The organism is Algoriphagus sp. (assembly GCF_039969895.1).
Taxonomy (GTDB): Bacteria; Bacteroidota; Bacteroidia; order Cytophagales; family Cyclobacteriaceae; genus Algoriphagus.
In genome coordinates, this window is record NZ_JBDVMZ010000006.1 from 173,015 (window position 1) to 230,685 (window position 57,671).

A 57,671-nucleotide genomic window follows, 5' to 3' on the forward strand; every position below is an offset into this window, starting at 1 on the left:
CGCAGCACATCTGGAGAGAATGGATTTTGAGAGACCGAATAACTCGTTTCATCTTCATTGATGATTCTTCCCATGACCGAACTGCCATCTTTGAGTTCGAGCACACTTGCTACATATTGCTCAGAGATTTCATCACTTGGATTGATCGTCGCCTGTAAGATATCTTTTGGTGAAAAACGCGTACCCAATTGAGTCAAATCCGGGCCAATAATTCCTCCTTGACCTCCCATGGTATGGCAAGAAAGACACTGAGAAGCAGCATACATTGCTTTACCATTTGCTAAGTCTCTACCACTCAAATCAGCCATCAAAGGTTCCGCTTCCTCCACAGTCCATCGTCGGCCAGGCCCAGTCGGCTGAATGTCAGCATTAACCAGGTCGTTTCCATTACCTGTAAGTAGGGCGGCTCCTGACAACTCGTTGTATCTATCGAAATCGCTCTTTGGAACATTTCCAAGAGCCATTTTCCTAGCTCTATCGATGAATCCTACATAGCTACGACCACCTTTGTACTTGAATGCATCCTGAATCCAAGTGAAATATTTCTCGTGAAGTTCAGGTGTCCAACCAGTAGTCGCCCCACCTAGAACAGTAGCCAAGTAGGTCTGCTGAGCCGGCGGTACATTTGCCAACATGTTTGCAATATCCAATCCATACTGTGGGTTTCTCATGATCAGATCCTGAGAAGAAGTGAAGGTCTTCTGATAGTCAGGATCATCCTTCGCGTTTTCAAGAAGTGCCAAAGTTTTTTCTACCACACCAGGCGCATCCAGGTAAACCAGAAGCACTGCTAAGGCACGATCCAGATTATTGTTATTTGCTGGGTAATTCCCATCCAAATAAGCAATTAGGTCAGCTTTTAAAGCTCCTGTTGGTTCTCCCTGTCTAGCTAGGATGAGCTCAAATGCTCTCAGCAAATCCTGCTTGCCTTTCTCATCCAAGCTGTTATAATCAATCCCCATCAAGGCTTGTAGCATCGGTGCGCCTGTGCCCTTTTCAGAATGTCTAGCTAACGCAATCATGGCTTGCGTGAGTACTACGGGGTCTTTTTCTGCGAGCGCTTTTGCTTTCCAGGAAGAAACTGGCTGATGCTCCACCGCGATACGAGCAGCATATTGTACGAAGCGATCTTCGCTGTTCAGGTGTGACCAAGCTAGATCAAGTCCTGAAGCTGGTGCATCGGAAACGTGCAATTTCTCAAGTTCACGACGGGTTTTCGCTTCAGCAGGAAGATCAGCCATCGTTATTGCGCCTTCATTCGCTTCATCACCTTCAATATCTCCTTCGTAATAAACTCTGTATAGATCGGACTCCAATCTTCTTCCGCCAGTCATAAAGTACATCGCCCCATCTGGACCGATAATTCCGTCTGTCAATGGAAGAGGAGAACCAGAAATAAATTCTTCAGCTTTTGCCTCGTAGCTACCGCCTTTGGGAGTCAAGGTCATGGAGTAAATCATCCCAAAACTCCAATCGAAGGCGAATAAAGAATTTCTGTATTTGGCTGGGAATTTAGCTCCTGTACCAAACATCACATTGGTAGGTGATCCCTGACCTATGTTTAGAACCGCCGGTAAATTGTCTGGATAATTCGGTGACCACTTTTGGTTACCAGTTCTCCAGCCATACTCACTTCCTGAGGTCACATGATTGATACGAGTAGGTCGATACCAAGGCATTCCAAAGTCCCATTCCATGTCAGAATCATAGGTAAACAGATCTCCCACCTCATTAAAAGCAATATCAAAAGGATTTCTATATCCAGCAGAGATTAATTCCCAGCGGGTACCTTCCGGATCTATTTTAGCAACCCATCCTCCAGGAGCCATTCTGCTATTGGCATGTCCTCTTGGATCTTTGATTTCTGGGAAAAGATTGTCTTCCTGCCAGACCTTTGGAAGTCTGTAGGCATCCATTTCTGGGACATCGGTATGATTTCCTGCTACGATGTATAGTGACTTGCCGTCTGGAGAAAGCTTGATACTGTGCGGTCCGTGCTCTCCCGGTTGGCCTGTGAATCCTTTGATTTTGGTGACCGATTCATACTGATCATCTCCATCCAAATCCTGAATTCTGTAGAGTCCAGTACTCTCTTCGAAGGTCTCATTCCCATTATGGTTTACCATCACATAGATGCTATTGAATGCGTAGAGCAATCCCTGTGCATAGCCCATCCCTACTTGAGGTTCTGCTACGTTTCCGATGATTAGTCGCTCGACTTGAGGGGTGAGTGTATCTGCACCTATCTCTGGGATGACCAATCTGTAGAGAAACCCATATTGATCCGCTGTGATCAGTCGATTTTTGTCATCAAAGGTCATGGCTACCCAAGACCCTTCGTCATTTTCTCCCGGGCTAAGGAGGTGCTCAGCCACAAACCCATCCGGCAGTTTGAGTTTGTCTAATTTGGGATTACCGGTGAGCTGTCTTTGTTTGGTTTCATTCTCTTTATCGGAAGTACAGGATATTGAGAAAATCACCAATGCTGACACAAGGAATAAATTCCTTATTGCATAGTTCAGTTGCATAGGTCTAATGTTAAGGGATATCAATAGTAAAGATTTTTAAGTTGGGGAATAATTTCTCAATTCAGAAACCACTCATGAAATAAAACTGGTATTTCTACCACAAATTATTGACAATTATAAACTAGTATGATTATCCGCAATAATGCCAGTCACCTTATATTCCTTGCTTATCTGGTTGGAAGACCGATGACCGAAGCGGCTTAATTCTTAAGTTTAACATTTGCTACATTGCTTATTCCACCTTACTGGTAGAAATGCGGATAATCATATAAACTAGTAAGAGAATTAAACAAACCCAACATCGTAGTATGTATTTACAACTAGATGTTGGGTTATAGATAATTCATCTTGGTTAGAAATAAGGACTCAAATCAGATTCTGCGGCAGGATAGGCATAGAACTTTTTGATATTGGTAAAGGCATTACTTCTTGGAACCGCACCTGCGATAGGTGGGTAGTAATAATCCAATGGATTTGCGATGATTCGCTGACCGTAAGGGACAATGATTTCCTCGATTCGGTCAGTTCGAACTATATCAAACCAACGCTTATTCTCGAAAGCTAGCTCAACTCTTCGCTCCTTGAAGATCGCTTCCCGAAGTTCAGATTGACCAGATGCAGTAGTATTGGCAAGCCCTGCACGATTCCTAACTTGATTAAGATAGGCAGCAGCCCCACTTTTTCCTTGCTCATTTAGTACTTCTGCCATGAACAGCAATACTTCCGCGTAGCGATAAATCACCCAGTTTGTCCCGTGATTGTTGTGCTGGGAATGCTGCTTCGCGTGCTTTTTCACGTAAGGATAGTTTTTGTCATCTCTGAAGCTACCTGCTAAAAACACATTCCCAATGGAAGCTTCTTTCCTAAGGTCTCCCGCCTCGTAAGCTGCAATAATATCTGGAGTCGGAATATTATTTCCTTCCCCATCGAGATTCTGAGGGTTGCTAGTCCCCATGATTGGTTTCAACTCCGCAGCACTAATAGGTCTTGGCATCATTTGATAGATAAAATTGCCCTGCAAACCAGCTGCACCTTCAATGAATTGAACCTCAAAAACAGACTCTGCATTATTTTTATTGGCTGTGTTTCCTGGGAAAGCCATTTCATAGCTGCCCATCAACTGATAGCCTTGTGACAATACAGGGGTTAAAATCTGCTCGGCTTCAGGCCATTTCTTTCGATGGATATATACATTTGCCAGAAGTGTACGAGCCGCACCTTCAGTTGCTCTGCCAAGTGTCTGATCAGCTTTCTTTGGTAACAGAGGAACAGCCGCAATTAAATCACTTTCTATCTGAGCATAAATTTCATCCTCAGTGGACAGTGGCAATGCAGCTTCCTCACGTGTAGCAACAGGAGTTAAATGAAGCGGCACAGAACCAAAATACCTCGCCAATTCGAAGTATGCATACGCACGTAAAAAGAGTGCCTGACCTTTCACATTGGCCTTAGCTGCAGCATCAAAATCAACATCATCAATCAAGGCTAGAATTTGATTTGTTCGGGAGATTATCAAGTAATCCTGTCTCCATTGTTGTAACACGTGGGTATTCGCAGTAGTCCCATTTGACTCAGGGACGGAGAAGTCTGCCAAATCCTCTTGATTATCAGTCGCCCCAAAAAGCACATTTCTAGCATAGTAGGTATTATCAGAGTGCATTTCAGCAAGAAGCCAAGATCGATCGTTGGTGATGGTTCTCAATGGAACATAAGCAGCGTTCACCGCTTGTTCGAAGTCAGTTTGATTTTTGAAAAAGGTAGCCGAGCTCAACTGAGTCTCCGGCACTACCGTTAGAAAGTCCTCACAGCCAGTTAGCGCAAGTGATGCTGCTAAGATGACTAAGATATATTTTTTCATTATTTTTTCTTTTTTAAGGTGAGTAAATGAGGTGAAATACGCTCGTTTAGAAAGTAACATTGACACCGAAAGTGATCGTGCGTGGTACTGGATATCCAGCCAAATCCACCCCTGGACTTAAGTTACCTCCATCTCCCTGACCGTTGTTTTGCATGCTGACCTCTGGATTAGATCCACCCCAATAGCTAGTGAGCACCCATACATTTTGAGCTGAACCATAAATTCTGGCAGATTTAAATGTTTTTGGCAAATTCTTGAAAGTATAGCCTAGTGTGATATTTCGAATGGTGAAATAAGAAGCATCATAAACGAAGTTACTGTTAGCCCAGTCTCGCTCTATACCTGTCACGTTGCCTCCACCTACTGTAGTACCAAAAATCCCTTCTCCCGGATCTTCAGGAGATCTAAAGCGATCTTTCACCTTGGCTACCATATTAAACACCCCATCAAGGTTTGCGGTAGAGAACAAGTGCCTCATGTACAACTGATTTCCATGAGAACCTGAAGCTGTGATGCTTGCATCCCAATTGTTCCAGTTGAAATTATTGATAATACCATAGGTAAAATCCGGAAATGGATTACCAATAATGGTACGGTCGTCATTGTCTCCGCCATTGGTGATTACTCCGTCACCATTGATATCCGCCAGCTTGATACTACCCACGGTAGATCTGCCCGGTACCTTAGGAGAATTGGCCAGATCTTCTGCATTAGCATAATTACCTAATTTTTGTAACCCGTAAAACTGCCCAAACGGCTCCCCAACCTTTGTAATGTGGTAATCTCCATATACTCTATCAATTCCATCTGCCAGTTCAAGTACTTCATTTCGGTTGAAGGAAATGTTTGCATTAGTAGTCCATTTAAAGGCACCCGTAGTATTTACAGAATTAAATGAAAACTCATGTCCCCAAAACTTAATCTCTCCAATGTTATCATTGAAATTGGTGAATCCTGATTCCTGGGGAACCTGCACGGCATATAATAAATTCGTGGTGTTTTTGGTGTAGTAATCATAGACAAACGTCAATCGATCTGCCCAGAGTCCAAAGTCCACTCCTATATCGAACTGAGAAGTAGTCTCCCATCCCAGATTCGAATTACTTAAAGATGTGACAGCTGCACCTGGAAAAACAGTATTTCCAAATGCTGCATTAATCGTATTGTTGACCAATGCATACTGCGTATAGTTACCAATATTGTTATTTCCCGTCACCCCGTAGCTAGCACGTAATTTAGTAAACGAGATGGTAGAATTGGTACTCAGGAATCCCTCGTCAGAAAGCACCCAGCCTAGAGAGGTAGAAGGGAATACACCCCAGCGGTTGTCTGCACCAAAACGAGACGAACCATCACCTCGCACAGAGGCTGTAAACAGGTACTTCCCTTTATAATTGTAGGTTAATCTAGAGAAAAGCGAAGTCAACGACCACTCTTCAACTCTTGAAAAAGTGCCACCACGGTTTATATTGATCGCGCCTTGTATAGTTGGGAGTCGGTCATCTGCATAGGTATCAGCTTGGATTCTGGTGCGATCCTGTCGGAATTTTTGGTTTGAAAACCCTAACAATACTTCAAAAGAATGATCACCAATACTTTTACCGTAGGTTGCAATATTTTCATTCAACCAAGAGAGACTCTGAAATTCGTCTCTAATAGACACTGCCACAGTGGGAAGAGCCACGTTGATAGAGTTGGTCGCTGTGGATGGATTGAAAAAGAAGAAGTTAGAGTTGTTCAGCTCAGCATTAAAAGTTGTCTTTAGAGAAAGACCTTCGATAGGCTTCCACTCCAGATACGTATTCGCCAAAACATTTATCTCTTTTGTCTCATTGGTAATTTCATCTGCTGATCTCAGCCAGTTTGGATAGGCGAAAATATTACCCGTATTAGAAGGGAATCTGTTGAAAGAAGTCAATGTGCCGTCCTCTTCATAAATCGGCATGACTGGCCAGGTGTGCAAGGCATTGAATAAAATCCCCGTTCCACGAGTTCCGTCAGTCTGAGGCGTATTATCATACACATAACTAGGAGCCACATTTACACCGACATTTACCTTATCTGATACCGCATAGTCTGTATTCAATCGCATAGAATATCTCTGATAGTCTGTATTTCTAACTACCCCTTTTTGATCAAATAAGCCTAAAATTACCGCTGTATTTACTTTCTCTTTGTTGGAAGTCACCGTCAGATTATAAGAGGTGATAGGCGCTGTTTCGAGCATTGCTCCATACCAATCATTATCCTGATCTCTGAAATCCGCTGGATTTTGAAAAATCTCTGGGACCGGCTGACCAGCATCTGTGTAATATTCCTTTTTGAATTGAGCAAATTCTTCGGCATTTAGCATTTCCAACCTGCCGTTTTCCGGCACGGTCTGCCAGCCAGTAAAAACATTAAGATTGACGTTGGTTTGTCCTACAGTGCCTTTTTTAGTAGTAATCAAAACCACACCGTTAGCCGCCCTCGAACCATACAGTGAGGTAGAAGCAGCATCCTTCAAGACGGTAATTTCCTGGATTTCATCCGGGTTCAACGCATTGATATCTCCAGTGATCGGAAATCCATCCACCACATACAAGGGAGAGCTACCACCAGTAACGGAGAGTTGACCTCTGATCCGCACATTCATCCCTTCTCCTGGCTTGCCTGTGGTCTGATTGATCTGCACTCCGGCTAATCGTCCTTGAAGTTTTTGAGCTACTGAGGATACAGGAAGATCTTTCAGCTCCTTTTCATTCACAGATTGGATAGCTCCAGTCACTTCTCTCTTTATCTGACTACCATATCCTACCACCACTACCTCGGACAAGTCTGAGGTAGAATAAGCCAGGGTCACTCGGATATCTAAACTGTTTGCCGTGAGGATCAATTCATTGGTAGTAAAACCTATAAAACTCACAACTAAGGTTTCCCCTACCGAGGCATCAATGCTAAATGTCCCGTCAATATCAGTGACAGTACCTCTCTGCGTACCTTTGACTGATACTAGAGCGCCGGGAACCGGCTGATTATCTCCTTCGGAGACGACTGTGCCTTTCACTGTAATCGACTGCGCATAGGATACAGACAGAGATACAATAAACAAGGCTAATAAAAACCCCACAAACCGAGTTTTTATTAATGATTGATAATAGTGTAGCATAAGATTGGGTTTAAATATTAATAATAAGCTCAGCTAATTAAGTACTCTCAAAACCCTTTCCTATCCTGCACCATCCTGAAAAACAAACTCTTAAATATAAATAATAAAACAGGATACCACAGGATAGATATAATAATTATATAAGCTAAAAGTATATAACTAGAGCTACCAAAAACCCCCTTACCGAAATCCCTATATATTTCTATTCCCTCAGTCACGGACCTGAAATAATAACGAATTGATATTCCCGCAGTTTATCCCTAATATTAAGCTGTCACTAGTTCAAACCAAGAAATGCTTAAAAAATCCCCCTTCCACCTTTTTGTCCTCTTCACTCTAGGACTTCTCACTTTTCAATGCACCCAGAAAGAAACCTTCGAATTACAACCAAACGCTAGAATTGCCATCATAGGAAATAACCTAGGCTCTAGAATGATGGATTACGGAAGTTTTGAGACGGAATTGCAACTCAGAAATCCTGACAAAAATCTTTTCATTAGAAACATGGCTGATCCTGGAGACACCCCAGGCTTCAGACCTAGATCATCTACCAACGACCCTTGGGCATTCCCGGGTGCAGCAGAATTCCAACAGGAATACGCTACTCCATCGGGCAGCATAGGTCATTTCGAAAAACCTGATGAATGGCTCACCCGATTAAAGACTGATTTTGTCATCGCTTTTTTTGGTTATAGTGAATCCTTCCAAGGGGAAGAGGGACTGGAAAATTACAAAGCAGAATTGGATGCCTTTATCAAGCATACCCTTCGTCAGCAATACCATGACACGCTCTCACCAAAATTGGCTATCGTCTCCCCTATCGCTTTTGAAGATTTGTCAGAAAAAATAGACGTGCCCAATGGCAAAGTGGAAAATGAAAACCTGAATCTCTACACGGAAGCTATGCGAGAAGTGGCAGAAAAAAACGAGGTGCTTTTCGTCGATGCATTTACCCCAAGCAAGAAATGGTACCTCGAGACGGAGGAGGATTTGACCATTGATGGTTCCCAACTAAACGAAGCTGGCTATCAAAAATTAGCCGTACTGTTGGCTGATGAGATTTTTGGTGATCAAAAAATCCCGAATGAGGCCAATCGAGAATTAGTCCATGAAGCAGTGCAGGAGAAAAACTGGTTTTGGAGAAATGACTATAAAATTCCAAACGGTGTTCACGTTTTCGGCAGAAGATACGATCCCTTCGGACCGGACAATTACCCATTCGAATTGGCTAAAATCCGCCAAATGACCGCGATCCGAGACACAGCTATCTGGATGGCAAATAAGGGTGAGAGAAAAGACCTCGCTGCTGCAGATGCTAAAACAGATAAGCTGCCAGAAGTAAAAACTAACTACAACCCTGAAAAAAACGGAGACCTGCAATACCTCTATGGTGAGGAAGCTCTTGCCAAACTAACCGTAGCCCCTGGCTACAAAATAGAACTTTTCGCCTCTGAAGCAGAATGGCCTAATCTTGCTAACCCGGTTCAGCTTTCCTTTGACAATAAAGGAAGACTTTGGGTGGCGACCATGCCGAGTTACCCGCATTACAAGCCAGGAGATTCCCGACCTGCAGATAAGTTGTTGATCTATGAGGACACAGATAACGACGGCAAAGCGGATAAGGAAACTGTTTTCGCGGACGACCTCCATATTCCGGTAGGATTCGAATTGGCGCCCGAGGGAGTCTATGTGTCTCAGGGAAATAATCTTGTCATCCTGATTGATGACAATAACGACGATAAAGCGGATCGTAAAGAAATTCTTTTGAGCGGCTTTGACGATCACGACACGCACCATGCCATCTCAGCTTTCACCACTGACGAGTCAGGAGCAATCTACATGGCAGAGGGCGTCTTCTTGCATTCAAATGTAGAAACGTCCTACGGAACAGTGCGAGCGACTAACGGAGGCTTCTACAGATATACACCAAGCCGACATAAGTTGGAGCGAGTAGCTCAGGTGAGCATCCCCAACCCTTGGGGAATTGCCTTTGACGAATGGGGACAAAACTTCTATGCCGAAACCTCTGGACCAAATGTCAACTATATGATGCCCGCTTCAGTATTGCCACGCTATGGAAACTCTACAAACAAAGGCGCCAACCTGATTCAACGGGATCAATTGGTAAGACCAACTTCTGGTTTGGAGTTTATTTCCAGCAGACACTTCCCGGATGAGGTGCAGGGTGATATGATCATCAATAACACCATTGGATTCCTCGGAACCAAGCAGCATCAGATGGTAGATGAAGAGATTGGCTTTTCCACCAAATTCCGTCAAGATCTGCTTTCATCCACCGACAGGAACTTCCGTCCCGTGGATATGGAGATTGCGCCTGATGGCTCCTTATATGTAGTCGATTGGCATAATATTCTGATCGGACACATGCAGCACAATGCCAGAGATCCACTCAGAGATCATCAGCATGGCAGAATCTACAGAATCACCTATCCTTCCAGACCACTGGTGACGCCAGCCAAAATCGATGGAGCAAGCATCCCGACACTTTTGGAAAACCTGAAACTTCCGGAATACCGATCTCGCTACAGAACCCGTCGGGAACTGAGAGGCAGGGACAAAGCTGAAGTAGCTGCCGCAGTAGCTGACTGGGCGAGCAAGCTTGATAAAACGGACCCTAGATATGAGCACCACCTACTCGAGGCACTTTGGGTAAGCTGGGGAATCAACCATGTCAATCAGGATATCCTTAAGCAACTGCTAAAAGCTGATGACTACCGAGCCAGAGCAGCGGCAGTGCGTGTGCTTCGCTATTCTGGACACCAGGTTTCCAATCAAAAAGAGCTGATGACTGCTGCCATCACGGATCCAAATGGTCGTGTTCGTCTAGAAGCGATCACGGCAGCATCCTGGATGCCACGCGAAGATGGCCTCGAAGTCCTCGCTGCTGCTGAAGGGACAGAAATGGACAAGTGGATCACCCCGGCCTATGAAACTGCCGTGGCTCATCTTTCTGGATTATCAGTAGAAGACAAAAAAGTAGAAGATATCAAATCCAGCCTGAAGGGTTCAGACCGGGAGCTTTTTGTGCTAGGAAAAGAGATCTATGCAAGAGAAGGATTTTGTAGCACCTGCCATCAGCATGACGGACAAGGGCTATCTGCTTCCCAATTCCCTCCTATCGCCGGTACACCTTGGGTGACAGGAAGTGAAGAGCGTCTAATCAAATTGGTATTGAAAGGACTTATGGGGCCAATTACTGTTTTGGAAAGAGATTATCCTGGACAAGTACCTATGACACCTTTCGAAGGGATGCTGGATGACACGGAAGTGGCGGCGGTGCTTACCTATGTGCGAAATTCCTTTGGCAATTCCGCTTCGCCGATTTCGCCTGATTTGGTGAAAAAAGTAAGAGAGGAAATCAAAGACATGAAAGGCTTTTACAATCCTGCTGATTTGCTGAAAGAGCATCCGATGGAGAAGTAGTTGTTGGTTGTTGGTTGTTGGTTGTTAGTTGTTGGTTGTTGGTTGTTGGTTGTTAGTTGTTGGTTGTTGGTTGTTAGTTGTTGGTTGTTAGTTGTTAGTTGTTGGTTGTTAGTTGTTGGTTAAAAAAAATTATGATTATCAGCATTTCTACCAGTAAGGTGGAATAAGCAATGTAGCAAATGTTAAACTTAAGAATTGAGGCCGCTTCGATCTTCCAACCAGCTAAGCAAGGAATATAAGGTGACTGGCATTATTGCGGATAATTATAAAAAATAAAGGTCATGGGAATTTAACCCTGTGACCATTTTTTTTATAAAACTTCCAGGAGTTTTGTGAATCACCTAGACAGATTGAAAGCCTGGTATTGATTGTCCATCAGACGGCAGGGTAGTTTCGATTTACTTATAGCAAAATATGGATTGTATTGCTTTCAATGTGTTGGGCTTATAGATACAAAGCAAGGAAAGAGGACTTCGCCAAAAACCAAGAAAGATTTTCTTAAACTACCTAGAACCCTGGCTAACCTAGCTTGACAGCACCAATTGATTAAACAGCATCAGAGGTACACTATTTTTGAAGCAACGGGTTTTAATCCGCGAATAAGAAGTGGGCAATGATTCTGGTGTTTTGGCCTAAAGAATGTCAATCAGGGAAAACGTTTCTCCAAAATGAATGGAAGTTGTTTTTAAAACAGATAGACTGGCTACCCCGACATTTCTATCTAATTGCCACACTTCTAAATAGCCTCCAACAAAAGCAGAAGGCGATGAAAGACTCGCGATCCGTGCTGGGCTTTAGCCCAATTCTTTTGCCTAAAGTCCTGGAGCTAAGGAAATCTGTAAGGATGAAGACCTCCACCCCATGCGAGGACAGATTTTGAGATGCGAGAAACTTAGGACAGAATCCTTTGCCGAACCTACCCAAAAAGTGGCCTTATTCTCTGTGATCAATCGAACAGAAGACTGAGTAATCGGAGGCACCGATTATTCAAATGATTGGAATGAAAATCCTAATCCACGCGATGCTGAAAAAATCCTTGACCTGCTAAAAAACAGCGGCATCCAAGAACAGCCAGAAGTCCTAGAAATCATCGTAGGTCTTCGCCCAGCTCGAAGCAGTGTCCGACTTGAGATTGATCCAGCTTATCCCAACATCTTCCATAAGTATGGACATGGTGGAGCAGGTTTAACGGTAGTTTAGGCTACGCAAAGGAGTTAGGTGAAATTTTACTCGCAAAAACTCGAATAGATAAACTGTGCCAGAAGAAAACACCAGGTGTAACATGATCAGTTTTTTGCCTATTCTACCCTGTCTTTCAAATATTCAACAATTTTCTTCTCCATCTTTTCTCTAAGTTTTTTGAGCGTAGCCTGATGTGCCGGATCCTTAGCTAGATTATTGGTCTCCAAAGGATCAGCTCGCAAATCGTACAATTCTTCATGACTGGGATCATTGATGTACCTGAAGTATTTCCATTGCTCAGTTCTAATCGCCTCACTAGGTGCTATAATATCCACTTGCCACAGGTGCTCAGTCAGGAAGTCTTTCCGCTTGGCCAACTGCCTGGATCGTAGGCTCGTTCCCTGCCATGTCTTCGGCGGAGTAACCCCGGCATAGTCCATAATGGTAGCTGGCACATCGATATTCAACGCAAAAGCTGGATTTATGACACCTCCGGCTTGTCTCGGATCATAGACGATCAGCGGTACACGAAGCGAATTATCGTACATCAGCCATTTTCCAGCAAGCTGCCGTTCCCCAAGAAAATACCCGTTGTCACCCATCAGGATAATCACCGTATTGTCTGCCAGACCTTTTTCCTCCAACGCCTTACGAATATTTCCGATTTCAGCATCCACTTCTGAAATCATCCGATAATACCCTTTTACGCTGTGCTGATACTTCTCTGGAGTGTCGTAGCGCCAATGCCAGCGTGTGCGGTTTTCCCCTGTGCGCACGTAGGCAGGCTGAGCTTCAAAATACTTATTCTCCTGGAGCAAAGGTTCTGGAATCACCAAGTTTTGATACATAGTATCGTAGGCCGCTGACCAGAAATATTGCAATTCCGCCGGGTCATGCGCATGCGGTGCGGAGAAACTCAGGGAAAGCATAAACGGCTTATCGCCCGGCGCATTCCCTATAAAATCAATCGCCTGCTGGCTAGTGTAACGAGTGAGGTGAACGGTGTCTTTGTCTATGGTTTTGAAAAAATACCCTCTACGATCGTTGAATTTTCCATTTCGATCATAGTTTTCACCCTCATCAAAAAAGGAAGAAAAATCCGGGTATTGAATCCCAAACTTCCCATAAAACCCCGTGAAATACCCGGCTTCTCGGAGTTTGGCGGGATAGGAATTGGCTGCATACACCTCTTTCAAATCACCCTGCCCGAAGGTATAGCCATGGGTGCGCTCATACAATCCCGTGATCAAGCTCGCCCTACTGGCTGCACAGATCGGCGTGGTCACGAAAGCATTCTCAAAATAGGTTCCTTCAGCGGCCAATTTATCCATCTCTGGCGTTTGGATCAGGGTATTTCCAGCAAAACCCAGCGCATCCCAACGCTGATCATCGGTGAGGATAAAGATAATATTGGGCTTCTTATGCTGCGCAAAAGCAGAGAAACTCATTAGTAAGAGAAGGCAAAAAAGCAGTTTGTGAGGTGTTAGGTTATGTTCCATATTTTCTAAAATAAAAATAAAAGCCTAACCCTAGTGTCCTGTAGCATCCTAGTGGGTGAAAATCTCGGGGCTGGGGGCATGGTGTTGATGGTTGATTGGTTGTGGTCAGTTCTCAGTCTCATTAATCTCAACGCTATGACTGCTCACTGTGAGTAAAAACTGATCTCTGCAATCCCTTTTTCACAAGCCTAACATAGGCAGGTGCTTTACCTGATGATACCTGAGTGCGGCTTTGATGCAATTCTTCAATTCGGCTTCAGGAATCTCCTTATCAAGTTTAAAAACAAGTGCGCGATTGCCCTCATATTCAAAAATCTCATCGTAAGCCAGACGAAAACTCGGCACTAATTTGCTGGTGCATTTGAAATACATCGCATACTGATCTGGATTTTTTGCTTTCCAATCCATCCGAATCGTACTCCCTTTTTTCGCCAAATAACTAGGCTCCCCCCATTTCAATGTTTCTTCCAAGCTTGTCAAAGCTAGCTCTTCAGCAACTTCTAGAACCAACTTTCTCAGGCGTAGCATTTCTGCCTTCACATGGTCAGGGTAGTTAGAAAATACAGTGGCGACTTGCTCACTTGTTATCAATTCCATAGTATTCCTATTTCAGGTTCGAAATTACGCAAGTTACCAGTTGTCGAAAGAACTGAGACTTCTCATACGCGATTCATCAGCAACCTTTTCTGTGGAAATCTGCGTGGAAAATCAACTCAGCCCAACTCATTTTCTAATCCTATTTATCTCAAAGCTCAAAAACATCTCTAATCCTGGCAATTCGAAAGCCTGCTTTCAGCACCCGCTTCGACTCTTCACTCAGAGGATCAAGTACAGGATTGGTATGGTTGAAATGAATGAAAATAACCTTGGCTTTTTCTTCCTTGGTCAAGCCTGCAAACTTACTCATACTCTCCACTAGGAATGGATGGGGAATTTCAGCCATATCACGATTATTCAGCTCCTTCCCGCTGAAAAAAGTTGCATCTACAAACGCAAAATCTACCGAGCGCACCTCAGCGATAATATCCTTTTCCCACTTTTCCCATTTGTCTATATCCGGGATAAACAACGCTGACTTACTGGGACCAAGAATCTTATACCCCACCGTTTCGGAGTATTCATCCCGATGTGGAACTTGCAGTGGGATGACGGTCAGTTGCTCAGAAAGTCTGATCGGAACTTGATTTTCTAGTGGAACCAAGATGATATTTTCGCTGCGCACCAACTGACTCCATGGCCCATTTTTCTCAAGAAAATCAGCCATCCTTGGCATAGAGAACACCGGAACTCGGTTTGCATCACGAGCCTCTTTTCCCAAAAACATCAAACCGCCATAATGCCCGATGTGCGCATGAGTAAGAAAAATCCCATCCGGCATCTCGGCTTCGCTCTCCCTGCCAAACTGCTTCAACGCGTTGGTTTGCCTACTGATATCAGGAGTGGCTTCAAACAGGTACTTTTTGTTCGTGCCCGCATCAAACAACCCTAGAGAAACCACCTGTCGATCAGGATCTGGATTTGAAAAAAGCTCCTTGCAGCAATCCTTTTCGCACCCTATATGCGGCGAACCTCCGTCCTGAATGGTCCCGAGGACGAGGATTGAAGTCTTCGCAGCTGGATCAGATGACGGAGTGTTGACTTCCATTTCCCTGGAAGAATGACGCTCACAACTCATAAATAGTAATGCCGAAATGGCTAAAAAGCGGGAAATAGTATGGTTAAATGGGCGGAGCATAGAGGTATTGACTAAGTACAGAAAATTTAAGATAGGCTAGCAAAAAAGCTCGCCCTGGTATGTGCCTCACTGAGGAAGGTCGCCGTGGTTTGTACCTCCACAAAACACTAACTACCGATTCTTACTTTTTCTGATGCCGTTCAATCAGCACATCCATTACCTCATCCAGCTCATAGCCTTTGGCCTCTAGCAGCACCAAATAGTGATAAAGTAGATCTGCCGCTTCACCCATAAATAATTCCTTATTGTCATCTTTGGCTTCGATCACAATCTCCACGGCTTCCTCGCCCACTTTCTGGGCTACCTTATTGATGCCTTTGGCAAAAAGCGAAGCAGTATAAGATTTGTCTGTAGGATTGTTTTTACGGTCTTTGATAATGGCACGCAGCTGATCGATAAAGCCAGTTTTGGAGGAATTTACCTCCTCAAAACAAGTATCGGCACCGGTATGACAAACTGGACCGCGAGGATTAGCTTTCACCAAAATCGAATCCTCATCACAGTCAGACGTCATGCTGACCAACTCCATAAAGTTCCCAGAAGTCTCGCCCTTAGTCCAAAGTCTGTTTTTACTTCGGCTGAAGAAAGTCACCATCCCAGTTTCCTTGGTCTTCGCAACAGCTTCCTCATTCATATAGCCCTGCATCAATACCTTTCCGCTGATCGCATCTTGCACTATCGCCGGTACCAAGCCGTCCATTTTTTTAAAATCTATATTCATATCGTTTAACCTTTGGGGTTTCCAAAACCCCAAAGGTTTTGTTTTCTTATTCCTAACCTTTAGGGTATCTAAAACCCCGAAGGTTTGCTTTTATATTTCTACTGTTGTTTTAATCTACGCTTTCCAAAAGGTACTAGTCTATTAAAAACCTTCGAGGAGATTTTTCAGTCGTTCCTACTTCAAAATTAAACCTCAAAGGTTATATCATTATTAAAAACCTTCGAGGAGATTTTTCAGTCGTTCCTCCTTCAAAATTACACCTCAAAGGTTATATCATTTCCTAATACTCACTCCTTCATCCACCAAATATCTCTTTAACTCAGGAATCCCTATTTCCTTAAAGTGAAAAATACTTGCTGCCAAAGCTGCATCTGCTTTCCCAAAGGTAAACACATCGCTGAAATGCCCCATAGTTCCCGCGCCGCCGGAAGCAATCACGGGAATAGAAAGTGCTGAGGAAATCTCAGCGAGCAGCTCATTGGAGAATCCAGCCTTCGTACCATCATGATCCATGGATGTCAACAAAATCTCTCCGGCTCCACGATCGCAAACTTCCTGAGCCCAAGCCTGAGTTTTCAGCAAGGTCGCTTTTCTGCCTCCGTGGGTATGCACAAAGTCAATTCCATCCACATTTCTGGTGTCAATCGCCACCACGATGCACTGGGAACCAAACTCAGCGGCCATTTCATTGATGATTTGAGGATTGTGTACGGCAGCCGAATTGATGGAAATCTTATCCGCACCAGCAGCCAAAAGAAATTTGACATCCTCTATCGTCGATATCCCTCCACCAACAGTAAATGGAATATTAATTGCTTTGGCCACTTTCGTCACCAACTCAGCTAATGTCTTTCGCTTATCCACCGTGGCTGTAATATCCAAAAAGACCAATTCGTCCGCCCCTGCGTCAGAGTAGATTTTGGCCAACTCCACCGGATCACCTGCATCGCGTAGCTCCACAAAGTTTACTCCTTTGACAGTTCGGCCTTCTTTGATATCCAGGCAGGGAATTATTCGTTTAGTAAGCATGCTATTGGGGAATTTTTAAAATTAAAAGACTGGAAGAAGAGAATGGTAAAATGGTAAAATAGGCAGGTTTCAGATTTCTGATTTTTAAGTTCTGACTTAGACAAAAGCCGCCAATTCCTCCAACGTCACTCTTCCCTCATAATACGCCTTCCCTACAATCGTTCCATATACACCGATTTTCTCCAATTCTTCCAAATCAGCTACTGAGGAAACTCCTCCACTTGCGATCAATTTCACTCCCGGAATTTCTTGCAAAATCTCTTTGTATAAATCAGTAGATGGCCCTTGAAGTAAACCATCCTTGGCTACATCGGTACAGATCACATACCTGATTCCTTTTGCTACATAGTCCTTTACAAAAGGAATTAAATCCACTGAGGTTGTCTCTTCCCAACCGCCAACAGCAATTTTCTTATTCTTAGCATCTGCTCCAAGTATGATTTTCTCAGAACCATACTTTGCAATCCAAGCTTGAAAGAGTGTCGCATTTTTCACCGCAATACTTCCTCCGGTCACTTGTTTTGCTCCCAATTCAAAAGCTTTTTCAATTTCCTCATCAGCTTGAATTCCTCCTCCAAAGTCAACTTGCAAACTTGTACCTGCGCAAATTCGCTGCAACACATCCGCATTCACGATCTTTTTAGCTTTGGCTCCATCTAGATCTACTAGATGCAGGCGTTGAATTCCAACTCCTTCAAAGCGCTTAGCCATTTCCAGGGGATCATCATGGTATTCTTTTTTACTGCTGTAATCGCCCTGACTAAGTCGGACACATTTGCCTCCGATGAGGTCGATTGCGGGAATGATTTGCATTGTTTGAATTGAAAGATTATAAAATTGGAAGAATGGAAAATTAGTGTTTATGAATATCCGCTTTTCTACCAGTAAGGTGGAATAAGCAATGTAGCAAATGTTAAACTTAAGAATTGAGGCAGCTTTGCTCTTCGGTCATCGGTCTTCCAACCAGATAAGCAAGGAATATAAGTTGACTGGCATTTTTGCGGATAATCATATTAGTGTTTTAGAGAAGGGCTTCGACTTCGCTCAGCCTGACAAATCCCCTTGTCACACCGAGCGAAGTCGAAGTGTAATTACAATACTTTTAAAGAGATAGGAAATTCTCCAGCAACTTCTCCCCGACCAACCCGCTTTTCTCTGGATGTGCCTGAATGGCGTAGTAATTATCCCGATGGAGCATGGCCGAAAAGTCATGAATGTAATGTGTCTGTGCGATTGTCTGCTCGCTCAGTTCGGCATAAAAGCTATGCACATAATACACAAAAGGATTTGAAGGCAAGTCTTTCAACAATGGATTGTCAGCAAGATTCTCCAACTCATTCCAACCCACATGTGGCACTTTGAATTCCTGAGAATTCTCGGGTACAAAGCGCTTTACCTTCACTGGAAATATACCCAAGCATTCCGTATCATTTTCCTCTGAATGCTCGCATAGCAACTGCAAACCCAGACAAACACCCAAAAAAGGCTGTTTGATATCAGAAATCAACTGATCAAGCTTTCGCTCTTTCAGGTATCTCATGGCTGTACTGGCTTCGCCCTGACCGGGAAAAATCACTTTATCCGCTGCTCGAATCAATTCCGGATCATCCGTCAATTCAGCATCTGCGCCTAGCCTTTCCAAAGCGTAAAGCACTGACTGCACATTGCCGGAATTGTATTTTATGACTGCTATTTTCATTTTTTATTATCTGGTGTTTGATGACCGATGTCCGATGAAAAACACCCTGCATCGGACATCGGGCATCAAACATTTATTTCATCTAAGCGACATCACTGGCAGGAGGCACGACGAAGTAATCTCAATTATTTACCTGAATGCTCAGCAAGCATCTCCTCCAGCACTTCCTCTATTTCCGGAAGCGAACCGTAAAGTTGCTCCAAACTATCCACTATAAAGTAACGATCTTGGAATTTATCCTTCCAATAGGTTTGATTCATGATGGTTCGTACGTCATAAGGAATATGTAGCGGTTCGTCCGAAAGGCTAAATTTAGTCTCGCCAGCCGAACTCAAGATTCCTGCTCCGTAGATTTTCAGTTCCCCATTTTCCCTGATCAATCCAAACTCAATGGTAAACCAATAAATCCTACTCAATACATTGATAGCATATGGATCATTGATGTACTTCAATGCAATTCCTGAAATTTTCTCCAAAAAGCCCGTGTAATGAGGATTGGTGAGCAAAGGCATGTGGGCAAATGCATCATGGAACATATCGGGTTCTTCTAGATAATCCAGTTGCTCCATTTTGCGCAGCCAAGTGGAAGAAGGAAAGCGCTTATTATTCAGAAGGCCAAAGAATAGATCATCATCGATCAAACCTGGCACCACTTGAACTTCCCAACCTGTGGTCTCAGCCAAGATTTTATTTAGTTTCTCAAAGTTTGCAATTTCATCAGCTTTAAACTTAACGAGTTCTACTCCTTCCAAATAAGCCTGGCAAGCAGCTTTAGGAAGGTTTGGCATTTGGCGCTCGAAGAGAATCTTCCAAACTTCAAAATCCTCTGGGGTATAAGCAGCATAGTCTTGCTTCAAGTCCTGGAGTCTCGGGTCTGTGAAGACCCAGTTTTTTGGTTTACTAAACATATCGATTTGGGTTTATAGCTGTAACTGGTTAACTCTTATGTTCTACTTATGTTATCCTGCTTCTTGTACCGTCATTGCGAGTGACGAAGGAGCGAAGCAATCTTTTCATCTTCTTGTTGTCTTGCTTCTCCAGAAGCAGGACGATAATTTTGGATGCTGCTTCTGGAGAAGCAGCATAACGATGACCGAAATTACGCCACAAAAAAAGCCTACCCCGATTAGGAGTAGGCTTCTATATTTTTTTACCAAAAAACCATAGCTATCCTACTCCTTCAACATAGATGGTAGTGAGAATGATGCACAAAGGTTCTTGGGGTTGGATTCATAGTCTAAAGGTAAGTCGTCATTTCTTATGGTCAAAAAATCAGGCTGTCTTATTTGCAAAAGGCGGCAAACCTAGTGAATCATAAAGCACTTTTTGTGTAGATGGGGTAAGAAGGCCATTTTCGATGCATAGATTACGCCTTTTTATCCATCTGGACAGTGTTTTCACTGAGACACCATATTCGTCAGCAACTTGTTGTCGGGTTTTGGCTTTATTTTCCATAAAAAATAGTTACGTAACTTGTTGGTTTTATTGTGGATGACCTAAACTAAAAGTAATTCCGTGGATTTCAAACTTGTTTTATAGATTTCACCTATTTTTCTTGCCTATAAAATAAATCTTGTCCGATCTTGTCCGATCTTGTCCGATTGAATTAAACTTTCTTTTTTTAATTTTATTGACATCATTTTTTTCTTATGGCCAATTCTACTACCTATAGTTTGAGTACTATTTCCCAAATCTGGTCCGGCTTATGGGTCAATTCATATATACTTGTTATTATACTAGCTGGAATTACAATTTTCGCCTTCCTGCCCACATTCTCCAATGATTTCCAACTGGCTTGGGACGATACTTGGCAGGTGCTAGAAAACCCGCTGGTCAATTCTCCTTTACTGCAGGATATTGTTTATCATTTGACCCACTTTTGGCAGCAGCAGTTTTCCCCAGTAAACTCCCTATTCTACTTGGTCATTTTCCAGCTGTTCGGGATGAGTGCCAGCACATTCCATACCGCATGTCTCCTTATTCATTGTGGTAATGTTACACTGGTTTTTTTGATAACAAAGAAGCTGCTACCGACTTTGCTCCACGAAATAGATTACACTAAGGTCAGCAGTTATGCTTTCTTCACTGCATTGATTTTTGCCATACATCCTATGCAGGTAGAGTCAGTAGCTTGGATCAGCGCTTCCAAAATTCTGCTCTATGGATTTTTCACCTTGACTGCACTCTTCTGCTACATTCGCTATATCCAATCTGGACACTACGGCTGGTTATCCATCACTGTGGTAGCTTTTCTTTTGGGTTTTGGCTCCAAAGAACAGGCTATCATTCTTCCATTGAACTTAGTACTGTTCGATTATGCATTTGGAAGATTTTGCGGGCTGACTTGGAAGAGTTTCCTTACTTCCAGAGTCTTGCTTGAAAAAATTCCCCTATTCCTGCTGGCATTGGGTTTCTGGTATTTTTCATGGATTAACAATCTTGGTACAATCAATCCTGAGGCGTATCCACTATACCAAAGAGCAGTATTTGGCTTCTATAGTTTTACAGAATACATCTTCCGCTTTCTGGCACCTGTCAAACTCTATTTCTTCCATCCATTCCCCATAGCTCTAGGTGAGCAGCTTCCGCTCTACTTTTATGGATACATCGCACTGGTGGGTATTGTTGGCTACTTCGTTTGGGATACGTATCGCAAAGGGAATAAGCTCGTTCTAATTGGATTTTTGTTTTTCCTGATCAACCTACTATTAGTACTGCATATAATTCCCTTGCCTCGAACAGTTATCACAGCAGATCGCTATATGTACCTGAGTATAGTGGAAATAGCTATATTGTTAGTTTGGCAGGTAGATCTATGGCTTACTAGCTTCCCCACTACTGGCAAAACTATCCTATTCGTGATGGGATTTGCATGACTTACTTTTCTGGGTGTCCATACTTATATAAGAACGGCGGACTGGAAAGACAGTGAGACTGCAAAAGCTAACGTAAACGAAATCATTGAGCTAAGACAAAAATCACAGGAATCCGAACTCTTTAATCTGATAGAAAATGAATGATTTCCTAGTATCCCTAGTCGTCCCCTGTTATAACGAAGCTGAAAATATAGCTCCTCTCCTATCGCGGGTAGCGCAGGCGCTGAAGCTCTATACCTATGAAGTCATCTTGGTCAATGACGGAAGTGATGATGGAACACAACTAGTCATAGAGACAGCCCTATTGAGTAATCATCCTGTGAAGTATATTTCCTTCTCCAAAAATTTTGGTCATCAGGCTGCACTCAAAGCAGGAATAGACCATTCCGCAGGGGACTGTATCATCACAATAGATGCTGACTTGCAAAAACCACCAGAAGTGATCCCAGAAATGATCACCCTCTGGCAAAGAGGAAATGACATCCTCACCGCAGTCTGCAAAAACGAAGGTCAGACCTCTCGCTTCAAAAGACTGAGCTCCTCTGTCTATTACGCGCTTTTGTCTTGGCTGGCAGACCATACCGTAGTACCCAATGGAGCAGATTTCCGATTGATTGACAGAAAGGTAGCCGATATCATACGAAGTATGCCAAGTCAGAATCTATACCTGAGAGGCATGTTTTCCTGGATAGGCTATCAGCAAGGGGTGATCTATTATAGGGAAAAAAAGAGAAGATTTGGCAAGACAAAATACAGCATCTGGAAAATGCTCAACCTGGCAAGTAATGGAATCACTTCTTTCAGTATCAAACCCTTGCGTTTTGCATTAGCGGGCGGGCTTTTTTTCGCTTGTCTGGCTTTTGCCTATGGGATCTATGCCATAGCTATTGTATTTCTGGGAATGACGGTCCCCGGCTGGGCCTCGTTGATAGCAAGTATTGTATTCCTATCCGGAATACAGCTACTAGTCCTAGGAGTGATCGGAGAATACATCGGAAAAATGTATATGGAACTCAAGCAGAGACCAGCTTACCTCATCGCAAAAACCAATATTGCGAGGTCAACAGTACATCCTGTTAATGACACAATAAGTTCACCTACTTAAGAGAGGAGGCCAGCGATGACTTGAAGTAGGAATAGCAAAGTTTCTCATCTTAAACCAATCAAATAAGATAAGCACGCCCGAGGACACGAAAGACCACAATCAACGAAATAAAACACTAATCAAAAATGAAATATTATGAATACGAACTTAAAAAAAATAGTTAAAACAGCCGCTGTGGGGATATTCTTTATGGCGCTATTCCTTAATGTGAAACTGAGTCTTACTGATCCTTTTATCAATATTGATAATGCTGCCATAGCGCAGACTACGAGTAGTAGCTCTTCAGTTCCAATAGATTGCGAAAGCCAATGCAGGAGAGATCCAGAAGGCACCTGCAAATTCTCAAAGGTGGAAGGGGGATGGATGATTTTAGTAACATGCTTGGAAGGCTCAAAGATATATAGGTGAAAGAAAAACAAGATTTAAAACAGTATAAAATTCTCTTAGAACTAAGCATCTAAAACCTAGATGTTTTGTTCTAATCGGAAATATAACGAGGAAATAAATCTAAATGACAAAATGAAACAATCATCATCAATTGGTTATTTAACTATAATTATCTTTTCTTTGATATTGAGCTGCATAGAGAAAGATCGGACTATTCAAAATACAACAATAACTGTTAATTGGGATAACTTCATTACTACTCAAAATCTGAACAGCATTGTTTTACAGAATATTACAGATTCTATGTTCATACCCACACAAATACACATATCAAAAAATCTCCTATTCGTATCAGAGAAAAGTTCAGATGCTATTCTTCATATTCTTAATATTGCAACTGGACAATACTTAGGTATTCATGGAACTAGAGGCGCTGGACCTGGTGAAGTTCTTAACGCCTGGAAACTATTCTCTCCGGATGAAGAGACCATAGGAGTATTTGATCCAGAATTAGGTAAAGCTATTGTGTATGATATTGACACATTATTGAACGAAAACAAGTATTCTAAAGAATACCTACAGAGCGGAATGATTAATAGTAACGGGGTCAGCATAGTTGATGAAAATATCTATTTCTTAAGTAATATGAATATGCCTGAATCGAGGATATTGTACTACGCTAAAACAACTCAAGGATTAAACTTAGAAAAAAAAGGTCAATTACCTACTTTAGACAAAAAATATCCAAACTTTCAAGCTGAAGAAGAAAGAAGTGTCGTATCTCATGCTAAACTAATTAATAACGACAAAATATTCGTAGTATCTTATTACAATATTCCTATGATGACTATATACGATATTAAAAGCGCTAAAGAGATTAGTATAGTAGGACCTGATAAATTCCCCGAACCAGAACTCTTCGGAAATATCAGATATTATTACAGCTCATATATTTCAAAAAAATATATCTATTTATTATATATAGAGAATAAAAAAGAATTTGATTATACCTCATCAACTATATTGGTTTTCGATCACAATGGAGAACCAGTCAAAAAATTACTATTAGATACTGAGATATTTCAATTAGCTGTTTATAATGACTCAACCATTTATGGCTTAGTTGACGGGACAGAAACGTCAGATTTTGAAGTGGTAAAATTTCAAATAGAATAAAAATTAAAAAAATAAACTTACTCTTAAAATATAATAATTTTTCACACTACGAAATTTTCATAAATTAATAATTAAACTTTCAACTCAATAACTTATAGAAAAAATGAATGAAAAAATTAGAAAAATGATTAAAACTTCTGCCTTAGCAGTTTTTTTCCTAGCTCTGCTGTTGAATATCAAGCTAAGCATCTCAGATCCTTTCCTGAGTATTAATAATCATACAATTGCCCAGACCACATCAAGTTCCCCACCAATTACGTGTGACACTCAGTGTATCAGAGACCCAGAAGGTATATGCACGTTTATCTATACCGATGCAATGGGTTGGTCTCAAATACAATCATGTTTGTATGGCACAAAGCGGTGGCATCCATTCTAAATGAGCCATCCCAAACCTGATTAATACGGTTTATATCTCAAGCTGGTAAATAGCATACAGTCATCACTTCGGTTGATTGTATTCTATTTTATTATTTGATGGCGTAATATCTAAAAATAAAAAGATATGAGCTACAATTCCTATGTAGCTCAATACGAGTGATATAATTTTTTAGTCGTTTCAAAGCTTAAGCTCCCTACAAATTAAGCATATAGTCTTGATTTAAGCTTATAAGGACTTTTTGTATTTCAGTATTCCTTATCGATTTCTCAAGTTTAACTACAAATAATTTTTCCGCATCTACTATTCCAATTTGTTCTCGTAGCTAACTAATCCCCAAAAATCTCCCTATATTTTGCAGAGCATCCAAAAAAAAGAGCCTCCGACTGATCGAAGGCTCCTGCAAGCAAAGATGGAAGATTATATTACACCCAAAAATACCAATTCTAGCGAATGATAAAAATCATCCACGTATTATTTACCATTTACTCCATCCTACTTTTCTTCATGCTACTCCTGATTCTTGGGCTATTTATCGTGATTCCTGTGAGCTTCAGTACAGCCGGAGGGAATATTTCCTTTTTATTTATTCGCATTTGGGCAAGAGTCTGGTCTTTTGGTTCAGGAATCCGATTCGAGTTTCATGACAGAGAACTTATCGATCGTTCTCAACCCTACATTTACATTTTCAATCACAGATCATTTTTGGATGCTGCGATTATCCCGGTTGCTATTCCGCAGCAAGTGCGTGCTTTGGGGAAAAAAGAGTTGTCCAACATTCCGTTTTTTGGCTGGGTGGTAGGCAAAGTCGCTATATGGGTGGATAGAACAAATGCCGAATCAAGGCGAAAAAGTATAGACCGCCTGGTAATTTATCTCAAACAGGGAATCTCTGCCGTGGTGGCTCCTGAGGGCACTAGGAATGACAGCGATGCTCCACTTCTACCTTTCAAATCTGGGGCATTTCGACTTTCGGTAGAAACAGGAATTCCAATTCTCCCTATTGCGGTGATTGGAGCTGATAAAATCATGAAAAAAGGATCACTCTTGATCAGTCCGGGAAAGGTGAAAATCTATTATTCCAAGCCAATTAATCCACCTTCGTCATCTGAATATGCAGTTGACGATCTCTCTGAGAAGTGCCAATCAAGACTTGAGGCGATGATTCTTACTCATGGGTAATTCTCTCCTTTGGGTCAATTGCTGCATCTATGGTGAGCTCTTCGAAAAGAATATAAACTGACAGATAAGTCATAGGAACGGTGACTAAAAGGCCCACCATCAACGCGAGGAAACCGACAAGATTCAATAATAAGAGAGAAAGTCCAAACACGAAGAATTTCTGCCAATTGGTATGAACCAACCTACGGCTGAGCTCCATGGAAGTCCAGAAATCAAAGCCTCCAAAAATCACAAATAATAGGCAAAACATATAGCCAATCAGGAGATAAATTCCTGGTAAGATAAAGCAAAGAATCCCAAGCACAATCACAATGGAACTGATCAAATTAGTGGTAACCAAATTCCACCAATATTTAAATCCATCAAAGTAATTTTGGAAATCCACGTACTCATTTTGGCTCTGTCTATTTGCTACGAGATAAAATCCACAAACGATAGGCGGTGCCAAAAATATGCTGTAAAGAATCGTGTAATCAGGTAGATAAAGCGTAAAAGCAGCCTGAATTCCTCCAATCATGACCATAAAACCTATATGAAACAAAGCCTGGGATTTGAACATCTCCCAGGCCTTGGTCAATATCTCCTTAAGATCAAAATCTACTCCCGCATCAATGATTCGCTGTAATTTAGCTAGGTTCATTTTTTATTTTTATACTAGTCCTCAAAGATACCATTCACATTTATCTCTTTGATTTAGCGGCAGGCAGTCAGAAGACGGGAGACCGAAGTAGCCTCAATGCTATAATTTAGAACACTTCCGTCTTCGGTCTCCCGTCTTCCCGACAGTAAAGCAAGGAATTTTAGGCAAAGGGCATCTGGGCAACTAACTACGGAAAGACTACTTCGTGAAAGCCTCCAAAATATCGTGTTTGGTGATGATATGAATCTGGTGTTTATCATCACGAACGAGCACGGCTTTCTCCTTCTCCACCATAGAAGACAATACATCCAGTGTGCTATCCAATGCCACGAATTTCATAGAATCTTCCATCACCTCTGCAACGCTTGCATCTTTCAATGCTGGATTATCCACAATCCTGGCCAGCAATTTATTATCCGTCAGGCATCCTACCACCTCGTCGTTCTCCATCACAGGAATCTGAGAGACACTGGTTTTATTCATTAATCCGATTGCTGCTTTCACTGAATCAGTTTTTTGAGCCGAGACTATAGAATAGCTTCCATTTCGCTGCGCAATGATATCTCTTGCGGTAGAGAAGGTCTTGTCTTCCAGGAAACCGTGATTTCGCATCCACTCGTCGTTATAAACTTTGCCCAAGTAGCGAGTTCCATGATCTGGCAAAATAATCACCATCTGATCACCTTCTTTTAGATTGTCCTTTGCCCATTCCAATGCGCCGTGCACGGCCGATCCACAGGACCAACCTACAAACAAGCCTTCTTCTTTGGCCAGGCGACGTGTCATCACAGCGGAATCTTTATCAGTCACTTTGACGAAGTGATCGATCATATCGAAGTTCACATTCTTTGGAAGTATGTCTTCACCTATTCCCTCTGTCAGGTAGGGGTAAACTTCTTTCTCGTCAAAAACGCCAGTTTCTTTATACTTTTTGAAAACAGAACCATACGTATCTATTCCCACAGTCACCACATTTGGATTTTGCTCTTTCAGATACATCGCCGTTCCGCACATGGAGCCACCTGTCCCTACGCCAGCCGCATAATGGGTGATTTTTCCTTCCGTATCATTCCATATCTCAGGTCCGGTCGTCTCGTAATGCGCTGCCGTGTTGGATAGGTTATCGTACTGATTGGGGTAAAAAGAGTTTGGAATATCTGCATTCAGCTTTTTTGCAACCGAATAATAAGACCGTGGATCTTCCGGAGAGACGTTTGTCGGACAAACAATCACCTCTGCCCCAACAGCTTTCAAAATATCGATTTTTTCCTTGGACTGCTTATCTGCCATGGTGAAAATACACTTGTAGCCTTTTGCCACTGCTGCGAGTGCCAGACCCATTCCTGTATTTCCGGATGTTCCTTCGATGATAGTTCCTCCTGGCTTGAGCAAACCAGCTTTTTCGGCATCCTCCACCATTTTGACCGCCATACGATCTTTCATGGAATTACCAGGATTGAAGTATTCCACTTTCACCAGCACATCACCTTTGATGTGTTTGGCAAGTTTATTAAGTCTGATCATCGGAGTATTTCCGATGGTTTCGATGATAGAATTGTAGATCATAGTCGGTTACATTTGGTAGGGTAAAATTACAGGAATTTTTTGCGTGAAGCGACTAAGAGAAAGGTAAAGCAGAATAAAATTTGGCTTCTACACTAGCAAGTCTGCTAACTGAGACTGCCTACCGAGACTCAATTAAACCTCCTTAAACTCCAATCTCTTCAGCACATCCAGCGTCACATGCATCAGAATCGCTGCAACGAAAAACATTCCAAATGTCCCGCCAAACAGTGCCCAGACGAATTGCTTGGAAGCAACGAAGGCCACTATACTGAAAGCTAATGCTGGCACAAAACCGAAAAGCACGATTCCGCCGATCATAAATGGTTTGATCAGTTTCCTGTCCCAACCTTCGTCTAAGGCTATCTGGGGAATAATATTGATCCCAAAACCGATCAAATACACTTCTATAATAGCCAATAAGAATAGCGGAGCGATGAACCAATTCAGCCCAGCAATCAAAACTGAGGGAACGATCAATGCCACACTGAATAAGGTAATCTGCAAAATATCCAGTTTGATCATGTTCCAAAACTTAGAACTCCAACTCGCAGGAATCAAGATAAAGAAAGGCTTTTTCAAATCTCCCACATTCGCTCTACCTATTCCTGCAAAGAAGTAGATGAACAGCATGAACAGCAGATACCCATAAAACACATAGTGTGAGAACCAGTCAAACAAAGAAAGCCCTGCGAAAACAATCCCTATACCAACCATAATCAGGGAGTACAACCCAAACAGCGGATGAAAATCCTGACGGGAGCTATGCACATAATTTCTCCAATAGAATGCTTGAGCACCAGTACCAAAATCTGGTAAAGCAAGCTTTTTCTTGGAATTCAAACTATAAGTACTCTCAGCAACTTCCTTCTTTCCTTTTACCTTCTCCAGCTGCTCTTCATTAGACTTGGTCGCATCCAGTACATCTTCATAATAATAGCCCGCAAAGCGAATAACCAATTTCAAAATCACGAAATATGCAATCGCATATAGCAGCACAAAACCAATGGATAAGATTGGGTTTTGGTGCAAAATATATGTTCCAATCCCACGGCTCCAGCCTACTATCGGAAAGAAATCAAACCAAGGAGAAGTGATCCAAGCAAACATTCCCTGCCAGAATTTCTCTGCCATAAGCCCCGGGAGAATGATCATTCCCGAAAGCAAAATCGCCAGCACAATCACTCCCGACCGGATGTATTCCATCACATCGTACTTGGAGTTCAGGGTATAAACCAGGAATTTGATCGGCGAGACGATAAAAAAGAACAAAGCAGCGGCTAGCACGAGGAATACAAAATTGCCCACGGTCATCTCATACGTATCTATCGCTTGGCTCGAAGCATAGGCGACGAAGATAATCGCTCCCCCCAAAGAAGGTAGAATAGACCTTGCCATGTAATAAATAAGGATATTCTCCGGTTTTACGGGTGCTGTAAAAAGCAGATTGACATCAGCCATTTTGAAAAAGCTGACGTTTTTTTTGGTGGCGTTGAAAAGTTGGTAAATAAGAATCACTAAAGCCAAAAGTGTAACCGCTCCTACGATATTTTGCATTGCAAAATTCACCTCTGGAAGCCCGTTCAAATCCAATTCAGGCATTTCCGTTGCCGGAACATCATCCTCTCTATTTTTGAGGCGGAGATAGTACATGAAGAATATGTATCCACCAATGCCGGCATAAGGTAAAAGCCTAACGGGATTTCTAAAGATTAACTTGATATTATTGATCAGGATAAGAATGTCCTTCCTGAGCAAAAGGCGGATTTCATACATCTTTGGTCATTTCTAAAAAGAGGTCTTCCAACGTAGTTCCTTCTTCCTGCACAAACTGCTGCTTCAGATTGGAGATCGTGTCGTTACCTACGATGTTACCATTTTTCAAAATCATCACTCGATCCGCGATTGCTTCGATACCGTCGATCAAGTGGGTGCTGACTAGGATTGTCTTACCGGCTTCCTTCAATTCTCTGAAAATCCTTTTGGTATTTTTGATCGCCTTTGGGTCCAAACCGATCATGGGCTCGTCAAAAAACAATACTTTCGGATCAGGGAGAAGTGCACAGCAAATCGAGACTTTTTGGCGCATACCTTTGGAAAGATCACGGCCAAGCTTATCCTTTTTATCAGCAAGCTCAAATAGTTCCAAGTATTCGTCGGCCTTACCTCTCCAATCTTTTACCCCATAAGCCTGAGCCACAAATTGCATGTGCTCCTGCACTGTGAGCAGGTCATACACATAGGGGGTCTCGGGAATGTAGCTGAACAGACGCTTTGCTTCCACACTCAAATGATCAAAACCACCCAGCGTGATCTCTCCTGAAGTTTTACGAAGTAATCCCACGATACACTTCATCGTCGTGCTTTTCCCTGCTCCATTCGGCCCAAGCAGCCCGACTACCTCGCCTCCTTGCAGTTCAAAGGTGATATCATTGACAGCATTTTGCTTGCCATAGGTTTTTACCAGATTGGTTACGCTTAGCATAAAAGTGAATTTGAGATCAAAACTAACCTGCTTAATTATAGGTTACGAATTTTTGGACTCTTTTTTGAGTGTGGGTTGAAAATCCACCTTTAAAAGCCCTTACTATGAAAAAAATCTTAACAGTACTCTTTATTGTTGCACTATCAGGAGCCGCTATGGCTCAGCAAAAAGGCAGGTTCAGAATCGACCTGGAAGCCGGTCCAGCTATTCCAAAAGAAGGCGGTATAGGTTTTCTTTTTCATATAGAACCCAAAATCAACGTAGCTGATAATATGTCTGTGGGAATCAGGTTTGGTTCGACCGCACTCGCAAAAGATGTCACCTACTTTAATATCACAGAGGATTATGAGGGAGAAATAGCTGGAAACATTTCTGTATCTGGCACTTTCGACTACTTTTTCCACAAAGAAGGTAGTAATCTTGCGCCCTTCATTGGAGCAGGTTTTGGTTACTATGCGCTCAGTAGCATAGATGTGAATAGCGATGATTTCAACAGCCCTGATAATTTTGGAGACTTGGAAGCCAACTTCAAATGGGCTCCAATGCTACGTGCAGGACTAGAACTTGGAAAATTCAGAATGGGAGCCGAATACAATTTCATCCCTACCAGTGATTTACAAAACGCATCTGGCCAGGTAATCGGTGAGGCAATCAATCAATACTTTGGGTTTACGCTCGGAGCCTTTATCGGCGGGGGAAGATGGCGCTAGACAATTTGAGATTTCAAATTTGAAATCTCAAATTGCCTTATCCTTTTGTCCCTGCGAGCAAATAGAGCACCGCCATTCTCACGGCCACGCCATTCTGTACCTGCTCCAGGATGATAGAATGTTTAGAATCAGCTACGTCTGAGCTGAGTTCCACACCGCGGTTGATTGGCCCTGGGTGCATGATAACAATTTCCTTGTCTAGCTGACTTAATAGTTTCTTGTTAATCCCGTAGTATAATGAGTATTCTCTTAAACTTGGGAAATACTTAATCTGCTGTCGTTCAAGCTGAATTCTGAGGACGTTTGCGACATCACACCATTGCAGGGCTTTTTTCACATCGAGTTCCACTTTCACTCCAAGGCTGGCTATGTGTTTTGGAAGCAAGGTGATTGGCCCGCAAACCATCACTTCCGCTCCTAGTTTTTGCAGGCAAAAAATATTGGAAAGTGCTACTCGGGAGTGAAGTATATCTCCGATAATCGCTACTTTTTTCCCAGCCACATCACCTAGTTTTTCTTTGATGGAAAAAGCATCGAGCAAAGCCTGTGTTGGGTGCTCATGAGTGCCATCGCCGGCATTGATGATGTTGGCATTTACATTTCGGGAAAGAAAATGTGGCGCTCCGGGACTGGAATGTCGCATGACGACCATATCTACTTTCATGGAAAGGATGTTATTGACTGTATCCACCAGTGTTTCTCCCTTTTTCACCGAACTATTAGAAGAAGAAAAGTTGATCACATCAGCAGAAAGCCTTTTTTCTGCAAGCTCAAAAGAAAGTCGGGTTCGGGTGGAATTCTCAAAAAACACATTGGCAATCGTAATATCGCGCAGAGAAGGTACTTTTTTGATCGGGCGATTAATGACTTCTTTGAAATTTGCCGCAGTGTCGAGAATAAGCTGGACATCATCCTCGGTGAGGTTTTTGATTCCAAGTAGGTGTTTGGTGCTAAGTTGCGACATGGTTAGGGTTTAACTTTCTCTGTGATCCAAATTGCGTCTTTTTCACTCTCATTTTCTTTCCATTCCACGAGGACATGTTGGCTTTCCAAGGTATGCACGCGGATGCCATAGTAATCAGGCATGATGGGATAATCTCGGGTGAGTTTGCGATCTACGAGCACCATAAGCTCAACTTTCTGAGGTCTGCCAAAAGCAATCATCGCATCCATCGCTGCTCTGACGGATCTGCCTTTGTAAAGGACATCATCGACTAGGATCACCTTTTTTTCTTCAACCAGAAAGTTGATTTTGGTTTCGTTGGCTTTGATTGGAAAATCTCTCCTGCGAAAATCATCTCTGTGAAAAGTAGCATCAAGATACCCTGAAGGCACTTTCACACCTGATATTTCTTCAAGAAGAGTTACGAGTTTGTCCAACAAAATAGGTCCTCTGGGCTGCAAGCCCAAAAGCACGGTGTTGTCAAAATTGTCGTGATTTTCGATCAGTTGATGACAGAATCGTCTGAGGATGATCTCAATCTGTTCTTCATCTAAGACTAGCCTTTTTTGCATGGGGAAGATTTGCGGGTAAATATAAAAATAAAATCTAGTCCGGGAGTTCTTCTGGCTTATACAAATCCCCATCTACCGCGATTTTGGTTAGAAAGTAAACCTCACGCAATTCATCCGTTCCCCTATCATTTAGAAATCGGATGCGTTGTGTACCCGACAGCAAGTAGTATCTGTCATACCAATGAATCAACCGGAAGCTCTCTACGTTTGAATCACGTATTCGCTCCTCTTCATTGACCAAGCCTAGCTCAAACTCCTGATTCTCAAATATTTTCTCTCCATTTCGGAAAAAACTCAGCTTAATAATCTGGTCTTCTACGAACATGTGGTAAAAATCCTCTCCGACCACGGCCACTTCTCCAAACGCCTCGGGGTAACTAGTCACCATCTCATTATAGGAAACCGCGTTATCCCAGATCACTTGACCGGCTTTGGCGATTTTGGCAAAATGCGCAGAAACATATCGATACTCTGGGATCGATTGATACATGGTTTGATTGGTACCCGGGATAGTGGAGTTGATAAGATACGGATCATTCAAGACTGTGGTCCCCAATCTACTCCAGCGATCATAGCGATAGGCTCCTCCAGAAGAATACATACCATTTTGATACCTTGAGCGGCTATTGCTTACCGTATATTGGTCAAAATACACATAGTAGGCATAGGGTGTTTGCCGGACATCCCGAATAGAATAGAGACTATTGATGAGTGGTGTTTTATTCTTATCCAAGTCCTTTTGGACGCCATTGTCCCGTTTTGCTTTGGTTTTCTCGTTCAAGTAATTATAAAAATTAGGAAAATCTTCCAGCGTGTACAATTTGAAATCATACTCCCCGTACTCATTCAAATCCATGATGTACATGCCCTGGTAGGCATTTCTTCGCTCCAGTCCAAAAGCCCCAATCATCGCTTGTTGGTAGTTCCCCGTAGAAATCAACACTCCGTCCAAAATCTCCTGACCAGGTTCTGAAAAACGATCTATTTTCACTTCTTGAACTAGATTCCCAGCCATGTCGTAGGTATTGATGAAAATATCACGATCTCTATAGGCTCCCTTCCTACTGAATACCACCTGGAGGGTTTTGGTCTCAGCCATCTTTCGAATCTGCAAAATTTGGGTGTCATTCCCGTAGATGCCCTGCAAGGTATGAACACTCTTCGTGACCAAATCATGAATCTGAAGAACCGGCCTGCTTTCAGAGGATCCCATAAACATGGCCTTTTGATCCTGAACCAAAAACTCCACCAGCTCCATATCCAGAATATTCTCTACTGAATATTCCAACCCCTGCTTCGTACTCAAATTTATTTGAAGTAAATACTTCGCTGAGTTGGTCAGATAACCTTTTGAAAATAGTATGTAGAGTTGATCCTTATCCGTGTCATAACCCAGCACATCGTATCCTTCCTTCACGGGAAACTCAATCACCCCATCCTCAGAAGTAAGAGTAGAGTCAGTTATAAAATATTGAAAAACTCGTCGAAGATTAAATCCTTTCTCTGGTAAAGTCCGAAATGAAACTAAGCCCACTTCTGATTCAATCATTTCAAACAAGGGATCATTCATCTCAGAGGCTATCTCAAAGCGTTCTACAAATCTGACCTGCGCTGAGATTTGATGACCTAGGAGTAAAAGGAAAAAGATTAAAATACTATTTTTCATTAGTTTATTATTTATTTCTTAGGGCAGCTCAGTGCACTGTCAAATTCCAAATGCTCACCGCAATTTATTCGATTGATTATCACCATTTTTTGACCCAATTCAAGAGGAAAATAGCTCATCAGGATCCCATTTTCAACAGTAAGTCAAATTCTTCCTTTCTCAGGGGAAGTACGGACAACCGAGATTGCTTCAGCATAGGCAACTCAGAAAGCCTATCTTCTGCTTTGATATCTGCCAAGGTGACGGGGGTTTTTAATTGTCTTTTCGCCGTCAACTTCACCGCGATCCAAGCATCGTCCTTTGGGTCGGGGAATTGTTCTTGACTCACCTCAGCGATACCGACTATAGCCTTTTCCTTTCCACTATGATAGAAAAACACGGGATCTCCCAGCCGCATTTCCCTGAGGTAATTTCTTGCCTGAAAATTCCGTACCCCATCCCAAACATCTTCATTCTTTGCGACAAAATCTTCCCAAGAATATGATCCAGGCTCAGATTTGACCATCCAATAGTTCATACGTTAATTGCTTGATAGGTGAAAAGCTAGTGGTTAGAATAACGTAAATACACAGGTACTGTTCAAACCCTAGTTTACGCTCATGAATCTCAGTCTCTTGCGATTTCAATAGAATGAAAACTTGATTTTGAATTTTAAGTTAAGCCACAGCAACCTAAATTGAAACATTATTTCAAGACATTTGTCTCAATACTTCCACTCAATCCCAAAAATTTTGGATCATAAGACGCTACTGAAAAAAATAAAGCTGAGCATTCAGCTGATGGAACTTCACGACGAAAATCCTTTCAAAATTCGCAGTTATCAAAGTGCGCTCATTTCCTTGGAGCGTGGAGATCAGGACATCATGGTGCTGAGCGAGTCAGAGCTTGCAAGTATCCAAGGTGTTGGAAAAAGCATGGTGGAAGCTATTCAACAGCTTAAAGAAACAGATACCTTCCCATTTCTGGAAGAATTGTTAGCCAAAACTCCTGAGGGCATTTTGGAGATCCTACAGATCAAGGGATTGGGACCAAAGAAGGTCAAAACCCTTTGGGAGCAGCTTGGAATCACCTCTACCCATGAATTGATGGAAGCCTGTCAGGCGGGAAAGGTGGCCAAAATCAAAGGTTTCGGGGAGAAAACTCAGGATACCATCATTCAAAACTTGGAGTTTGTCGCATCCAATGCTGGTAAGTGGCTCTATGCTGATATTGAAGAAATAATCGGACAGCTGGAAAAAACCCTGCATGTTTTAGCTCCGCAAGCAGAGTTAGCAGTGGTAGGCGACTTTTCCAGAAACATGGAAATCATCACTGAAGCTGAATTTTTGATTGGTTCGGATGAAATGGCTGGAATCAAAGCCAACATCAAAGCGATGGAAACTATTGAGTGGATTTTGCTTGAATCTGGACCGAGAACGCTGAGAGGAAAATTGAAAGAAATCGATTTGCGTGTAAGTATTCACTTTTGCGCTAAGGCCGATTTCCTTTGGAAAAAACTCTCCTTGATTGCTTCGCCACTTCACTTAGAATCTCTTGTAGATGACAAAGAAACCATAGCCCAAAAGCTTCAGAAGAAGGATTATTCCAGCGAAAATGAATTTTTCAGCATCAATAAGCTACAAATCATCCCTGTGGAAATGCGGGAAGGCTATGGAGAAGTCGAACTGGCGAAGGAGAATAAAATTCCTGAATTACTGACAGACAAAGATCTCAAGGGAATCCTTCACAATCACTCCACCTACAGCGACGGCAAGCATACGCTACGCCAAATGGCGGAGTATTGCAAAGAGCTTGGGTATGAGTACTTGGGCATTTCGGATCACAGCAAGACAGCTTTTTATGCGGGAGGTCTGACAGAAGATCAAATCTTAAAACAACATCAGGAAATCGATTTGCTAAATAAAGAGCTTGCTCCATTCCGAATTTTCAAAAGCATAGAAAGTGATATTCTATCCGATGGAAAACTGGATTACTCGGACGAAGTGTTGGCAAGTTTTGACTTTATAGTAGCCTCCGTTCACTCCATATTGAATATGGATATCAAGCGAGCGACTTCTAGACTAATCACAGCGATTGAGAACCCCTACACGACAATTCTCGGTCACCCAACGGGTAGATTGCTGCTGCGCCGACAAGGCTACCCTATTGATCACAAAGCGATCATCGATGCCTGTGCTCAACACAATGTCGTAATAGAAATCAACGCAAATCCCTGGCGCCTTGACTTGGACTGGAGATACGTTCGCTATGCCATGGAACAAGGGGTGATGCTTTCTATCAACCCCGATGCACATGCAATGGAAGGCTATGCAGACATGAGATATGGGGTATTGGTGGGAAGAAAAGGCGGACTCACTAAAGATATGACGCTGAATGCGAAGAGTGGGGAGGAACTAGCGGTGTATTTTGATTCCCGATTGAAAAAGGTAAAAGTGAAGTGAAAGCAAAATAGTTGGCCGATGTCCGGTGCCCGATGAAGTACTTAAGTGTCGTATCTTGCGCTCAACTTATATATTGAGAAAATATGAAATGGACTGAACATTCAGAAAACACACTCCTTCAGCGTTCCTTTTTATTCGGGATTACGGGTATAGTCTTAGCTGTGCTTTCGCTTTTGAACACTTATTTTCAAGTCGTTGAAGCTCCTATGGGGCCGCTAAATGGGGTTGGCCTAGGACTGCAACTGGTGGGTTTGAGTTTGGCTGTTTTGGTCATTCGTAGGCGAAAACTAAACCCGGAAATAAAGGAAAAGGCAAAGAAGATGATTTTGATCTTGGGAGTGGGGTTGTTGTTTTTTATCCTGACATTGTGATTATCATCCGCACATCTTAATTCAGGAATTCAGTTAAGTAAGAGCCAACATGTAATGATCGATTCATTATTCCTGCTCATATTCTTCAATCTGTACAAGCATTTCTTTCGCTTTCATAATTGGCGTCCATTCGTAATTACCGAATAGAAATTTAAACCAGCGTTTGTCTCTGTTTTCATATCGAATATTGATAAAAAGCCAGATAGCAAGTCCTGCAAATGACAAGGTTATGACTCCCTGAATTACCCAGAAGATTGGATTACCCGTCCCTAGCCAAGATGAGCTTAGAAAAAATGTGGTCCAAAATGGCAATTGCAGCATCAGGATTTTCGTAACCCAGAGCGTGGAATTCACCAAAGAAGCTAAATACTTCTGTGTCTTTACTACAGGAGAACTGATATTGATTACCGAAATCAAAACAAGTTGATAAATATAAATGCCCACGGCAATATTGTTTACCAAGGCGATGAAGCCAATAGAAATTAGCAGGAACATACTTCCTCCTGGAAAGATGTTAATCAACAACAGATCTAAAAAAAACACCCAAAGTATTCCCGCCATCACAGTAAAAATTTTGATTGGACGCAAAGAAGCCAACTCACTTTTCACCTTCAGCTTGGTGATTTCGGCAGCATTTTTTCGGTTGAAAATCAGTTGTTCCTGTAGCTTCTCATCATATAACTTCCAAATTTGTTGTAGTTCGATGTCTTGCATGATTTCTCTTATTTAGCTGTGAATTTCTTTTTCAATTGTTGTTTGATGCGGGAGAGCTTAGTAGCCACATTGCTTTCTGATAAGCCTAGTACTTGACCAATTTCAGGGTACAAATAACCATCTAAGTAAAGTAAAATTAGAGCTCGATCGACTTCCTTAAGTTCTTTGATTAAAGACTGTAAAACATCCCTTTTTTCATTTGATTCGCTTTTATCCTCCACCAAATAAAGGGTTGTGTCTGATAGGGGTTGATGAATCTGCCTACGTTTACTTGCTTTTCTATAGGCTGAGATAGCTACATTCAAGGCGATTCTATACATCCATGTGCTCAGTTTGAATTCCGGTTTGAAGGCCGGAAAGGCCTTCCAAAGTTGGAGAATGATCTCCTGTATTAGATCTTCTCTATCATCAGCATCCTTGCAATAGGAATTTGCCACTTTGTAGATGATCCCTTTGTTGGATTCTATACTGGAAAGGAAGGTTTCATTTTCTCTAGACAAGGTTTTGCTGGTTGGTTATAAAACTCTTTCAAACAATTAATCGCAGAGGGCAGGAAAAAATCACAGAGTTGAAAATAAACTTTAAAAATCAGACGTAAAACAACCAAGAATCTATGTTCTAAGAAAATAGTAGAAAAACCTATTTCGCTCCTTCAGAGCTCAGGTTTCAGTTTCATTGCTTTTACACCCAGCCCTAGCGAACTGGGCTAAGTTACGTCGGACTTGCAGTCCTTGACAGAAGTGAAAAATAATTACATTTTTTTAAAACTGGTCAGTGTGGAGACAGACTATGAGTGGTCTGGGTAAAGACAGACAACGGCTATGAGTAGTCTGAGTAGAGACAGGCAACGGCTATGAGTGGTCTGTGAGGACACAGACCACGGTTAAAGGACTCAGACGACGGTCAATGGACGCAGACTACAGTAAAAGACACAGACCGCGGTCAAGGGACGCAGACCACGCTTAAGGGAAAGCCACCACTTCGCGCAGTTGACAAAAAACTTTAAAAATCACAGGTAAAAGAATCATTCAAATAGTCACGTGAAACCCAGACTATCTTGCCACATAACATAGTCCTGCTACTGAAGAAGCAGGATAACCGTGAGCAAGCATCACATCTACCACTTTAGGATTTCTTTGCGATAAGCTCAGTTTGTCCTGCTGCTAAAACAAAAAAGCCCCGAACTACATGTCCAGGGCTTCCAATCTATTCACAACAGCGAAACTTTTAGTCAGCTTTTTCCTTCTTTTTCACAGCAATGGAAAGCTCAGTCCCCTCGCCTGAATAGTCAGCAGTGATGACATCTCCTTCAGATAGATCCCCTTTCAGGATTTCTTCGGCAATCGCGTCTTCCAGATATTTCTGGATAGCTCTATTCAGTGGTCTGGCGCCATACTGTTGATCATATCCTTTCTCAGCTAGGAATTCCTTCGCCTTTTCAGTCAACTCTATCTTGTATCCAAGATCTGTGATTCTTGAAAACAATTTCCCCAAACTGATATCAATAATCTTGAAGATATGCTCTTTGCTCAGTGAGTTAAATACCACCACATCATCCAATCTATTTAAGAATTCGGGGCTGAAAGCCTTTTTCAAAGCAGATTGAATGGTGGACTTCATCACCTCATCCATATTGTCCGTTTTGGCTTGACTGGCAAAACCGATTCCTGCTCCAAAATCCTTCAAATCACGAACTCCGATATTAGATGTCATGATGATAATGGTGTTTCTGAAATCTACTTTTCTACCTAATCCATCTGTCAAAATCCCATCGTCAAGAACCTGAAGAAGAATATTGAACACATCCGGGTGAGCTTTTTCTATTTCATCCAATAGCACTACAGAGTAGGGCTTTCTTCTGACTTTCTCAGTCAGCTGTCCCCCCTCTTCGTAACCTACATAGCCTGGAGGTGCTCCCACCAGCCTGGACACAGAGAACTTTTCCATGTACTCAGACATGTCTATTCTGATAAGCGAATCGTCCTTATCGAATAGATAAGTTGCCAACATCTTGGCTAATTCAGTTTTACCAACACCCGTAGGACCAAGGAAAATAAATGAACCTATAGGCTTTTTAGGGTCTTTCAAACCTACTCTAGTTCTCTGAATAGCTTTGGTCAACTTCTTAATAGCTTCATCCTGCCCAATTACCTTATTTGAAAGATCTCCGTTCATACTCAAGAGTTTAACTCCTTCTTTTTGAGCAATTCTCTTAGCAGGAATTCCAGTCATCATGGCGATTACCTCTGCCACATTATCCTCTTCCACGGTGAATCTCTTGGACTTACTTTCTTCCTCCCATCTGATTTTGGCGGATTCCAATTGCTCCAACAACTTCTTCTCTTTATCTCTCAGCTGAGCAGCTTCTTCATATTTTTGAGATTTCACCACACGGTTCTTCTCAGTTTTGATATCCTCTACTTCAGCTTCTAGCTTCAAAATATCTTCAGGCACATGGATATTATTAATATGGACTCTAGCTCCAGCTTCATCCAAAATATCTATTGCTTTATCCGGAAGAAATCTATCGGAAATGTACCGATCGGAAAGTTTCACACAAGCAACTATCGCCTCTTCGGTATAATTGACATTGTGATGATCTTCGTATTTATCCTTGATATTGTTTAGAATCTGGATAGTCTCTTCCGGAGAAGTAGCATCCACCATTACCATCTGAAATCTTCTGGCCAAAGCTCCATCCTTCTCGATGTACTGACGATACTCATCCAGCGTAGTAGCTCCGATACATTGAATCTCGCCACGTGCCAAAGCAGGTTTGAACATGTTGGATGCGTCCAGTGAACCTGAAGCTCCACCTGCACCTACGATCGTGTGCAACTCATCGATGAAAAGGATAACGTTTGGAGACTTTTCAAGTTCGTTCATCACGGCTTTCATTCGCTCTTCAAACTGACCTCTATATTTCGTGCCTGCTACCAAAGAGGCAAGGTCAAGAGTCACCACTCGCTTATTGAAAAGCACACGAGAAACTTTCTTCTGAATGATTCTAAGTGCAAGACCTTCAGCGATGGCAGTCTTACCTACACCAGGCTCACCTATTAGAATCGGATTGTTTTTCTTTCTTCTAGAAAGAATCTGTGCTACTCGCTCGATTTCCTTCTCACGACCGATGATTGGGTCAAGCTTGTCGTCCTCAGCCATTTTGGTGAGGTCTCTTCCAAAATTATCCAACACTGGAGTTCTGGATTTTTCTGCACCAGGTTTTGCTGCACCGGAACCGCTTCCTGTCGAGCCAAATAATTTGGATCCATCGTCATCTCCATCTTCCGCCTCAGCTTTGGAGCGAGGTGGCATGTCCGAAGACATTTCTAGCATTTCCTTGATAGAATCGTAGCTGATTTCAAATTTGTTAAGTATTTGAGTGGCTATATTGTCTTCGTCTCTTAGGATTGAAAGCAGTAAATGCTCCGTACCTATGAGTTGACTTTTGAAAATTTTAGCCTCTAAATATGTGATTTTCAACACCTTCTCCGACTGTCTAGTCAGAGGGATATTTGCCATATTTTTTACATTGTGATTTGCGGTGCCTTTTACAGCACGCTCTATTGCAGTCCGCAACTCATCCATCGGCACTCCCAATTTCTTAAGAATGGAAACAGCAACACCTTCTCCCTCGCGAATCATCCCTAGCAAGAGGTGCTCTGTGCCAATGTAATCGTGTCCCAGGCGAAGTGCTTCTTCGCGGCTAAGAGAGATCACCTCTTTGACTCTGTTCGAAAATTTTGCTTCCATTAAATTCCTATCTGATTGTTTAATATATCTGTACGTATGTTACCGAATTTGTTTTGAAAACACAATCCTTTTGCGGATTGTTCATAGTTTTTTGCAGACTTTAAGAGGATGCTCTGAGCAGCGGGTCCTTCGCAAAACAACAAATCCAGAATGCTGAGGTTAGGATCAAAGTCTAAGCCAAAAAGTTGGAAATAGGGCTCCGGCAAATAGTATGGACGCTCCGAAAAGGGCGCTGAGGGCTTCAATTCCCCTCTTATATCCGCCGTCCAGGACTGTTCTTGGAAAGATTTATGAATACCCATCTTGACAGAAAACCCAAGAAGCTTGAGACAGATTGTCAGCATTTCCCAGTTTAACCTCCACAAATTCTCATGGTGTTGCAGAAAAATCTTTTCAAAATATGGGAAATAATACTCGTAAAACGGCGCCTTGCCGTAGGCGCTCTGAATACTACGGAGGTGAATATTCATCCAGTTTTGATCGTAATCAATCTGAATTTTATCTTGAGCAATTCGTGGCCTGCGTCCTTTAATCGGCACACTCAGCGTACCAACTGAATTTGCTAATCGAATTTGGGTTCGATTGAAAAATGACTGTCTCTGATACTTTTCTTCTGGAAAAAAAACCAATTCATCTGCACCTGCGATAGCTACAAAAAACTCAAGATTCGGGAAATAATGCAGATCAACTGCGATGCTCTTTTTCATCTTTACTCCAACTCCTCCAGTTTGCCTAAACCCTCCCTGATCACTTCCACTTCATATCCTGTGCAATCGAGAACGGTAGATCCTATGTTTTGACCATATCCGCCATCGATGACTATATCCACCAGATGCTGATATTTCTCAAAAATCAATTCTGGATCCGTGCTGTATTCAATCACTTCGTCCTCATCGTTGATGGAGGTAGTGAGGATCGGACGCCCCAATTCCTCCACAAGCATACACGGCACATTATGGTCCGGTACCCTGATTCCTATCGTTTTCTTTTTGCTATGGAGTATTTTAGGCACTTGATTACTTGCTTCCAATATAAAGGTGAATGGACCTGGCAACCCCTTTTTCATCATCTTGAAAACCGGTTTACTAATCATCTTAGTGAAATGTGAAATATTACTCAGATCGGCACAGATAATGGAAAAGTTATGCTTTTTGGGATTGATTCCCTTGATTTTGCAAATGCGCTCAACCGCACGCAAATTCATAATATCGCAGCCCATTCCATAGACGGTATCAGTGGGATATATCACAACTCCCCCGTCGCGGAGGGTGGTCACGATCTGCCTGATTTTGTCTGGATCGGGGTTTTCTTCATATAATCGGATCAATTCGGCTGGCATATTTTCTATCTCTTTTTGTAATCTACTAGTTGTTTTTGCACCTGATCCCAATTCGCTAAAAGCTCATCTACAATAGGGATATCAGCTGGAGCCCAATTCAGAGATTTCAGCCTCTCCTTAGGCAGAAACCTCACCTCCTGATGCTCTCGCAAGATGAGCTCACCGCTCTTCCAAGAGCAAACGAAAGGAAGCAGTCGAACCACTTTTTCGTCAGAATAGGCGTGTTCATTTGGTTGCAAAGAACTTACCAAAGTAATAGAAATCGCCAATTCCTCCTCAATTTCTCGAATCAGACAGGATTCTGCAGTTTCTCCTTCTTCTATTTTTCCACCCGGAAACTCCCAAAAGCCAGGCAAGTTCATTTTCTCAGATCGCTGAGCACAAAGCACTTTTTCCCCAGAGAAAATCAGAGCGCAGGTGACAAGTATTAGGTTCATGAATTACCGTTTTGCCAAGAAAGGTAGAATTACCTTGATGCAAGCACAAACTCCTCCTTAGATTTTTCCCTATTTTTGGCACCAGTATGCAAAGCGAAAAAAGAAAAAACATCTATCTCGTCCTAGTTATAGCCTTCTCTGTAACGGCTATATCCCTGAGTTTCTATTTCTACCAGATCTTTTTCAGCCCCAATGCGCTGATCGACTCAGACCAGAAATACATGCTAAAAATACGAAGCAATGATACCTATAAGACCGTAGCAGATCGACTCTATGACGACAGGGTGGTGAATGACTTGGTTAGCTTCAGTTTCCTATCCAGGCTTTTGGGATACCAAGACAATGTGAAATCGGGACTCTACACCATCACACCCAAAATGACCAATCTTCAATTGATCAGATTGTTACGCTCCGGCAACCAAACGCCGATACGGGTGACATTCAATAACGTGAGAACGAAGGAGGATTTGGCAGAAAAGATCACGGCAAATATGGAGATTACACCTGACCAGTTTTTGGCTTTGGTGCAAGACTCTGTCTATATCCGCAAATTTGATTTTGACGAAGAAACCATCATGAGCATGTTCGTCCCTAACACCTACGAACTATGGTGGGACAGCAGCGCAGAGGCACTTTTCGATAGAATGTATAGAGAATACACAAGCTTCTGGACAGACGAAAGAAAGCAAAAAGCCAGCGCAATAGGTTTGAATCAAAAAGAAGTCAGCACATTGGCTAGTATAGTGCAGGCAGAAAGTCAGCAAAAAGCTGATGAGCGACCGATCATCGCCGGATTATACCTCAATCGCCTGAGGATAGGCATGCCTTTGCAGGCGGATCCTACGCTGGTTTTTGCCTCAGGCGATTTTGAATTAAAGCGTGTCTTGAACGTCCACAAAGAAATCGACAGTCCATACAACACCTATAAGAACATTGGCTTGCCTCCCGGCCCAATCAACCTTCCAGACATCAAGTCACTAGATGCTGTATTAAACCCTGACAATAACGACTACTTATATATGTGTGCCAAAGCTGATTTTTCCGGCTATCATGCTTTTGCCAGCTCTCTGTCCGAACATAATGCCAATGCACGACGCTTACATGCAGCGTTGAACAAAGCAAAAATATTTTAGAAATGTACATCGCCAAAACCCAAATTCGAGTACGATACGCTGAAACGGATCAGATGAGTTATGTCTATTACGGCAACTATGCTATGTATTTCGAAGTAGCCCGAGTGGAAGCGATGCGAAGTATTGGTTTTTCGTACAAGGAAATGGAGGATGAAGGTGTGATGATGCCGGTGCTGGAGAGTCATTTCAGATACCTACGCCCAGGCAAGTATGACGAATTGCTCACTATCAAGACCAGCATCCCAACTCTTCCTGGAGCGAAGATTCGCTTTGAATATGAAGTATATAATGAGGCAGAAGAACTAATCACAGAAGGCTGGACTACACTTACTTTCCTCAAAAAAGGCAGTCATCTCCCGACCAGACCTCCACAGAATTTATTAGCTTTATTGAAACCGTATTTTGAATAAGTAGGATAAAGTGATCAAAACAAAAATTCTCAGGTTAGAAGTCAAGCTGCTTTGGCAAGCTCGTAAGCTGAAGAAAGTTCACTTCGGTGATCCTGATAAGAATCTCTATGATGTAGGTAGGATTTTTCTGATTCAACTCAAAAAAGACGATATCATCGAGCGTGCGGGGTCAATGGCGTTCAGCTTCACCATTGCGCTTTTTCCTCTTATTCTATTCCTATTGAATCTTATTCCATACTTACAGGATATTTTTCCCTACATCACTACCCAAAACATCCTCACCTTCATTCAGGAGATCATGCCTCTGGAGGTATATAATCAATCGGAAAACACCATTATGGATATTGTCTCCAAGCCCAGGCAGAGCATGCTTTCGCTAGGTTTTTTCTTCGCATTATTTGCCTCTACTCAGGGTGTCATGTCCATGATGAATTCTTTTAACTCAGTTTATCAAACCAAAGACAATCGAGGCTTTCTGATGAGCAGAGGGATAGCAGTGAGTATTGTGATGGTATTGGCTTTTACAGTGATTGCAGCAAGCATAGTGATGATTGTGGGTGGCGTGCTCATCCGAAGGCTAGATGAGATGCAAGTATTCAATTCTGGGTTTATGATTTTCTTATTCTCCAGTTTGAAATTTCTCATCTTATTGCTGATGTTTTTTATCACCACTGCGTTTATTTTTAGATTTGCGCCAGCCGTGCACGACAAATGGAATTTCTTTTCTACTGGGGCGAAACTAGCGGGGCTATTGATCACCTTTGGTTTTTATGGCTTCTCTTTTTACCTGAATAATTTTGCCAGCTACAATAAACTTTATGGCTCGATTGGGACACTGATTGCACTGATGCTTTGGCTGCTAATCACCTCCATCATTGTCATCGTGTGCTTTGAGGTAAATGTGAGTTTGGATTTGGTGGAGGAAAACAAAAAGCGGAAAAATAATGCGGAAATTGAGGAGCTGATACAGGAGGAGAAAAATATTCTCCTAGAGTAAATCTTTGTTTCTAGTTGAACCCTTCGATAGCAACTTGATTAGAAAATGCAGGGATGGAGTTTATAAAATTCAAGTTTTGAAAAAATTAATCTCAAAATAATCAGCTCTTTAGAAGAAAAAGGAAAACATAGCTTTGCAAAAGTTTACTTTTATCCTACTTTTGCAAACCTAATCGGGGACAAAACCTGATAACGACCTAGAGGAATGGCAGAGCGGTCGAATGCGGCGGTCTTGAAAACCGTTGTACCGAGAGGTACCGGGGGTTCGAATCCCTCTTCCTCTGCTGAGTACCTTGTTGAAAAAGTCAACAAGCTTCTTGAAAAAAGACTTAAAAGTCACTTTAAGAAAGAATAAAAGTATAAAACACTGATAATCAGCATATTAAAGATCAGTTTTTCACTTCATTCAACTCATCAGATTAAAAAAAAGCCTGTAAAGAAATTCTTTACAGGCTTTTTTTATGGTCAAAAACCCGTAAAATTTTCACAATTGCCTGTAATTCCAGTGCGTCATTCGTGTAGTCCTCTACCTGAAAAAAAAAGACGCACTGGGAGTCTTATATTATTTTGATTATCAACATGTTCAATAACTGAACATCTTGTGATTTAGAGCTTGTATTCCGAATTTTATTCAACCTAACTAATCAAATCATGTTAGAAAAAAGCTTCGGATTGCTCTTCTTTTTGAAACAGTCCAAAAAATCCACAAAAAAAGAGAGGTATGTATACCTCAGAATCACCGTCGATGGGATTTCTAAAGAAATTTCTACCAAGAGACTTTGGAACCCTTCAAGGTGGAATTCTTCGGCCGGAAGAGCCGAAGGAAACAAAGAAGACAGCAGGACATTAAACGCATTTCTGGATACTCTTTCCTACAAAGCGCTACAGGCAAAAAAACAACTGATTGAATCGGACAGAGAAGTCACGGCAGAAGCTTTAAAGAATGTCCTTCTTGGAGTCGGTGAGAAAAAAAAGATGATCCTGGAGATTTATAGGGAGCACAATGAACAGGTGGAAGCCTTGCTGGGAAAAGAATTTGCCCCCGGTACCCTGCAGCGATACAGAACCTCATTGGATCATACCCGCTCTTTTATCCAATGGAAATATGGTTCAGATGACATGGATATCCAACTTCTGGATTATGAATTTATTTCAGGATATTCCTTTTGGCTAAGGTCTGTACAGAACTGCAGTCACAATACCACAGTAAAGTATTTATCCAATTTCAAAAAGATTGTACTGATCTGCATAAAAAACGGATGGTTGATCAGAAATCCATTTGTTCAGTTCAAGATGGTCAAAAAAGAAGTCAATAGGGACTTTTTATCATGGATTGAAATCCAAAAGATATCAGAAAAACAATTCGCAACTGAACGGCTAAACCATGTCAGGGATATTTTTCTATTCAGTTGCTATACTGGCCTTGCCTACATTGATGTGAAAAACCTTAGAAAAAATCAAATAGCAACAGGTATTGACGGAGAGCAATGGATCTATACTCAAAGGCAAAAAACAGATTCCCCTACCCGTTTGCCCTTATTGCCAAAAGCATTACAGTTGATAGAAAAGTACCAAAACCATCCGCAATGCCAGGATGGCACCCATTTACTTCCTGTATTGAGTAACCAAAAGATGAATTCATATCTGAAAGAGATTGCGGATGTATGTGAGATCAATAAACCACTCACCTTCCATATTGCCCGGCACACCTTTGCGACAACCATTACTCTGGCCAATGGAGTACCTATTGAAACCGTATCAAAAATGCTTGGACACAAATCCCTTAAGCAGACGCAGCATTATGCCAAAATCCTGGATACGAAGATAAGTTTTGACATGAAGGCACTAAGGGAAAAGCTACAATGAATCCAGACTGCCTCTTTTTTAATAAAGAGCCAGAAACTCACAAATGAAACTTAAATTGAAAAATAACCCATGGAAAATAAAATCGAAATATACCAAGGCCCCAATGGTCAAACCCAGATAGAAGTAAAGTTTGAAGGTGAAACATTTTGGCTTTCGCTCCAACAAATCGCAGAACTTTATAATCGTGATAAATCAGTTATATCTAGGCATATAAGAAATATATACAATGAAGGTGAGCTTGAAAGAGAATCAACCGTTGCAAAAAATGCAACAGTTCAAACCGAAGGAAAAAGGAGGATTCATCGTGAAATGGAATACTTTAACCTCGACCTCATACTATCTGTGGGGTATCGGGTGAATTCTAAACAAGGTACCCAATTTAGAATCTGGGCCACTCAAAGATTGAAAGATTTCCTTGTTCAGGGCTATGCAATTAATGAACAGAGACTTTCTCAGAAGCAACAAGAAGTCCAGACCTTGAAAGACGGCATCCGAATCCTAAGCCGGGCAATTGAGCAAAAGGCCTTGGATCAAAACATGGATTGGCTTAATCAATTTGCCAAAGGTCTTGAGTTGCTCGATGATTATGATCATGAGAACCTTGATAAAAAAGGGTTAACAAAAAGACAGACACATTATCCAGAGTTGGCCGATTACAAAGAAGTAATTCAATCAATGAAATCAGACTTTGAATCCGGTGTATTTGGAAAGGAAAAAGACGGCAGTTTTGAAAGTGCAATTGCGCAGATAAGTAAAGGTTTTTGTGAAGAGGATTTCTACCCAACCTTGGAAGAAAAAGCAGCTACTCTTCTATATCTGATCGTCAAAAATCACGGGTTCGTCGATGGTAATAAACGGATAGCAGCAGCTTGCTTCCTTCTCTTTTTGCAGTCAAATAATCTATTACATAATAGTGAAGGCCATTCCATCATCAGCAATGATGCATTGGCAAGCCTGACCTTGTTCATTGCTTCCAGCAAACCTGAGGAGATGGATACCGTGAAGAAATTAGTGATCAGTGTATTAAATAGGAATTATTGATTTCTCTAACCCAACCTAATACTGAGGGGTGGATTTAGTCTACCCCTTCTTTTTTGGTTAATCAAACTTATCTTCTACGATTCACCTTAGCCCTCCAATAAAGAGAGATTAGCGTTGTAAAAAACAGGGGAAATTCTACAATGAAGTTCGGGGAATTTAAAAGAAAGAATGCTCGATTTATGTATATGCCAATGAGTCTGTTAGCGTGCAATCTTGTTGTTTAGTTGATTGATTAAAAGAAGATCCTGCTAAATTGCGGTTCATGGAAGATTTCTGCGAGCCACTTATCAGACACCTCGAAAGTTTTATTCCCTTAAACTCTCTTGAAAAAAGCCTTATCCAAGAACGGTTTTTCTCCAGAGAGGTGAAAAAAAGAGAAGAAATCCTTACTGAGGGAGAAGTTTGCGGGTTTTATACTTTTGTCGAAAAAGGCTGCTTTCGCATGTATGGAATCGATGACAAAGGGTTTGACCATAATATCCAATTTGCTGCAGAAAATAACTGGATTGCGGATATCGGAAGCTTTCATACCAATAAGCCGAGCCTATTGAATATTGAAGCTCTGGAGTCCAGTCGGATATTACAGGTCAAACAGAAAGATTTATATTTTTTGTATACGAATATTCCCAAGCTGGACAGGATTTTCAAAGTTTTAGTGGAGTTAAAATACATTGAACTTCAAAACCGCGTTTTACAGAATTTCAGTTCTACAGCTGAACAGCGTTATCTAAGCTTTTTGGAGCAATATCCCCACCTATCCAATCGTCTCCCCAATACACAAATCGCTTCCTATTTAGGAATAACCCCTGAGTTTTTAAGTAAAGTCAGAAGGGATCTGATGTCAAAGTAATTTCATTTCTTAAGGTAGATTAAGGGTTGGTCCAGGGATCAAGCGGGATATTTGTGTCATTATTTTCAAGCAAACCAAAAAACTTATGAAAACGCTAGCTACCCTTTGCCTGCTTTTTGGCATCAGCATTTTTGCACATGCCCAAACACCCGTTGATAACCTGGTCAAAGACTGGGAACGTGCCAGAGCATATACCCTGGAATTTCTTGAGGCCATGCCGGCGGATCAATATAAGCTAAAGCCAACGCCTGAGATGCGGACTTTTGCCCAGCAAATGCTACACCTGACTGATGCGAATTATGGGTTTGTTTCTGCCGCCACTGGGGTGGAAAGTCCCGTAAATATGGGAGCGAGCGAAAAATCCGAAGATCAATCCAAGGAAAGTGTCATCAAACAAGTAACTGCCGGTTATGACTTTGTGATCAGCAGTATCAAAACCCTTACTCCTTCCCAACTGGATGAAATGACCCAATTGTTCGGTCAATTTGAAATGAGCAAAGGGGCGGCAATTGCCAAATGCTTTGAACACCAAACTCACCACAGAGGACAAACTACAGTCTATCTGCGGTTGGCAGGTACAACACCTCCCAATGAGAAATTATTCTGATCGTATAAGTTAATCTCCTTGGAATGAATAAAATGAAACTGACCCTATTAGGCCTGTTCTCCATGATCTATGGAGTCCAGGCCCAAACCATCGAGTTCGAGGGGAAGGAATTTGAACTCTCAAATGTCAAAGCCTCAGTGGAAAAATTGAATGGTGAGGAAGTTTTAAAAGTCGAGCGTGATCTGGAAGCATTGTCATTTGATGAAGGGCAGCTGGAAGCAACGGTAGATGAACCCACCTATGTCAAACTAATAGAACTGGATATGGAAAATGGTTCAGTGGAAGTCAAACTGTTGTCCAAGATCCAGAACCCTTCACCATTTCAGGCTGCTCAGGGATTTATAGGATTAGCATTCCGTATCAGTGAAGACAATTCCCGGTTTGAATCGATTTACCTGAGACCGAGAGTCGGCCGTTCCGAAAATCAACTGGCCAGAAATCACACGGTACAATACTTTGCCTATCCTGACTACAAGTTTCAAAAACTGCGCTCGCCGGCATTCCAGGGAAGGTATGAAACCTATGCAGATGTAGGACTGGAGGAATGGATCACTTTCAGGATCGAATTTCGGGACCAAAAGGCCTATTTATACCTGAATGATCAGGAATCAGCCGCCTTTGTAGTAGCTGATTTATTGGGTGATTCCACATCAGGAAGTATTGGACTATGGGTGGATATCGGGACAATAGGCTATTTCAAAGATCTAATAATCAACCCTTGAGAAATGACGAAGTGCAGTGGATTCTTAAAAATTAAATTTATGAATACTCACCAAAATCATAGCGAAAGCTTACTGTTGGTCCGTTTCAAAGTTGCAGAAAGTGCAGATTTGGATTTTGACAAATGGAAACAGAAAGCCGTTGATCTTATTAAAACATTTAAAGGGTTTGTAGCGATCTCTTTTTTGAAGCAGGTTGGCGACTATGGTTTTGTCCATGTTATGATTCGGTTCGACTGTGAAGCTTATATAAAGGCATGGCTTCATTCTAATTCCAGAAAAGAAATTTTCAATGGTTCTGAAAGTTCTTGGTTGACGGAAAGACAGGAAGTAATCCACGATGAAACTATATTCTGGTACAGAATATTTGAAGGGACTAAAAAATGGAAACAATGGGCTGTCACCTTTATTGCGGTATATCCATTGACTCTTGTCATACCATGGTTGGTATCCGGAATGGCCGGGATAATACCGCTGTATTTTTTTACGGGAATTATCAGTGCTGTGATGATATCAGGATTTATGATTTTTCTGGTTATGCCATTTATACACAACCTTTTTAAGAATTGGTTGCATGAATAGGCTATTTCGGTTTTGGGATTTCAAAAACTTTAGATCTTAACAATGAAAATATTATTCGGAATACTTATCTCCCTCATTAGTTTGCCGTCCATAGGTCAGCAAATGGAGAAAAATAGTATCAAGTCATTTATGGGAGATCCAATGCAGGCAGGTGGAGTCCCTTATGGCGTAAATCAGACAGCTGGGAAATTTGTTGATGTAGGTGATGCCAAACTCTATTATGAGATCTATGGGACCGGAATTCCCTTGGTTATCCTTCATGGAGGGGGCGTCGGTTCCATTTATGAGATGCATCAGTTCATCGACAGCCTGTCCCAAAATTTCCAGGTAATTGCTATATCCACGCGGGGACATGGAAAGTCTGGGCTGGGAAACGGTCCGACAACTGTGGTTCAAAAAGCGAACGATATCCTAGCTGTCGTAAATGCTGAAAAGCTGGATAAGGTAATAGTACTTGGTTTCAGTGATGGGGCATATAGCGGGTTTAGTTTTGCATCCACCTATCCTGAAAAAATCATTAAGCTCATTGCAATCGGAGCAGGTGAGGAAACCCCGGAATTACGTAAAATCTCAATGGACCTTCCTGAGCTTTACGGGTTGGATCCCGTATTTAAAGAGCAGCAATTAGTCCTTATGCCAGAGCCTGAACGGTTAAAAGAAATGGGAGACCGAATGGCTGCTTTTTACAATAGTACCTCGTTCAGCAAAGAGTTATTCAATAAAATTCAATGTCCTGTGCTGGTAATGGCCGGAGAAAAAGATGGTAATGCGCCACTTCAAACGATCATTACCGCTTACTTGATGATTCCTGACAGCCAGTTAAGCATTGTACCCAATACCGGTCATGTTGTTTTCAATGAAAACTTTTCAGCAGTATGGGCAAGTATGAAACCATTTTTGGAGGAATAGGAATTTTGTTTTTCGACCTCAACTCGAACCGAAAGATTCAATTAATATGAAGAATAAAATTTTAGCATTCATGGCATTACTACTCAGTTTTGGCGCAAATGCCCAATATTCAGATAACCTACTTGTTGAAGAACTTTTATCCGCAGATAGAAATAGCATCGGTCAGAAAATTGACTTTCCGAATGTTGACAATGCACAGGTAAGTATGCGTAAAATCACCTTTCCTGCAGGCAGTTCTACAGGTTGGCATACCCATGAAATCCCTGTGTTTTCCTATGTGATCAGCGGAACCCTGACGGTGGAAATTGAAGGAATGGAACCGACTGAATATTCTACCGGTCAATGCTTTGCAGAATCATTTGGTACGTACCATCAAGGAGTCAATAAAACGGATCAGGACTTGATAGTGTTGGCCGTTTACCTTGGCGGAGATGATAAACCGTTGTCCATAAATAAACCAGATCGCTGAAAATTAAATCAACTGACCTGATTTCCACCAAACAAAATAAATCAATTGAGAACCGCTTTATTCGCAAGATCTGAGCTTAATAAATTAAACTATACCATGCCACACGTAACTATTAAAACCTACCCAATTTCTGAAGAAGAAAAAGTAAATCTTACACAGGAAATCGTAAAAGCCATCATCAGAACAACAGGCAAGCCTGAAGAATTTGTATCAATTTCCATTACTGATGTACAGGAATCAGATTGGATGGAAACAGTATATGATAAAGAAATCAAACCTGAATTGGACAACCTGTATAAAAAACCCGGTTATTAATCGAAAATAAACCAACATGCGCGCAGTTGTTTTAAAAGAAGCAGGAGGAACAGATAATTTCATTATTCTACAACGCCCCATCCCTGAGCCCCTATTTGATCAGGTTCTTATTAAAGTCAAGGCATTTGGCCTGAACCGTTCCGAGTTAATGACCCGAAAGGGGTACTCTCCCAATGTTCAGTTCCCACGAGTGTTGGGGATTGAATGTGTGGGAGAAATAGAAAAAGATCCTTCCGGTCAATTTCTTCCAGGGCAAAAAGTCGCCGCATTTATGGGAGGTATGGGAAGGGATTTTGATGGGAGTTATGCAGAATTTGTATTGGTCCCGAGGAGAATTGTCTTGCCGTTTGAAAGCACACTAGAATGGCATGTGCTGGGAAGTCTGCCTGAAATGTTCCAGACCGCTTATGGTTCCCTTTTCCATTCACTGGCATTGAAAGCGACAGACACCTTACTAATTAGAGGCGGAACATCCTCTGTCGGTATTTTAGCATCACAACTCGCCAGTAATTTCGGCACCACTGTTTGTAGTACCTCTAGAAATCCAAATGCGGAAGGCTTTATGCTTCAAAATGGAGCAACGCACTTCTACCTTGATGACGGCAACTTAGTGGATCAAGTCAAATCCTCAGGGGTAAAAATCAATAAAGTCCTGGAGTTGATAGGAACCCCTACATTGAAGGATTCATTGGCATGCTTACAACCCCGGGGAATAGTATGTATGACGGGAATGCTTTCAGAGCAATGGTCCATTTCTGATTTTGCCCCTATGGATTTCATTTCCTCAGGCACTTATCTTACCGTTTATGACAGTGGACAAAGTAGGGTTGGTTCAAAAGAATTTCAGGATTTCATCCTTCTAATCGAAAACCGGAAAATAGCTCCGGTAATCTCAAAAGTTTTTCATCTGGAGAACATTAGGAAAGCCCATGATTTTATGGAAAGTAATCATGGAAGTGGAAAGATTGTAGTCATTACCGAATAAGCCAGGATTATGTATTCAATTTCACTAACCTAAAGTAGGAAAGTAATCTTTCTCCATGATGTAAACGACGGCTTGATAACAAAATGCTTTCGTCCAATTTATACGATTATTATCAAATCACTGAAATGACCCAACCCGCAGGTTTTTCGGCCATCACTCAAATTCCATTTTGAGTTGGATGTTTGAAGCTATTTGAAAACGCATATAATCTTAAGCATCATTTTGCAAATGAATACAACAGACTCAAATTGAGATAAGATTTGAGAATGAAACTACCATATTGACGAACAGCCAGCTAGTAGAGCTTTTAAATCCAGGAAACCAAACATCAGTGAACATATCAAACACATTTTCGAATCTGATGACCTAGATTAAGACTCAACTGTTCGGAGTTTCCGAACAGTTCAAATGGAAGGCAATAGAGCAGTAGAAAGAGATAGAATGCATTATAATCTCGATCTCATTTTATCTGGGGTATCGGGTAAATTCAAAACAAGGCACGCAATTTAAAATCTGGGCTACTCAAAGATTAAAAAACTTTCTCGCTCAAGACTATGCTATAAATGAGGCAAGGCTTTCTCAGAAACAACAAGAAGTCCAGACCCTGAAAGACTGAATTCGAATTTAAGCAGGGCAATTGAGCAAGAGGCACCAGATCAGAATTTGGACTGGCTCAATCATTTTGCCAAAGGATTGGAGTTGCTCGATGATTATGATCATGAGAATTTGGATAAAAAAGGCTTAAATAAAAGACAGGCATATTATCCAGAGTTGACTGATTACAAAGAAGTAATTCAATCGATGAAATCAGATTTTGAATCTGGTGTGTTTGGAAAGGAAAAAGACGGAAGCTTTGAAAGTGCAATTGGGCAGATTAGTAAAGGTTTCGGTGACGAGGATTTCTATCCGACCCTTGAAGAAAAAGCCGCTACTCTTCTATACCTGGTCGTTAAAAATCACGGGTTTGTTGACGGCAACAAACGGATTGCCGCCGCTTGCTTCCTTCTCTTTTTGCAGTCAAATGATCTATTACATAATAGTGAAGGCCATTCTATCATCAGCAATGATGCATTGGCAAGCCTGACCTTGTTCATTGCTTCCAGCAAACCTGAGGAGATGGATACCGTGAAGAAATTAGTGATCAGTGTATTAAATAGGAATTAATAATTATAGATGGATGGCCGGGATTTGTCAACAAAATAATTGATGTGGACCCACATTACTGAACGTAGTGATAAATTCACGCAATAATTAGTCGTTAGGTAGCCGATCTCCAAACTATCTTCGATTTAGGTTATAAACATACTCAGTGAGATAGTTTATAAATCAGCGGTTGAAAAGTCATTGAAGATGGTATCAACCGGGGTAGCTAAGTTGAAGAAAAAGCAGCTGGGGACGAAAACACTTTGGACGTTGGTCTGTTGTTTTGAAGTATTGTATCAATGAATTACGTTTTTTCTGCTTTTTTTCGACCATGCCACCAAGGCTAAAATCTTCTGGTTAAAATATGAATTTATTGCTTTTGAGAGCATGGAAGGTGAGCAACAAAGGGCATTGATAAATACGTGACTTTAAGCAAATCAAGGAGTTGCCAAAATTTGTTTATTTCTTTTATTTGCCTGTTTATTTTCAGAAAAACAGGCACTTATCAAGGTTTAACCAGTAATTAAAAACATATGCTCAAAAAGTCAAGTTTCGATTTTCTTACTGGCCTGGCCGGAAATAACAACAAAGAATGGCTCGATCAGCACCGATCGGATTACAATGAAACTATGGAGGATTTCGCGCTTTTTAATCAAAATCTCATCGACTCTATCTCAGCTTTCGATAAGTCCATTGCCATGTCAGATTTGCAAGGAAAAGATTGTATTCCCAGATTAAATCGCGATTTACGATTCACAAAGGATAAATCACCTTATAAAACCTATCTCTACTCTATAATTAATGAAGGTGGACGCAAAAGTGGTAAGGCTGGGTATTTTATCGTAATGAATCCTGGTGAATGCTATATTGGAGCAGGTGCTTTTCAGCCAGTACCTGAGCTGTTGAAGAAGATCCGTCAGGAAATTGATTACAATTTCGAAGATTGGACGAAGATTGTCCAGGACAGCAACTTGCTTAAAGCTTTCCCTGATGGGGTTGTCTCGCAAGAAAGTCTTCAGAAAGTCCCTAAAGGTTTCGATATCGATAGTCCTGCAAAGGATTATTTGAAAATGAAAGGTTTCTTTGTCAGAAACTATTATCCAGATACTTTTTTCCTTCGGAAAGAAAACTATAATACTATAGTTGAAAATTTTAAGGCTTGTCAGCATCTCAATCAATTCGTTAATGCTATTCAAAACTGAACATGAGAGAATTATTAAAAAATAAAAAGCTGATTTTGCATCATGTTCCCGGTAAAGGTGCGTGGACCTATCATATCGTGATTCCCAATACAGCGGATATTGAAGGAACTTGGGGTTCGCTAAAAGTGTCGGGAATGATTGACGATTACGAGTTGAAAGAAATGAATCTGGCTCCCAGAAAACACGAGGATAAAATAATTTCGATTAACAAAGAAATCAGAAAATCAATCGGTAAAACCGGTGGGGATACCGTTTCGGTGACATTATTTCTTCATTCCCATGACAGTGGTAGCACTAAGTCAGATGTTATCAAATGTTTTGAAGACGCGGAAGTTCTGAAATCGTTCAAATCCTTGAGCAAGGAAGGGCAGGAAGAAATTATTTCTGATATCACTTCAAAAAAAACAGAGGCTAAACAAATTGAGCGAATAACCCACCATATCAATCAATTACTTGACTAGCATAATAAAGTATGCAGAGGCAATAAAACTTCAGTTTACATAAAATACAAAGTCATGAAGACAAGGTATTAGGGTCAAAATTGTCTTTCCCACATCTTTTTTTCGACGCATGGTGACACTTAGAATGTTCTGACTTATCAACTTACAAAATGCTAGTTTGTAGCAATTGAAGTGGTTGGAATTGCCTTTTGATCGCGCTTTTTACCTGGCCAGCAAAAGAATCATCATTACCTGTTTGTTCATTGATTTACCGGATTTCAACTTCCAAACACCGATCCCATTTAAGGCTATACCCAAAAATGAAATGCCAAGCATCCAATATGCATCAGGTGTCTGTGGATTTATTATGCGGTCAACAGATGCATAAACTATATAAATTGATCCGAGTAATAATGTCACCG

Annotated in this window: 54 protein-coding genes and 1 tRNA gene (2 of these 55 running past the window's edge); 27 read left to right on the plus strand and 28 right to left on the minus strand. The window is 41.7% G+C overall.

Translation table 11 applies throughout. The features are described 5' to 3' along the window. From ABJH64_RS03220 to ABJH64_RS03230, 3 genes are all read right to left on the minus strand, one after another. A protein-coding gene (locus ABJH64_RS03220; RefSeq protein WP_348299399.1) for a c-type cytochrome crosses the window boundary here: on the minus strand, window positions 1-2,528 show its 5' portion. 175 nt of this gene lie to the left of the window's left edge; 2,528 of the gene's 2,703 nt are visible here — the first part of the coding sequence; the start codon lies at window positions 2,526-2,528; its stop codon lies off the left edge, out of view. Between the two features lie 352 nt (window positions 2,529-2,880). Then, complete coding sequence (locus ABJH64_RS03225) at window positions 2,881-4,386, minus strand: RagB/SusD family nutrient uptake outer membrane protein (RefSeq protein WP_348274000.1); 1,506 nt, start codon at window positions 4,384-4,386, stop codon at window positions 2,881-2,883. A gap of 46 nt (window positions 4,387-4,432) precedes the next feature. Next, entirely contained in the window at window positions 4,433-7,534 is a 3,102-nt protein-coding gene (locus ABJH64_RS03230; protein ID WP_348273999.1) for a TonB-dependent receptor, read from the minus strand. A gap of 294 nt (window positions 7,535-7,828) precedes the next feature. On the opposite strand from ABJH64_RS03230, the gene ABJH64_RS03235 reads away from it, so the two are divergent. Then, window positions 7,829-10,978, plus strand: a complete 3,150-nt coding sequence (locus ABJH64_RS03235) for a PVC-type heme-binding CxxCH protein (RefSeq protein WP_348299401.1) — start codon at window positions 7,829-7,831, stop codon at window positions 10,976-10,978. A gap of 1,298 nt (window positions 10,979-12,276) precedes the next feature. Here ABJH64_RS03235 and ABJH64_RS03240 read toward each other — a convergent pair. The 10 genes from ABJH64_RS03240 to ABJH64_RS03285 all read right to left on the minus strand — a co-directional run bounded on the left by ABJH64_RS03240 (window position 12,277) and on the right by ABJH64_RS03285 (window position 20,298). Beyond that, window positions 12,277-13,659, minus strand: a complete 1,383-nt coding sequence (locus tag ABJH64_RS03240) for a sulfatase (RefSeq protein WP_348334466.1) — start codon at window positions 13,657-13,659, stop codon at window positions 12,277-12,279. Window positions 13,660-13,839: 180 nt separating this feature from the next. Then, a complete protein-coding gene (locus ABJH64_RS03245) occupies window positions 13,840-14,256 on the minus strand; it encodes a DUF1801 domain-containing protein (RefSeq protein WP_348275951.1) in 417 nt (138 codons plus the stop codon). Window positions 14,257-14,404: 148 nt separating this feature from the next. Beyond that, window positions 14,405-15,394: an MBL fold metallo-hydrolase gene (locus ABJH64_RS03250; RefSeq protein WP_348275950.1), complete on the minus strand. Its 990-nt coding sequence runs from the start codon at window positions 15,392-15,394 to the stop codon at window positions 14,405-14,407. Window positions 15,395-15,515: 121 nt separating this feature from the next. Further along, window positions 15,516-16,115, minus strand: coding sequence for a bifunctional phosphoribosyl-AMP cyclohydrolase/phosphoribosyl-ATP diphosphatase HisIE (gene hisIE, locus ABJH64_RS03255; RefSeq protein WP_348275949.1), 600 nt, complete (start codon window positions 16,113-16,115; stop codon window positions 15,516-15,518). Window positions 16,116-16,388: 273 nt separating this feature from the next. After that, window positions 16,389-17,144: an imidazole glycerol phosphate synthase subunit HisF gene (gene hisF / locus ABJH64_RS03260; protein ID WP_348275948.1), complete on the minus strand. Its 756-nt coding sequence runs from the start codon at window positions 17,142-17,144 to the stop codon at window positions 16,389-16,391. Window positions 17,145-17,240: 96 nt separating this feature from the next. After that, complete coding sequence (gene hisA / locus ABJH64_RS03265) at window positions 17,241-17,957, minus strand: 1-(5-phosphoribosyl)-5-[(5-phosphoribosylamino)methylideneamino]imidazole-4-carboxamide isomerase (protein WP_348275947.1); 717 nt, start codon at window positions 17,955-17,957, stop codon at window positions 17,241-17,243. 289 nt (window positions 17,958-18,246) lie between these two features. Beyond that, the gene (hisH, locus tag ABJH64_RS03270; RefSeq protein WP_348275946.1) at window positions 18,247-18,843 is read right to left on the minus strand and encodes an imidazole glycerol phosphate synthase subunit HisH; all 597 of its coding nucleotides are present in this window, start codon (window positions 18,841-18,843) and stop codon (window positions 18,247-18,249) included. A 125-nt stretch (window positions 18,844-18,968) separates the two neighbouring features. Beyond that, entirely contained in the window at window positions 18,969-19,751 is a 783-nt protein-coding gene (locus ABJH64_RS03275) for a phenylalanine 4-monooxygenase (RefSeq protein ID WP_348275945.1), read from the minus strand. Between the two features lie 46 nt (window positions 19,752-19,797). Continuing rightward, the gene (locus tag ABJH64_RS03280) at window positions 19,798-19,953 is read right to left on the minus strand and encodes a hypothetical protein (protein ID WP_348275944.1); all 156 of its coding nucleotides are present in this window, start codon (window positions 19,951-19,953) and stop codon (window positions 19,798-19,800) included. 162 nt (window positions 19,954-20,115) lie between these two features. Then, window positions 20,116-20,298: a hypothetical protein gene (locus ABJH64_RS03285; protein WP_348275943.1), complete on the minus strand. Its 183-nt coding sequence runs from the start codon at window positions 20,296-20,298 to the stop codon at window positions 20,116-20,118. Between the two features lie 194 nt (window positions 20,299-20,492). Between ABJH64_RS03285 and ABJH64_RS03290 the strand changes: the two genes are divergently transcribed. The 5 genes from ABJH64_RS03290 (at window position 20,493) to ABJH64_RS03310 (ending at window position 25,948) form a co-directional block, all read left to right on the plus strand. Further along, window positions 20,493-21,719 (plus strand): hypothetical protein, encoded by a 1,227-nt coding sequence (locus ABJH64_RS03290; protein ID WP_348275942.1) that lies wholly within the window; start codon window positions 20,493-20,495, stop codon window positions 21,717-21,719. 136 nt (window positions 21,720-21,855) lie between these two features. After that, entirely contained in the window at window positions 21,856-22,824 is a 969-nt protein-coding gene (locus tag ABJH64_RS03295; RefSeq protein WP_348275941.1) for a glycosyltransferase family 2 protein, read from the plus strand. Between the two features lie 135 nt (window positions 22,825-22,959). Further along, window positions 22,960-23,232: a hypothetical protein gene (locus ABJH64_RS03300; RefSeq protein ID WP_348275940.1), complete on the plus strand. Its 273-nt coding sequence runs from the start codon at window positions 22,960-22,962 to the stop codon at window positions 23,230-23,232. A 111-nt stretch (window positions 23,233-23,343) separates the two neighbouring features. Next, a complete protein-coding gene (locus tag ABJH64_RS03305) occupies window positions 23,344-24,387 on the plus strand; it encodes a BF3164 family lipoprotein (protein WP_348275939.1) in 1,044 nt (347 codons plus the stop codon). A gap of 832 nt (window positions 24,388-25,219) precedes the next feature. Beyond that, on the plus strand, window positions 25,220-25,948 hold the full coding sequence (locus ABJH64_RS03310; protein WP_348275938.1) for a lysophospholipid acyltransferase family protein: 729 nt from the start codon (window positions 25,220-25,222) through the stop codon (window positions 25,946-25,948). Here the strand turns inward: ABJH64_RS03310 and ABJH64_RS03315 are convergent. The 4 genes from ABJH64_RS03315 to ABJH64_RS03330 all read right to left on the minus strand — a co-directional run bounded on the left by ABJH64_RS03315 (window position 25,935) and on the right by ABJH64_RS03330 (window position 30,636). Beyond that, window positions 25,935-26,588 carry a hypothetical protein gene (locus ABJH64_RS03315; RefSeq protein ID WP_348275937.1) on the minus strand — a complete coding sequence of 218 codons (654 nt, stop codon included), beginning with the start codon at window positions 26,586-26,588 and terminating at the stop codon, window positions 25,935-25,937. The two genes, ABJH64_RS03310 and ABJH64_RS03315, sit on opposite strands and share 14 nt — an antisense overlap. Window positions 26,589-26,786: 198 nt before the next feature. After that, the gene (locus ABJH64_RS03320) at window positions 26,787-28,154 is read right to left on the minus strand and encodes a pyridoxal-phosphate dependent enzyme (RefSeq protein ID WP_348299269.1); all 1,368 of its coding nucleotides are present in this window, start codon (window positions 28,152-28,154) and stop codon (window positions 26,787-26,789) included. A 132-nt stretch (window positions 28,155-28,286) separates the two neighbouring features. Then, the gene (locus tag ABJH64_RS03325; protein WP_348274041.1) at window positions 28,287-29,927 is read right to left on the minus strand and encodes a putative ABC exporter domain-containing protein; all 1,641 of its coding nucleotides are present in this window, start codon (window positions 29,925-29,927) and stop codon (window positions 28,287-28,289) included. Further along, window positions 29,920-30,636, minus strand: coding sequence for an ABC transporter ATP-binding protein (locus ABJH64_RS03330; RefSeq protein WP_348274040.1), 717 nt, complete (start codon window positions 30,634-30,636; stop codon window positions 29,920-29,922). The genes ABJH64_RS03325 and ABJH64_RS03330 overlap by 8 nt, the downstream gene beginning before the upstream one ends. Window positions 30,637-30,740: 104 nt before the next feature. On the opposite strand from ABJH64_RS03330, the gene ABJH64_RS03335 reads away from it, so the two are divergent. Further along, complete coding sequence (locus tag ABJH64_RS03335) at window positions 30,741-31,346, plus strand: hypothetical protein (RefSeq protein ID WP_348274039.1); 606 nt, start codon at window positions 30,741-30,743, stop codon at window positions 31,344-31,346. 37 nt (window positions 31,347-31,383) lie between these two features. Here the strand turns inward: ABJH64_RS03335 and ABJH64_RS03340 are convergent, their stop codons facing one another. The 4 genes from ABJH64_RS03340 to ABJH64_RS03355 form a co-directional block, all read right to left on the minus strand. Further along, complete coding sequence (locus ABJH64_RS03340) at window positions 31,384-32,310, minus strand: aspartate carbamoyltransferase catalytic subunit (protein ID WP_348274038.1); 927 nt, start codon at window positions 32,308-32,310, stop codon at window positions 31,384-31,386. A gap of 2 nt (window positions 32,311-32,312) precedes the next feature. Continuing rightward, window positions 32,313-32,861 (minus strand): bifunctional pyr operon transcriptional regulator/uracil phosphoribosyltransferase PyrR, encoded by a 549-nt coding sequence (gene pyrR / locus ABJH64_RS03345; RefSeq protein ID WP_348274037.1) that lies wholly within the window; start codon window positions 32,859-32,861, stop codon window positions 32,313-32,315. 34 nt (window positions 32,862-32,895) lie between these two features. Beyond that, window positions 32,896-34,527 carry a transcriptional regulator gene (locus ABJH64_RS03350; protein ID WP_348274036.1) on the minus strand — a complete coding sequence of 544 codons (1,632 nt, stop codon included), beginning with the start codon at window positions 34,525-34,527 and terminating at the stop codon, window positions 32,896-32,898. A 118-nt stretch (window positions 34,528-34,645) separates the two neighbouring features. Continuing rightward, window positions 34,646-35,044 (minus strand): EVE domain-containing protein, encoded by a 399-nt coding sequence (locus ABJH64_RS03355; protein WP_348274035.1) that lies wholly within the window; start codon window positions 35,042-35,044, stop codon window positions 34,646-34,648. Between the two features lie 214 nt (window positions 35,045-35,258). Here ABJH64_RS03355 and ABJH64_RS03360 point away from each other — a divergent pair, with 214 nt between their 5' ends. Beyond that, window positions 35,259-36,968 (plus strand): helix-hairpin-helix domain-containing protein, encoded by a 1,710-nt coding sequence (locus ABJH64_RS03360; RefSeq protein ID WP_348274034.1) that lies wholly within the window; start codon window positions 35,259-35,261, stop codon window positions 36,966-36,968. 83 nt (window positions 36,969-37,051) lie between these two features. Further along, window positions 37,052-37,339 (plus strand): hypothetical protein, encoded by a 288-nt coding sequence (locus tag ABJH64_RS03365; RefSeq protein WP_348274033.1) that lies wholly within the window; start codon window positions 37,052-37,054, stop codon window positions 37,337-37,339. A 66-nt stretch (window positions 37,340-37,405) separates the two neighbouring features. Here the strand turns inward: ABJH64_RS03365 and ABJH64_RS03370 are convergent, their stop codons facing one another. From ABJH64_RS03370 to ABJH64_RS03395, 6 genes are all read right to left on the minus strand, one after another. Continuing rightward, entirely contained in the window at window positions 37,406-38,053 is a 648-nt protein-coding gene (locus tag ABJH64_RS03370; RefSeq protein WP_348274032.1) for a hypothetical protein, read from the minus strand. An 8-nt stretch (window positions 38,054-38,061) separates the two neighbouring features. Next, a complete protein-coding gene (locus tag ABJH64_RS03375; RefSeq protein ID WP_348274031.1) occupies window positions 38,062-38,553 on the minus strand; it encodes an RNA polymerase sigma factor in 492 nt (163 codons plus the stop codon). 727 nt (window positions 38,554-39,280) lie between these two features. Then, window positions 39,281-41,806 carry an ATP-dependent Clp protease ATP-binding subunit gene (locus ABJH64_RS03380; protein ID WP_348299267.1) on the minus strand — a complete coding sequence of 842 codons (2,526 nt, stop codon included), beginning with the start codon at window positions 41,804-41,806 and terminating at the stop codon, window positions 39,281-39,283. Then, window positions 41,806-42,513, minus strand: a complete 708-nt coding sequence (locus ABJH64_RS03385; protein ID WP_348276313.1) for a WbqC family protein — start codon at window positions 42,511-42,513, stop codon at window positions 41,806-41,808. The genes ABJH64_RS03380 and ABJH64_RS03385 overlap by 1 nt, the downstream gene beginning before the upstream one ends. 2 nt (window positions 42,514-42,515) lie before the next feature. After that, window positions 42,516-43,145, minus strand: coding sequence for an L-threonylcarbamoyladenylate synthase (locus ABJH64_RS03390; RefSeq protein WP_348276312.1), 630 nt, complete (start codon window positions 43,143-43,145; stop codon window positions 42,516-42,518). A gap of 5 nt (window positions 43,146-43,150) precedes the next feature. Beyond that, a complete protein-coding gene (locus tag ABJH64_RS03395) occupies window positions 43,151-43,582 on the minus strand; it encodes a (deoxy)nucleoside triphosphate pyrophosphohydrolase (RefSeq protein ID WP_348276311.1) in 432 nt (143 codons plus the stop codon). A gap of 86 nt (window positions 43,583-43,668) precedes the next feature. On the opposite strand from ABJH64_RS03395, the gene mltG reads away from it, so the two are divergent. The 18 genes from mltG to ABJH64_RS03485 all read left to right on the plus strand — a co-directional run bounded on the left by mltG (window position 43,669) and on the right by ABJH64_RS03485 (window position 57,270). Further along, complete coding sequence (gene mltG / locus ABJH64_RS03400) at window positions 43,669-44,715, plus strand: endolytic transglycosylase MltG (RefSeq protein WP_348276310.1); 1,047 nt, start codon at window positions 43,669-43,671, stop codon at window positions 44,713-44,715. A gap of 2 nt (window positions 44,716-44,717) precedes the next feature. Beyond that, on the plus strand, window positions 44,718-45,125 hold the full coding sequence (locus tag ABJH64_RS03405; protein ID WP_348276309.1) for a thioesterase family protein: 408 nt from the start codon (window positions 44,718-44,720) through the stop codon (window positions 45,123-45,125). A 13-nt stretch (window positions 45,126-45,138) separates the two neighbouring features. Beyond that, entirely contained in the window at window positions 45,139-46,122 is a 984-nt protein-coding gene (locus tag ABJH64_RS03410) for a YihY/virulence factor BrkB family protein (protein WP_348276315.1), read from the plus strand. A gap of 198 nt (window positions 46,123-46,320) precedes the next feature. Beyond that, window positions 46,321-46,405, plus strand: a tRNA-Ser gene (locus tag ABJH64_RS03415). 367 nt (window positions 46,406-46,772) lie between these two features. Further along, window positions 46,773-47,987 carry a site-specific integrase gene (locus tag ABJH64_RS03420; RefSeq protein WP_348276308.1) on the plus strand — a complete coding sequence of 405 codons (1,215 nt, stop codon included), beginning with the start codon at window positions 46,773-46,775 and terminating at the stop codon, window positions 47,985-47,987. Window positions 47,988-48,056: 69 nt separating this feature from the next. Next, window positions 48,057-49,028 (plus strand): RhuM family protein, encoded by a 972-nt coding sequence (gene rhuM / locus ABJH64_RS03425; protein WP_348276307.1) that lies wholly within the window; start codon window positions 48,057-48,059, stop codon window positions 49,026-49,028. Between the two features lie 364 nt (window positions 49,029-49,392). Continuing rightward, window positions 49,393-49,878: a Crp/Fnr family transcriptional regulator gene (locus ABJH64_RS03430; protein WP_348276306.1), complete on the plus strand. Its 486-nt coding sequence runs from the start codon at window positions 49,393-49,395 to the stop codon at window positions 49,876-49,878. Window positions 49,879-49,963: 85 nt separating this feature from the next. Continuing rightward, entirely contained in the window at window positions 49,964-50,485 is a 522-nt protein-coding gene (locus tag ABJH64_RS03435) for a DinB family protein (protein ID WP_348276305.1), read from the plus strand. A gap of 23 nt (window positions 50,486-50,508) precedes the next feature. Further along, a complete protein-coding gene (locus ABJH64_RS03440) occupies window positions 50,509-51,207 on the plus strand; it encodes a hypothetical protein (RefSeq protein WP_348276304.1) in 699 nt (232 codons plus the stop codon). 39 nt (window positions 51,208-51,246) lie between these two features. Further along, window positions 51,247-51,786: a hypothetical protein gene (locus ABJH64_RS03445; RefSeq protein ID WP_348276303.1), complete on the plus strand. Its 540-nt coding sequence runs from the start codon at window positions 51,247-51,249 to the stop codon at window positions 51,784-51,786. A gap of 42 nt (window positions 51,787-51,828) precedes the next feature. Then, window positions 51,829-52,695: an alpha/beta hydrolase gene (locus ABJH64_RS03450; protein WP_348299266.1), complete on the plus strand. Its 867-nt coding sequence runs from the start codon at window positions 51,829-51,831 to the stop codon at window positions 52,693-52,695. Between the two features lie 70 nt (window positions 52,696-52,765). After that, window positions 52,766-53,164: a cupin domain-containing protein gene (locus ABJH64_RS03455; protein ID WP_348299265.1), complete on the plus strand. Its 399-nt coding sequence runs from the start codon at window positions 52,766-52,768 to the stop codon at window positions 53,162-53,164. Window positions 53,165-53,260: 96 nt separating this feature from the next. Further along, a complete protein-coding gene (locus ABJH64_RS03460) occupies window positions 53,261-53,479 on the plus strand; it encodes a tautomerase family protein (protein WP_348299264.1) in 219 nt (72 codons plus the stop codon). A 16-nt stretch (window positions 53,480-53,495) separates the two neighbouring features. Further along, the gene (locus tag ABJH64_RS03465; RefSeq protein ID WP_348334462.1) at window positions 53,496-54,464 is read left to right on the plus strand and encodes a zinc-binding dehydrogenase; all 969 of its coding nucleotides are present in this window, start codon (window positions 53,496-53,498) and stop codon (window positions 54,462-54,464) included. Between the two features lie 511 nt (window positions 54,465-54,975). Further along, window positions 54,976-55,080, plus strand: coding sequence for a hypothetical protein (locus ABJH64_RS03470; RefSeq protein WP_348337614.1), 105 nt, complete (start codon window positions 54,976-54,978; stop codon window positions 55,078-55,080). Between the two features lie 47 nt (window positions 55,081-55,127). Beyond that, on the plus strand, window positions 55,128-55,628 hold the full coding sequence (locus ABJH64_RS03475) for a Fic family protein (RefSeq protein ID WP_348334460.1): 501 nt from the start codon (window positions 55,128-55,130) through the stop codon (window positions 55,626-55,628). 512 nt (window positions 55,629-56,140) lie between these two features. Next, the gene (locus ABJH64_RS03480; RefSeq protein WP_348275424.1) at window positions 56,141-56,809 is read left to right on the plus strand and encodes a DUF2461 domain-containing protein; all 669 of its coding nucleotides are present in this window, start codon (window positions 56,141-56,143) and stop codon (window positions 56,807-56,809) included. Window positions 56,810-56,811: 2 nt separating this feature from the next. After that, on the plus strand, window positions 56,812-57,270 hold the full coding sequence (locus ABJH64_RS03485; RefSeq protein ID WP_348275423.1) for a DUF1905 domain-containing protein: 459 nt from the start codon (window positions 56,812-56,814) through the stop codon (window positions 57,268-57,270). Window positions 57,271-57,471: 201 nt separating this feature from the next. On the opposite strand, the gene ABJH64_RS03490 is transcribed toward ABJH64_RS03485, so the two are convergent. Next, window positions 57,472-57,671, minus strand: the 3' end of a protein-coding gene (locus ABJH64_RS03490) for a cation diffusion facilitator family transporter (protein ID WP_348275422.1). The gene runs 244 nt beyond the window's last position; only the last 200 of its 444 coding nucleotides appear in the window; its start codon lies beyond the right edge, outside the window; it ends in the stop codon at window positions 57,472-57,474.

Coding starts and splice junctions, on each gene's coding strand:
- ABJH64_RS03335 (WP_348274039.1), top strand. CDS start 30,741: ATGAAAAAAATCTTAACAGTACTCTTTATTGTTGCACTATCAGGAGCC.
- ABJH64_RS03285 (WP_348275943.1), bottom strand. CDS start 20,298: ATGGAAAATAAAGCCAAAACCCGACAACAAGTTGCTGACGAATATGGT.
- ABJH64_RS03290 (WP_348275942.1), top strand. CDS start 20,493: ATGGCCAATTCTACTACCTATAGTTTGAGTACTATTTCCCAAATCTGG.
- ABJH64_RS03380 (WP_348299267.1), bottom strand. CDS start 41,806: ATGGAAGCAAAATTTTCGAACAGAGTCAAAGAGGTGATCTCTCTTAGC.
- ABJH64_RS03305 (WP_348275939.1), top strand. CDS start 23,344: ATGAAACAATCATCATCAATTGGTTATTTAACTATAATTATCTTTTCT.
- ABJH64_RS03230 (WP_348273999.1), bottom strand. CDS start 7,534: ATGCTACACTATTATCAATCATTAATAAAAACTCGGTTTGTGGGGTTT.
- ABJH64_RS03370 (WP_348274032.1), bottom strand. CDS start 38,053: ATGCAAGACATCGAACTACAACAAATTTGGAAGTTATATGATGAGAAG.
- hisA (WP_348275947.1), bottom strand. CDS start 17,957: ATGCAAATCATTCCCGCAATCGACCTCATCGGAGGCAAATGTGTCCGA.
- ABJH64_RS03225 (WP_348274000.1), bottom strand. CDS start 4,386: ATGAAAAAATATATCTTAGTCATCTTAGCAGCATCACTTGCGCTAACT.
- ABJH64_RS03250 (WP_348275950.1), bottom strand. CDS start 15,394: ATGCTCCGCCCATTTAACCATACTATTTCCCGCTTTTTAGCCATTTCG.
- ABJH64_RS03330 (WP_348274040.1), bottom strand. CDS start 30,636: ATGCTAAGCGTAACCAATCTGGTAAAAACCTATGGCAAGCAAAATGCT.
- ABJH64_RS03450 (WP_348299266.1), top strand. CDS start 51,829: ATGAAAATATTATTCGGAATACTTATCTCCCTCATTAGTTTGCCGTCC.
- ABJH64_RS03350 (WP_348274036.1), bottom strand. CDS start 34,527: ATGAAAAATAGTATTTTAATCTTTTTCCTTTTACTCCTAGGTCATCAA.
- ABJH64_RS03385 (WP_348276313.1), bottom strand. CDS start 42,513: ATGAAAAAGAGCATCGCAGTTGATCTGCATTATTTCCCGAATCTTGAG.
- ABJH64_RS03480 (WP_348275424.1), top strand. CDS start 56,141: ATGCTCAAAAAGTCAAGTTTCGATTTTCTTACTGGCCTGGCCGGAAAT.
- ABJH64_RS03395 (WP_348276311.1), bottom strand. CDS start 43,582: ATGAACCTAATACTTGTCACCTGCGCTCTGATTTTCTCTGGGGAAAAA.
- ABJH64_RS03455 (WP_348299265.1), top strand. CDS start 52,766: ATGGCATTACTACTCAGTTTTGGCGCAAATGCCCAATATTCAGATAAC.
- ABJH64_RS03365 (WP_348274033.1), top strand. CDS start 37,052: ATGAAATGGACTGAACATTCAGAAAACACACTCCTTCAGCGTTCCTTT.
- ABJH64_RS03485 (WP_348275423.1), top strand. CDS start 56,812: ATGAGAGAATTATTAAAAAATAAAAAGCTGATTTTGCATCATGTTCCC.
- ABJH64_RS03355 (WP_348274035.1), bottom strand. CDS start 35,044: ATGAACTATTGGATGGTCAAATCTGAGCCTGGATCATATTCTTGGGAA.
- hisIE (WP_348275949.1), bottom strand. CDS start 16,115: ATGAATATAGATTTTAAAAAAATGGACGGCTTGGTACCGGCGATAGTG.
- ABJH64_RS03275 (WP_348275945.1), bottom strand. CDS start 19,751: ATGTTTAGTAAACCAAAAAACTGGGTCTTCACAGACCCGAGACTCCAG.
- ABJH64_RS03465 (WP_348334462.1), top strand. CDS start 53,496: ATGCGCGCAGTTGTTTTAAAAGAAGCAGGAGGAACAGATAATTTCATT.
- ABJH64_RS03390 (WP_348276312.1), bottom strand. CDS start 43,145: ATGCCAGCCGAATTGATCCGATTATATGAAGAAAACCCCGATCCAGAC.
- ABJH64_RS03315 (WP_348275937.1), bottom strand. CDS start 26,588: ATGAACCTAGCTAAATTACAGCGAATCATTGATGCGGGAGTAGATTTT.
- ABJH64_RS03440 (WP_348276304.1), top strand. CDS start 50,509: ATGAATAAAATGAAACTGACCCTATTAGGCCTGTTCTCCATGATCTAT.
- ABJH64_RS03340 (WP_348274038.1), bottom strand. CDS start 32,310: ATGTCGCAACTTAGCACCAAACACCTACTTGGAATCAAAAACCTCACC.
- rhuM (WP_348276307.1), top strand. CDS start 48,057: ATGGAAAATAAAATCGAAATATACCAAGGCCCCAATGGTCAAACCCAG.
- ABJH64_RS03320 (WP_348299269.1), bottom strand. CDS start 28,154: ATGATCTACAATTCTATCATCGAAACCATCGGAAATACTCCGATGATC.
- ABJH64_RS03405 (WP_348276309.1), top strand. CDS start 44,718: ATGTACATCGCCAAAACCCAAATTCGAGTACGATACGCTGAAACGGAT.
- ABJH64_RS03300 (WP_348275940.1), top strand. CDS start 22,960: ATGAATACGAACTTAAAAAAAATAGTTAAAACAGCCGCTGTGGGGATA.
- ABJH64_RS03420 (WP_348276308.1), top strand. CDS start 46,773: ATGTTAGAAAAAAGCTTCGGATTGCTCTTCTTTTTGAAACAGTCCAAA.
- hisH (WP_348275946.1), bottom strand. CDS start 18,843: ATGAAAATAGCAGTCATAAAATACAATTCCGGCAATGTGCAGTCAGTG.
- ABJH64_RS03325 (WP_348274041.1), bottom strand. CDS start 29,927: ATGTATGAAATCCGCCTTTTGCTCAGGAAGGACATTCTTATCCTGATC.
- ABJH64_RS03235 (WP_348299401.1), top strand. CDS start 7,829: ATGCTTAAAAAATCCCCCTTCCACCTTTTTGTCCTCTTCACTCTAGGA.
- mltG (WP_348276310.1), top strand. CDS start 43,669: ATGCAAAGCGAAAAAAGAAAAAACATCTATCTCGTCCTAGTTATAGCC.
- ABJH64_RS03435 (WP_348276305.1), top strand. CDS start 49,964: ATGAAAACGCTAGCTACCCTTTGCCTGCTTTTTGGCATCAGCATTTTT.
- hisF (WP_348275948.1), bottom strand. CDS start 17,144: ATGCTTACTAAACGAATAATTCCCTGCCTGGATATCAAAGAAGGCCGA.
- ABJH64_RS03310 (WP_348275938.1), top strand. CDS start 25,220: ATGATAAAAATCATCCACGTATTATTTACCATTTACTCCATCCTACTT.
- pyrR (WP_348274037.1), bottom strand. CDS start 32,861: ATGCAAAAAAGGCTAGTCTTAGATGAAGAACAGATTGAGATCATCCTC.
- ABJH64_RS03295 (WP_348275941.1), top strand. CDS start 21,856: ATGAATGATTTCCTAGTATCCCTAGTCGTCCCCTGTTATAACGAAGCT.
- ABJH64_RS03240 (WP_348334466.1), bottom strand. CDS start 13,659: ATGGAACATAACCTAACACCTCACAAACTGCTTTTTTGCCTTCTCTTA.
- ABJH64_RS03460 (WP_348299264.1), top strand. CDS start 53,261: ATGCCACACGTAACTATTAAAACCTACCCAATTTCTGAAGAAGAAAAA.
- ABJH64_RS03245 (WP_348275951.1), bottom strand. CDS start 14,256: ATGGAATTGATAACAAGTGAGCAAGTCGCCACTGTATTTTCTAACTAC.
- ABJH64_RS03445 (WP_348276303.1), top strand. CDS start 51,247: ATGAATACTCACCAAAATCATAGCGAAAGCTTACTGTTGGTCCGTTTC.